46 protein-coding genes and 1 pseudogene (1 of these 47 running past the window's edge) are annotated in these 57,671 nt (G+C 54.1%); 40 read left to right on the plus strand and 7 right to left on the minus strand.

Annotated elements, in window-relative coordinates; all coding sequences use genetic code 11:
• Positions 1-370: 370 nt before the first annotated feature.
• Positions 371-790 carry a LytTR family transcriptional regulator DNA-binding domain-containing protein gene (locus PT964_RS19790; protein ID WP_274365084.1) on the plus strand — a complete coding sequence of 140 codons (420 nt, stop codon included), beginning with the start codon at positions 371-373 and terminating at the stop codon, positions 788-790.
• Between the two features lie 116 nt (positions 791-906).
• Here PT964_RS19790 and sspI read toward each other — a convergent pair whose 3' ends face one another.
• Positions 907-1,137, minus strand: a complete 231-nt coding sequence (sspI, locus tag PT964_RS19795; RefSeq protein ID WP_274365085.1) for a small acid-soluble spore protein SspI — start codon at positions 1,135-1,137, stop codon at positions 907-909.
• Positions 1,138-1,227: 90 nt separating this feature from the next.
• Between sspI and PT964_RS19800 the strand changes: the two genes are divergently transcribed.
• Complete coding sequence (locus PT964_RS19800; RefSeq protein ID WP_274365086.1) at positions 1,228-2,055, plus strand: TrmH family RNA methyltransferase; 828 nt, start codon at positions 1,228-1,230, stop codon at positions 2,053-2,055.
• Positions 2,056-2,085: 30 nt separating this feature from the next.
• Here PT964_RS19800 and PT964_RS19805 read toward each other — a convergent pair whose 3' ends face one another.
• Positions 2,086-2,883 (minus strand): helix-turn-helix transcriptional regulator, encoded by a 798-nt coding sequence (locus PT964_RS19805; RefSeq protein WP_274365087.1) that lies wholly within the window; start codon positions 2,881-2,883, stop codon positions 2,086-2,088.
• Positions 2,884-3,074: 191 nt separating this feature from the next.
• Between PT964_RS19805 and PT964_RS19810 the strand changes: the two genes are divergently transcribed.
• From PT964_RS19810 to PT964_RS19825, 4 genes are all read left to right on the plus strand, one after another.
• Positions 3,075-3,476 (plus strand): VOC family protein, encoded by a 402-nt coding sequence (locus PT964_RS19810; protein ID WP_274365088.1) that lies wholly within the window; start codon positions 3,075-3,077, stop codon positions 3,474-3,476.
• A gap of 21 nt (positions 3,477-3,497) precedes the next feature.
• Positions 3,498-4,766, plus strand: a complete 1,269-nt coding sequence (locus PT964_RS19815) for an MFS transporter (RefSeq protein ID WP_274365089.1) — start codon at positions 3,498-3,500, stop codon at positions 4,764-4,766.
• A gap of 153 nt (positions 4,767-4,919) precedes the next feature.
• On the plus strand, positions 4,920-5,102 hold the full coding sequence (locus PT964_RS19820; RefSeq protein WP_274365090.1) for a YgaP family membrane protein: 183 nt from the start codon (positions 4,920-4,922) through the stop codon (positions 5,100-5,102).
• A gap of 76 nt (positions 5,103-5,178) precedes the next feature.
• The gene (locus tag PT964_RS19825) at positions 5,179-5,625 is read left to right on the plus strand and encodes an SgcJ/EcaC family oxidoreductase (RefSeq protein WP_274365136.1); all 447 of its coding nucleotides are present in this window, start codon (positions 5,179-5,181) and stop codon (positions 5,623-5,625) included.
• Here PT964_RS19825 and PT964_RS19830 read toward each other — a convergent pair.
• The gene (locus PT964_RS19830) at positions 5,622-6,173 is read right to left on the minus strand and encodes an NADPH-dependent FMN reductase (protein ID WP_274365091.1); all 552 of its coding nucleotides are present in this window, start codon (positions 6,171-6,173) and stop codon (positions 5,622-5,624) included. The genes PT964_RS19825 and PT964_RS19830 overlap by 4 nt on opposite strands.
• A gap of 270 nt (positions 6,174-6,443) precedes the next feature.
• On the opposite strand from PT964_RS19830, the gene PT964_RS19835 reads away from it, so the two are divergent.
• The 3 genes and pseudogenes from PT964_RS19835 to PT964_RS26600 all read left to right on the plus strand — a co-directional run.
• Positions 6,444-6,824 carry an ArsR/SmtB family transcription factor gene (locus PT964_RS19835; protein ID WP_274365092.1) on the plus strand — a complete coding sequence of 127 codons (381 nt, stop codon included), beginning with the start codon at positions 6,444-6,446 and terminating at the stop codon, positions 6,822-6,824.
• Between the two features lie 73 nt (positions 6,825-6,897).
• Positions 6,898-7,410 carry a hypothetical protein gene (locus PT964_RS26595; protein WP_482194169.1) on the plus strand — a complete coding sequence of 171 codons (513 nt, stop codon included), beginning with the start codon at positions 6,898-6,900 and terminating at the stop codon, positions 7,408-7,410.
• A pseudogene (locus tag PT964_RS26600) lies at positions 7,302-7,883 on the plus strand (HAD-IC family P-type ATPase); the annotation flags it as partial. The gene PT964_RS26595 and the pseudogene PT964_RS26600, both read left to right, overlap by 109 nt.
• A gap of 69 nt (positions 7,884-7,952) precedes the next feature.
• Here the strand turns inward: PT964_RS26600 and PT964_RS19845 are convergent.
• Positions 7,953-9,863 (minus strand): beta-N-acetylhexosaminidase, encoded by a 1,911-nt coding sequence (locus PT964_RS19845; RefSeq protein WP_274365093.1) that lies wholly within the window; start codon positions 9,861-9,863, stop codon positions 7,953-7,955.
• Positions 9,864-9,987: 124 nt separating this feature from the next.
• On the opposite strand from PT964_RS19845, the gene PT964_RS19850 reads away from it, so the two are divergent.
• The 23 genes from PT964_RS19850 (at position 9,988) to PT964_RS19960 (ending at position 43,146) form a co-directional block, all read left to right on the plus strand.
• On the plus strand, positions 9,988-11,427 hold the full coding sequence (locus PT964_RS19850; protein ID WP_274365094.1) for an alpha-L-fucosidase: 1,440 nt from the start codon (positions 9,988-9,990) through the stop codon (positions 11,425-11,427).
• A gap of 98 nt (positions 11,428-11,525) precedes the next feature.
• Positions 11,526-12,638, plus strand: a complete 1,113-nt coding sequence (locus tag PT964_RS19855; protein WP_274365095.1) for a GntR family transcriptional regulator — start codon at positions 11,526-11,528, stop codon at positions 12,636-12,638.
• Between the two features lie 472 nt (positions 12,639-13,110).
• Positions 13,111-14,541 carry a type 2 periplasmic-binding domain-containing protein gene (locus PT964_RS19860; protein WP_274365096.1) on the plus strand — a complete coding sequence of 477 codons (1,431 nt, stop codon included), beginning with the start codon at positions 13,111-13,113 and terminating at the stop codon, positions 14,539-14,541.
• A 70-nt stretch (positions 14,542-14,611) separates the two neighbouring features.
• Positions 14,612-17,527: an extracellular solute-binding protein gene (locus PT964_RS19865; RefSeq protein WP_274365097.1), complete on the plus strand. Its 2,916-nt coding sequence runs from the start codon at positions 14,612-14,614 to the stop codon at positions 17,525-17,527.
• Positions 17,528-17,537: 10 nt separating this feature from the next.
• Positions 17,538-18,488, plus strand: coding sequence for a carbohydrate ABC transporter permease (locus PT964_RS19870; RefSeq protein ID WP_274365098.1), 951 nt, complete (start codon positions 17,538-17,540; stop codon positions 18,486-18,488).
• 4 nt (positions 18,489-18,492) lie between these two features.
• Positions 18,493-19,356, plus strand: coding sequence for a carbohydrate ABC transporter permease (locus tag PT964_RS19875; RefSeq protein WP_274365099.1), 864 nt, complete (start codon positions 18,493-18,495; stop codon positions 19,354-19,356).
• Between the two features lie 5 nt (positions 19,357-19,361).
• Positions 19,362-21,434: a YIP1 family protein gene (locus PT964_RS19880; protein ID WP_425262770.1), complete on the plus strand. Its 2,073-nt coding sequence runs from the start codon at positions 19,362-19,364 to the stop codon at positions 21,432-21,434.
• 13 nt (positions 21,435-21,447) lie between these two features.
• Positions 21,448-24,036, plus strand: coding sequence for a DUF5696 domain-containing protein (locus PT964_RS19885; protein ID WP_274365101.1), 2,589 nt, complete (start codon positions 21,448-21,450; stop codon positions 24,034-24,036).
• Positions 24,037-24,038: 2 nt separating this feature from the next.
• A complete protein-coding gene (locus tag PT964_RS19890; protein ID WP_274365102.1) occupies positions 24,039-24,944 on the plus strand; it encodes a carbohydrate ABC transporter permease in 906 nt (301 codons plus the stop codon).
• Positions 24,945-24,958: 14 nt separating this feature from the next.
• Positions 24,959-25,909, plus strand: coding sequence for a carbohydrate ABC transporter permease (locus PT964_RS19895; protein ID WP_274365103.1), 951 nt, complete (start codon positions 24,959-24,961; stop codon positions 25,907-25,909).
• Between the two features lie 13 nt (positions 25,910-25,922).
• A complete protein-coding gene (locus PT964_RS19900; protein ID WP_274365104.1) occupies positions 25,923-27,086 on the plus strand; it encodes a GntR family transcriptional regulator in 1,164 nt (387 codons plus the stop codon).
• A gap of 66 nt (positions 27,087-27,152) precedes the next feature.
• The gene (locus PT964_RS19905; RefSeq protein WP_274365105.1) at positions 27,153-28,025 is read left to right on the plus strand and encodes a sugar phosphate isomerase/epimerase family protein; all 873 of its coding nucleotides are present in this window, start codon (positions 27,153-27,155) and stop codon (positions 28,023-28,025) included.
• Positions 28,026-28,559: 534 nt separating this feature from the next.
• On the plus strand, positions 28,560-29,282 hold the full coding sequence (locus PT964_RS19910; RefSeq protein ID WP_274365106.1) for a copper homeostasis protein CutC: 723 nt from the start codon (positions 28,560-28,562) through the stop codon (positions 29,280-29,282).
• 25 nt (positions 29,283-29,307) lie between these two features.
• Positions 29,308-32,445: an alpha-mannosidase gene (locus PT964_RS19915; RefSeq protein WP_274365107.1), complete on the plus strand. Its 3,138-nt coding sequence runs from the start codon at positions 29,308-29,310 to the stop codon at positions 32,443-32,445.
• 45 nt (positions 32,446-32,490) lie between these two features.
• Positions 32,491-33,489, plus strand: a complete 999-nt coding sequence (locus tag PT964_RS19920; RefSeq protein ID WP_274365108.1) for an asparaginase — start codon at positions 32,491-32,493, stop codon at positions 33,487-33,489.
• 36 nt (positions 33,490-33,525) lie between these two features.
• A complete protein-coding gene (locus PT964_RS19925; RefSeq protein WP_274365109.1) occupies positions 33,526-36,255 on the plus strand; it encodes an alpha-mannosidase in 2,730 nt (909 codons plus the stop codon).
• A gap of 135 nt (positions 36,256-36,390) precedes the next feature.
• A complete protein-coding gene (locus PT964_RS19930; RefSeq protein WP_274365110.1) occupies positions 36,391-37,656 on the plus strand; it encodes an MFS transporter in 1,266 nt (421 codons plus the stop codon).
• A gap of 65 nt (positions 37,657-37,721) precedes the next feature.
• Complete coding sequence (locus PT964_RS19935; protein ID WP_274365111.1) at positions 37,722-37,898, plus strand: hypothetical protein; 177 nt, start codon at positions 37,722-37,724, stop codon at positions 37,896-37,898.
• A gap of 793 nt (positions 37,899-38,691) precedes the next feature.
• Positions 38,692-39,150, plus strand: coding sequence for a DinB family protein (locus PT964_RS19940; protein WP_274365112.1), 459 nt, complete (start codon positions 38,692-38,694; stop codon positions 39,148-39,150).
• 25 nt (positions 39,151-39,175) lie between these two features.
• On the plus strand, positions 39,176-39,397 hold the full coding sequence (locus PT964_RS19945) for a hypothetical protein (protein WP_274365113.1): 222 nt from the start codon (positions 39,176-39,178) through the stop codon (positions 39,395-39,397).
• A 172-nt stretch (positions 39,398-39,569) separates the two neighbouring features.
• Positions 39,570-40,928, plus strand: coding sequence for a spore germination protein (locus PT964_RS19950; protein WP_274365114.1), 1,359 nt, complete (start codon positions 39,570-39,572; stop codon positions 40,926-40,928).
• Positions 40,929-40,942: 14 nt separating this feature from the next.
• A complete protein-coding gene (locus PT964_RS19955) occupies positions 40,943-42,040 on the plus strand; it encodes an SLC5/6 family protein (RefSeq protein ID WP_274365115.1) in 1,098 nt (365 codons plus the stop codon).
• Complete coding sequence (locus tag PT964_RS19960) at positions 42,037-43,146, plus strand: Ger(x)C family spore germination protein (RefSeq protein ID WP_274365116.1); 1,110 nt, start codon at positions 42,037-42,039, stop codon at positions 43,144-43,146. Before PT964_RS19955 ends, PT964_RS19960 begins: the two co-directional genes overlap by 4 nt.
• Before the next feature lie 57 nt (positions 43,147-43,203).
• Here the strand turns inward: PT964_RS19960 and PT964_RS19965 are convergent, their stop codons facing one another.
• On the minus strand, positions 43,204-45,837 hold the full coding sequence (locus PT964_RS19965) for a transglutaminase domain-containing protein (protein ID WP_274365117.1): 2,634 nt from the start codon (positions 45,835-45,837) through the stop codon (positions 43,204-43,206).
• A 4-nt stretch (positions 45,838-45,841) separates the two neighbouring features.
• Positions 45,842-46,879 carry a carbohydrate-binding family 9-like protein gene (locus tag PT964_RS19970; RefSeq protein ID WP_274365118.1) on the minus strand — a complete coding sequence of 346 codons (1,038 nt, stop codon included), beginning with the start codon at positions 46,877-46,879 and terminating at the stop codon, positions 45,842-45,844.
• Positions 46,880-47,069: 190 nt separating this feature from the next.
• Here PT964_RS19970 and PT964_RS19975 point away from each other — a divergent pair, with 190 nt between their 5' ends.
• From PT964_RS19975 to PT964_RS20005, 7 genes are all read left to right on the plus strand, one after another.
• Positions 47,070-48,542 (plus strand): arylsulfatase, encoded by a 1,473-nt coding sequence (locus PT964_RS19975; protein ID WP_274365119.1) that lies wholly within the window; start codon positions 47,070-47,072, stop codon positions 48,540-48,542.
• 27 nt (positions 48,543-48,569) lie between these two features.
• Positions 48,570-49,394, plus strand: a complete 825-nt coding sequence (locus PT964_RS19980; RefSeq protein ID WP_274365120.1) for an MBL fold metallo-hydrolase — start codon at positions 48,570-48,572, stop codon at positions 49,392-49,394.
• A 386-nt stretch (positions 49,395-49,780) separates the two neighbouring features.
• Positions 49,781-50,815, plus strand: coding sequence for a glycoside hydrolase family 18 protein (locus tag PT964_RS19985; protein WP_274365121.1), 1,035 nt, complete (start codon positions 49,781-49,783; stop codon positions 50,813-50,815).
• Between the two features lie 150 nt (positions 50,816-50,965).
• Positions 50,966-52,627 (plus strand): DUF4091 domain-containing protein, encoded by a 1,662-nt coding sequence (locus PT964_RS19990; protein WP_274365122.1) that lies wholly within the window; start codon positions 50,966-50,968, stop codon positions 52,625-52,627.
• A gap of 107 nt (positions 52,628-52,734) precedes the next feature.
• Complete coding sequence (locus PT964_RS19995) at positions 52,735-53,346, plus strand: GDSL-type esterase/lipase family protein (protein WP_274365123.1); 612 nt, start codon at positions 52,735-52,737, stop codon at positions 53,344-53,346.
• Positions 53,347-53,352: 6 nt separating this feature from the next.
• On the plus strand, positions 53,353-53,655 hold the full coding sequence (locus PT964_RS20000; protein WP_274365124.1) for a hypothetical protein: 303 nt from the start codon (positions 53,353-53,355) through the stop codon (positions 53,653-53,655).
• Positions 53,652-54,455 carry a glycoside hydrolase family 16 protein gene (locus tag PT964_RS20005; protein ID WP_274365125.1) on the plus strand — a complete coding sequence of 268 codons (804 nt, stop codon included), beginning with the start codon at positions 53,652-53,654 and terminating at the stop codon, positions 54,453-54,455. Before PT964_RS20000 ends, PT964_RS20005 begins: the two co-directional genes overlap by 4 nt.
• A 1-nt stretch (position 54,456) precedes the next feature.
• Here PT964_RS20005 and PT964_RS20010 read toward each other — a convergent pair whose 3' ends face one another.
• Entirely contained in the window at positions 54,457-55,305 is an 849-nt protein-coding gene (locus PT964_RS20010; protein ID WP_274365126.1) for a helix-turn-helix domain-containing protein, read from the minus strand.
• A gap of 148 nt (positions 55,306-55,453) precedes the next feature.
• Here PT964_RS20010 and PT964_RS20015 point away from each other — a divergent pair, with 148 nt between their 5' ends.
• A protein-coding gene (locus PT964_RS20015; protein ID WP_274365127.1) for a glycoside hydrolase family 95 protein crosses the window boundary here: on the plus strand, positions 55,454-57,671 show its 5' portion. The gene runs 119 nt beyond the window's last position; 2,218 of the gene's 2,337 nt are visible here — the first part of the coding sequence; it begins with the start codon at positions 55,454-55,456; its stop codon lies beyond the right edge, outside the window.

Below are 57,671 nucleotides of genomic sequence, written 5' to 3' on the forward strand. Positions count from 1 at the left end.
TATGAAGGTACTAATTCGGAGTGTCCACTTTTTAGTCTAACTCATACAGTCGCTAAACCCTGATTTTTGGCATTTATCCTTGCTTTTTCGAGGCTATAACCGCAGTGGTGTCCGTTAAAACTGAAAACTCCATTTATAACGCCGTATAACTGCACTCCTGCCGTTAGCGCAAGCCGCCAGCCATCCGAGAGGGGATAGCGCTCGCTCTTATGGAATAACTGGAAAAAGTTTCAGTTTCGGGAATAGGACTATAGAACTATAATTTGTGGTGAAAAAATATAAAATCTGCTATTTTCATAGTATGGAACTATATGGTATACTGTTAACAATAAGCCTTTTCAAAAGTTTCATATGAAAAGAGTGAGCAATGATGATGATGACGGTTTTGCGGATTAATCCGGATGGGACGGAAGAACTAGCTTGTATCAGTTTGGCGGAAGTAGATTATATGGAAATTGAAGGGCGGAAAATAGTATACCACACGGACACACAGAAGTTTAGGCATATCACTACACTTTCGGAGCTCGAAGAGCATTTGTCCGAAGCGGGCTTTGATATGCTGGACAAGACGAATCTCGTCAATTTGAACAGGGTCGCTTCCTTCGACGAAAGTCAAGGAAAGGTGTATTTCACGGAACCGGCAACCTCGCGGGACAAATATGCCACAGTCGCTCTGATCAAGCAAAAGCTTATTCGCAAGGAATTGGTCCAGTCGGCATCCGCCCATATCCGGGAAGTGCTTAAGCGGATTAAGGGCAACGGAATGAAGCATAGAGAAGTGAACGTGTAATCCTTATTACATAATGCCGATGTTGCGCACCGATGAAGGTGCGTTTTTTCTTGTATAATGAAATGACGGCCCTCTTAGGCGCCAAGCGCTTGGGTAGGACCGTACCGTCATGTGAATTATGCTTTTGGATTCGTTTGCTTCGGGAGATGCTCCCTTAACGTGCTGGTCAGTTTGTTTCGCGTGTCTTCATCGCTATGCCGCCAAATCACCTCGAACAAAACGCCGATTCCCGGCAATGCCCGTTCGTCGTTTCCGATGGAGTCTTCGATCGTTTGATACAATTCGGTTTCGGTTTGATTTTCGATCTTTCTATAAATGGCTTGGCGTAAATCGAGTAGCATGGACATGTAGAAAACCTCCGCAATCTGTGCATTCTAAAGTAGTATGATCAATCGCAGCCGGTTTCATGCGGAATGCGGGAAGAAAGGGCAAATGGGATGGAAGAGCAAATTCGATCGATACATAACGACCAAGTAAAGCTTTGGTCCTCATTGCAGACTAGGAAAGGGCGGGAGAGGTCGGGTGCTTATCTCGTCGAAGGCGCGCATCTGGTGGCGGAGGCGCTCAGAAGCGGGGCGGCGGCTGAGGCCGTACTGTACGTTCCCGGAACTGCCGCAGTGAAAGAGCTTGAGCTTCTCGGATTCGTGCCCGAGCATAACACCACAGGACCGCGCTGGATATCCGTATCCGAGGCGGTCATGGATAAAATTACGGAAGCGCAGACGCCGCAGGGCGTTGCTGCGGTTATGAAGCTGCCTGCGCCCGACCTTGGTAAGCTGCTAACGTACCGGCTTGGAGTATTCGTAGCCGTCGACGCCGTTCAAGACCCCGGGAATTTGGGGACGATCGTCCGCTCGGCGGATGCGGTAGGCGCAACGGCCGTATTGCTCGGCAAAGGAACGGTCGATATGTATAATCCGAAGACCGTTCGTTCCACGATGGGGTCGCTTTTTCATATTCCGATCGTTTCCTGCGACTTGGCAGAAGCGTTCCCGCGGATGAAGGAGTGCGGGATCAAAATCGCGGCCACCTCGCTGGCGGCAAACAATACGTGTTTTGAAGCGGACTTCACCGGTCCGACATGCTTCCTGCTTGGAAACGAAGGGGCGGGCGTATCGGCTGAGCTGCTCGCTCTTGCCGACGAGACGATTATTATTCCGATCCCTGGCCGCGCGGAATCTCTAAACGTGGCGATGGCGGCTACCGTGTTGTTATACGAAACGGTACGGCAGCGGGGGTACCGCTCTTCGGCGAGTGTGACATAATCCGAGCCGGGAGCGGACCTATGCGGCTGTCTACATTTCCTGCCGATGATGTTGGCTGTTCCTGTGCAAGAAACGCTCCATGAGCAGGGGCAAGGAAATAAGAATGGGCGGATCGTCGGGACGCGGAAGATAAAGCTTGACCCGCCGAAGTACGGTTTCATACGGCCCGACGACGATCGGCTCTCTTGAGCGGGTGCGAAGCGTCGCCTGAGGAAGCATCATATCCGCCGCTTTCGTACCCCAAGAAACGGATGTGGCCATTAAATAATAGGTGCCGGGCTTGATTCCCGTCAATCGGAACGGCCCGAGCGAGGAAACAAGCGTTCCGCGAAGGGGAAGCCCTTCCGGAATCGGCTTTGCGAACAAACCGATCAAGACGATCCCCTCGAAAGGAACCTCCGCCTCCAACGTCCCTTCGATTGTCGCATCTTTGGAAAAAGAAGGGATCGAATCCCGCCAATCTGACAGCTCCCGCAGCGACTGGAAATGTCCGTCCGCTTCGTTCGCCTGACTGCGGAACTGGGACGGGGGGATGCCTACCTTCTCGGCAAAGCGGGTTGTGAAAGTCCCTAGACTTTGCTGCCCGACCTCAAGCGCGATATCCCGAACGCTTAAATTCGTATGAAGCAGCAGCTCCTTCGCCTTCTGAAGCCGGAGCGCGGAGACGTAATATAAAGGCGGCAGCCCCATTCGCTCTTTAAAGATCCGGGCAAAATGATACGGGCTGTATGATACGTGACCGGCTAACCGTGACAACGGCAGCGGGTCATACAAATTCCGGCTTATGTATTCGATCACTTCGTCGATTTCCGGGTATCGGGTCGTCACCGGTCACTAACCTCCAAGCGTATTTGTGCGGAACAAATGTTCGTTTGTAGTTTAACATAAATTGCCAAGGAATAAAACCCCTTTACGGTTAAATTGAAAATAGCAATCCGTAAGAAACGCGCCGTCTCCCGCAGTGATACATTATAGCTTGTGAAAAACTATCGATCGAAGACGGGAAAGGATGTTCGACTATGGGGAAAGTAAAGCCTTATATCATTTCGGAGGATGCTCGAAGTCAAGCCGAGTTCTATATGCAATCGCTCGGCGGGGAGATGATGTCCGTCATTACGCACGGCCAAGCCATGGGAGTAAATAATGAATTCAAAGACAAAGTCATGCATATGTGCATCTTTGTGGCCGGGGAAAATCCGATTTTCATGGCGGACGCCATCGAACCGATTCATCAAGGCACCGGCATTGCTTTGGCGGTAGAGTACCCAACGGTGGAGGAAGCCGGCAGCGCATTCGCGAAGCTTGCGGCGGGAGGAAAAATCAAGCATCCGTTCGAATGGCAGCCTTTTGGCCTATATTATGGAGAACTTACCGACAAATACGGTATAATGTGGATGGTTACTGCAGAGCAGAAATCATAAAGGGAGTCAAGTTATAGGAGGATGAGAAATCTGGAAAGTCAATTAACCAAAGACCAACCCCCGAGTCTTCTAAGCAGCCGGTTTTTGCAGACGATTCTGTTATCCAACGTGCTGCTGCAAATCGGCATTTGGGTGCGCAACTTCGCGATTTTGCTCTTTGTTGCGGAAAAGACAAATAATGACCCGTACGCGATTTCACTGATCAGCGTTGCGGAATTCGCGCCTATTTTCGTATTTTCGTTCATCGGGGGAACGTTTGCCGACCGCTGGCGGCCGAAGCGAACGATGATTTGGTGCGACTCGTTATCCGCCGTATCCGTATTTGTCGTGCTGCTGGCCGTTCATTTCGGATCCTGGGAATCCGTCTATCTCGTCGCGTTTATTTCGGCAATCCTTTCGCAGTTCTCACAGCCTTCCGGCATGCGGTTGTTTAAGCAGCACGTACCGGAAGAGCAGCTGCAACAAGGGATGGCGCTGTTCCAATCTTTGATGGCTATCTTCATGGTACTCGGTCCGATGCTGGGCACATTCGCCTACAGCCGGTTCGGTCTGGAAACGTCGATTTCGGTCATGGGGGTCGTGTTCCTGCTTTCCGCGCTTGTATTGTTCCGGTTGCCTGCCGATATGGTGGAATCGAAGTCAACGGAAGAAAAAGGGGATTTCCGCAAAGAATTTATCGAAGGCTTCCGTTATGTATGGCAAAGTCAAGTGCTGCGTATGCTTGGCCTGACATTCATTTTGGCAGGTCTTGCCGTGGGTATTGCCCAAGCGCTTAACCTGTTCGTCGTCACGGAGCGGCTTGGCAAGGAAAAAGAATTTTTGCAGTACCTTCTGATGGTGAACGGCGTCGCCATGCTGATCGGCGGCGGTATCGTAGCCGCATTCGCAAAGCGTGTTGCGCCGCAGCTTCTGCTCGCAATCGGAATGTTTGTGGGCGCCGTCTGTACCGTCATTGTCGGGTATTCCACAAGCGTTCCGTTAACGTTGGTCGTGCAGTTTGTGAACGGACTCGTATTCCCGTGCATCCATATCGGAATCAGTACCATGATTCTGAAATGGTCGCATTCATCCATTGTAGGCCGCGTGAATGGGGTGCTGAACCCGATGTTCGTCGGCATGATGGTCATTTCCATGTCTTTAGCCGGCGTAATAAAAGATACGTTTTCGCTGGTTTCGATCTACACGGGAGCGGGCTTCTTATTTCTTATCGGCGCATTGGTCATGATCTCGATATTAAACCAGAAAGCTCCGGAGCAAGCTCAGCCCGAACCGGTAGCTCAGCAAGCTTAACATTGCCGACTTGAAAGCCTCTCTTCTGAGGCTTGCATTAACGGATGGATATGGTTTTAGCCCCCGCGCATGGGAATGAGTAAGACCACAAATAGTATGGATGCGGAATCCTTTTTAGGTCTTACGACTTCTACATGGAAGGGAGGGGGAACATTGGAATGCAATGTCGGCAAAACCGAGCAAGCGCTTCGTATCGCCGTCGGAGCTAGTATTGTCATGGCAGGGCTTTATTATAAAAAATGGTGGGGGCTTCTTGGATTAGCTCCGATCGTAACCGGCGCAACCCGTTATTGCCCTGCAAATGCGGTACTTGGAATCGATAATTGCAGATCGTAAACGGACGACATAGTGAAGGGAAGCGATGGGATCGGATCCATCGCTTTTTTATAAGGAGGAATGAAGCTTGGATGCGATGAATGAGGTGCGAGCCATCTATAGCCGGCTGCTGGATGCTTGGAACAACCAAAGCGCACGCGGGATGGCCGAGCTGTTTGCGGAGGAAGGCGAGATGATCGGATACGACGGGAGCGAAGCGACCGGGCCGGATGAAATTTTTTCACATCTTGAGCCAATATTTCGCGATCATCCGACCGCACGATTTGTAAGCAAAGTAAGGGCCGTACGGTTGTTGGCGCCGGATGCGTTTATGCTTCGCGCTATTGCCGGAATGATTCCCCGCGGAAAGACCGATATTAATCCGGCGGTAAACACGCATCATACTTTAATTGTCGTACATAAGAACGAAAATTGGAAAATTGCGCTCTTTCAAAATACGCCCGCACAGTTTCATGGGAGACCCGAGCTGGTCGAACGGATGACGGAGCAATTAAGAGCGGAGATAGGAAAGCCCGGGAGTTAATTCCGGGCTTTCTTTGAAGCAAAATCGACGAACCGGTTCACGACTTGATCGACAACCGAAAGCGTCGATTCATCCGTCAATTTTCCTTTGCTGAATTTCGTTGCGGCAGCATTTACAAGTATTTCATTTCCGGCCGCAGGCAGCATGTCGGCTTGAAGCCCCGGGCTGGACAATATTTGACGCAAGTGGAGCTGCGCACGAACGGTACCCAACATCCCCACGGACACGCCCGCAATCATGACCGGTTTGCCGATTAAGACCCTGTCCTCGCGAGACAGCCAATCCAGCGCATTCTTCAGCACTCCCGGGACGGACCAGTTATATTCCGGCGTTATGATCAGCACTCCGTCGGCTTCGCGAATTTTCTCTTTCAATTCATGAACCGGTTCGGGAGGATTGTGCTCTTCATCCTGATTGTACATGGGCAAGGGCGCGAGATCGACAATCTCCAAATCGAATGTTCCGTTGAAGCGGTCCTTTATCGTTTCGGCCAGCTGCCGATTCAACGATTCCTTCCGCAGACTTCCGACAAGCGCGGCGATTTTCATCAACGATCAACCTTTCTCTAGCTGTAATGGGACATGCTAAGACATGCTAAATTGTAGCACACTTTACTTTTTGGAACCAAGTTATGATTAGTGGTCATATGGCTATTAAATATACTTTGCGTGAGCCGGCGTTAGCTCCAAAAGCTGGTGCTAACGCCACCGAAAGAGGTGCCGGACTGAATCGCAAAACAATCAAATGTCCATTTGACTAAGACGGTAAGTTCGAGATATCATTCAAATATAGATTTGATTATTAGAGGAGAATCAACCATGACGAAAGCGCCGGCCTGCGACATTTTTTGTTTTGACGAAGTGAAGGTAAATCGTCTCCAGCCGTTGATCGACGCGCCGAGCATCGCGAAAGCGGCCCGCCTGTTTAAGGCGATCGCAGACGAGACGCGAATGAAGATCGCGTATGCGCTGACCCAAGAGGATGAGCTTTGCGTGTGCGACGTAGCGAATATCGTCGGCTCGACGCTGGCTACGGCGTCTCATCATTTACGGCTGCTGAACGGCCTAGGGCTGGCCAAATACCGGAAAGAAGGGAAACTCGTATTTTACTCCTTGGAGGACGAGCATGTCAGACAATTGATTCTGTTGGCATTGACGCACGTAGAGGAGGAGAGAGACGGTGGAGACGACGCAAACTAGGGAAGAAGCCAAGCAGGTTTACCGCCTGCAAGGCCTTACGTGCACGAATTGCTCGGCCAAGTTCGAACGCAACGTGAAAGAAATCGAAGGCGTGAAGGACGCGCAAGTCAACTTCGGCGCGGCGAAGCTTACCGTCTACGGCGAAGCTACCGTACAGCAGCTTGAAAAGGCAGGAGCATTCGACGGCATTAAGGTATATCCCGAAAAAGAAAAGACCGCAACTCTAAAAAAAACGTTCTGGAACAAAAAATCAACCGTTCAATCCGCCGTTTCGCTGCTTCTATTGGCGGCAGGACTCGCTTGTGCGGCGCAATACGGCGAGCATAGCGCGCTGCCGACTATTTTATACGGAATGTCCATGGCGGCGGGCGGCTATTCGTTATTCCTGCAGGGAATCCGAAATCTCGTCCGGTTCCGATTTGACATGGATACGCTGATGACCGTCGCTATCATCGGCGCGGCATGCTGCTCGGCAACGGAACGGCCCAAGACATTGCCGCTCTCATCGCTGTGGCCGACCAGGTTCGGGAGCATAGCGCCGCCGTCGTTCGAAAGCTTCATGAGCTCGGCATTGCCAAAACCGTGATGCTGACGGGCGACAACCGTTCGACGGCGGAGGCGATCGGACGGCAGGTCGGAATCGGCGAGGTGAGGGCGGAATTACTGCCGCAGGATAAGCTGGAAGCCGTGAAACAGCTTCAGAAATCATACGGCAAAGTCGCCATGATCGGCGACGGCGTCAACGATGCGCCCGCTCTCGCCGCGGCAACCGTCGGCATCGCGATGGGCGGAGCCGGGACCGATACGGCGCTGGAAACCGCCGATATCGCGCTCATGGCGGACGATTTGAGCAAGTTGCCGTTTACGATCCGGCTTAGCCGGAAGACGCTGCAAATCATCAAGCAAAATATATCGTTCGCGCTCGCCATGAAGCTCGCCGCTTTGCTGCTTGTCATCCCCGGCTGGCTTACGCTGTGGATCGCCATTATCGCCGATATGGGCGCAACGATACTGGTCGTGCTGAACAGCCTGCGGCTGTTGAAGCTGAAGGATAAATAACGGAAACACCCCGAATGAGCGTCTGAAGTCGACTGAAGGCGTGCGCTCGTCCGGGGTGTTCAATTATGATTATTCCGAGAAGCAGGATGCCGTTACGATCCGATGGTATAACGGGCTGTTGATCGTGACCGGACTGTCCGGCGGCGTATCGCCGAACGGGAGCCGCTCGGCTTCCAGCTCCTCAAGCTTGTCGGCGCGTCCTTCGACGTAGTCGAATATGCGCTCGATTGCCGAGGAAATGCGGGCGGACAACCCCCCATACCGGATGTCCAGCACCTCCCAACCGAACGGCTTGTACGTCGCCATCCACAGCCGGCGATGAGCCGCTCGAAGCGCTTCCGTTAACCGCTGCAGCTCCGGCAAGCGAGACGACGCGATGGTGCGCAGACCGCTCTTGTCGCCCGCCTTATACAAACGCGCAATATCGAGCCCGACGGTCGATTTCACGGACAGCACCGCGCTCAGCGCCTCATACTGCTCGAATAACAGATACAGCGGTAAAAAGGGCGCAGCTTCTTTGACGGCGCTCCATCGTTGGCGCAGAGCGGCATAATGGTTCGGCAGCTTCTGCTCGGCCGCCCCCTCGACATGCTTGTCGAATAGTCCGAGAAGCGGATCCTGCCACAGCAAATACTTGGAAGGGTTCGCCATGAAATGATTTCCGGGCTCGACGCCGGGCACCTCGTCCATCCGTTTAAGGTCGATCATGTCGTCGAACAAATCGGTGCCGGTGCAGGTGAGAAAGCGGCGGCGAAGCGATTCGTCGCTGCAATCGTCCGCATACCCGTGCTCGGCAAACAGCTGCAAGCCGGGCAAGACGGCGAAATGGTTCGTTTCCTGCCCGTTATCTCCCCATACCGTTGCGATAACCTCTTTAACGCCGCTCTTTTTGCAGGCTAATAAAGCAGGATTCGTTATCATCCACGTCTTCCCGTTATTCGGACTCATGCTTCCCCAAGCATGGATGCCGCCCGCAAACAGCGGGGTCGAGCCGAGCTCCCTGTGCTTGTCGATACACCTTTCATACACGCTCTGATCTCTTTGGCCGTAATCCCAATATACAAATTGAACGTCTTTAGGAAGAAGAGCGAGCTTTTCGGAAGAAAAGTCGGCGTTTAAATCATAATGGAAGCCGAATTCGTTATCGGATAAAAAGTGAAAAATCATATCGCTCCAAATCATCGGCTGAAGCTGGTTTCGCCGGGTAATGCGCAATACTTGCTCCAAGTGCTCCATCATGACGGAAAACCGAGGTTTGTACCCATGCTTCGCCAAGTATCGTCCCAACCCGACGCCGAACGCCTCGTCCATCCCGATATGGATCCGTTTCGAGCGGAAAGGCGCGGAGGCGGCGGCAATCATGTCCTCGATTAGCCGGTACGTCTCCGGCTCGCCCGGCAGCAGCGTATCGCGGCCGTCCCGAACCGGCGCAAACTCGTCCCATTTAAGCACCTGGGCCATATGCGACAACGTCTGGATACACGGGACGATCTCGATGCCGAACAAGTCCGCATAGTCGTCGCATGCCATTAATTCCCGGGCGGTATATCGTCCCCTCATATAGCCGAAATACGGCCGGTTCTCGATTTCGTACGTATCCTCCGCGTACAGCATCAGCCCGTTTAGACCCATCAGCGCCATGATGCGAAGAAAATGCCTGACGGTATCCGTCGTCGGCACCGCATTTCTGGACACGTCCAGCATGGCGCCGTGGAACGTAAAGCGAGGCCGTTCGTTGATCGCAAACGGCCGTCCGCCGGAGGCATGCTCGACAAACAGTCCGAGCCCGCGGAAGAAATGAATTTTCTCTTCATATTGGATGCGCCCTATGCCGTTCTCCAGCGACACTTCAAGCGGCCCCGGCCTCCGGATCACCTCCAGCGGAATGCCTTGATCCCCCGTTTCAACCTTCAATATGCGGGTAAGCTCGCGAATTCCTTCGGTAAGCCCGTCCATTTGTCCATGAAAAGCTACGCGCAATGTGATGACAATCTACCTCCTATTGGAACGTGCTAGAGTTGTGTTACTATACGAATAGAATTAAGTATACCAATTTCAAGATGCAGGATGGGCACACATTTATAAAAAAAGGGGCGGAGACATTATGCCATTATCGGCGGAATCCATTAAGGCAGCTGCGCAGGTTACACCGTCTCAGCGGCAAATCGAGTGGCAGGAGCTGGAGTTTTACGCGTTCATTCATTTTACGGTCAATACGTTCACGGATATGGAATGGGGACTCGGCAGCGAAGACCCCCGGATCTTCAATCCGACCGAATTCGATGCGGACCAATGGGTCGACGCCGTGAAGTCGGCGGGGATGAAAGGTCTGATCTTGACCTGTAAGCACCATGACGGGTTTTGCTTATGGCCGAGCCGGTATACGGAGCATTCGGTGAAGAGCAGTCCTTGGAAGGAAGGGAAAGGAGATATCGTGCGAGAGGTGGCCGACGCGTGCCGCCGCGGGGGGATCAAATTCGGAATCTACGTATCTCCATGGGATCGCCACGAGCAAACGTACGGCGATTCGCCGGTTTATAACGAGTTTTTCAAAAATCAGTTAACGGAGCTGCTGACCGAATACGGCGATATTTTTTGCGTTTGGTTCGACGGAGCGTGCGGCGAAGGACCGAACGGCAAGCGGCAGGCGTACGATTGGGACGGCTATTACGAATTAATTCGCAAGCTGCAGCCGAACGCCGTCATTTCGGTATGCGGTCCGGACGTCCGCTGGTGCGGGAACGAAGCGGGTCATACGCGGAAGTCGGAGTGGAGCGTCGTTCCCGCCTCGCTTCGCGATAATGAGAAAATCAGCGAGCAATCGCAGAAGGCGGACGACGGGGAGTTTGCGAAGCGGATCAATTCCGGCGACAGCGACCTTGGGAGCAGAGAGCGAATTCTCGGCGCGCGGGAGCTTGTGTGGTATCCCGCGGAGGTAAACACCTCCATTCGCCCGGGCTGGTTTTACCATCCCTCCGAAGATGACAAGGTCAAGCCGCTTGAGCAGCTGCTCAACATTTATTACGGCTCGGTCGGAGGCAACGCTTCGTTCCTTCTCAATCTCCCGCCGGACCGCCGCGGTCTCATTCACGAGAACGATGTAGAGCGTCTAAAGCAGCTGGGCGATGTGCTCCGAAATACGTTCGGCACGAATTTGTCCGAGGATGCGACGGCTCGCGCGGCGGAAGAGGCGGCGGACGGACATGGCGCTAATGCAGTGCTGGATGGGAATCGCGAAACGTTTTGGCGGCCAAAAGATGAAACGGAACAAGCGTCGATTGAAGTCGAATTGACCGAGGCGCAGACGTTCAACCGCGTCGTACTCATGGAGCATATTCGCTCGGGGCAACGGATCGAAAGCTTTGTGCTGGAATGCAAGTCGGACGGCGAATGGAAAAAAATATACGAAGGAACGGTTGTCGGCTATAAGCGGATATGCTGTTTTGAAGATGTGACGGCGAAAGCTTTGCGGCTGACCGTCGCCGAATCGAGATGGTTTCCGACGCTCTCAGCCTTCGGCGTGTATCGGCAAACAGGAATATGATGCTACTTCGAAATACCTATAAAGCACATAAATAATTTGTTATACTTTTTTTACAGTTAACAATAATGATGCGATTATTAGGGGAAATGAGGAACTTTATGGCAAACGGCGGCAGACCGCTCTACAGCAAAATATTTGAAGAATTGAAAAATAAAATCGAATCCGGGGAATATGCCGAAGAGCAGCAGCTGCCGACGGAAATTGAACTCGCGGAAATGCATGGCGTAAGCAGAATTACTTCAAAGCGGGCGTTAATCGAGCTGGAAAGAGAAGGTTTGATTTACCGGAAACGAGGCAGCGGCAGCTTCGTCAAGAAGCTGGGCCAGCAAGCTGCGCCTCCCGCGCTCAGCGGTAAGATCATTTCGATGATTTTACCGTATGTCGCGGCTAACGGCTTGCTCGGTTACATTCAAGGAGCGACGGATTTTCTGGACAGCAAAGGGTATTACTTGACGATTCATTCCAGCAACTGGAGCAAGGATCGGGAGAAAGAATTTCTGAACAGTCTTCCCCGCAAGGGAGTAGCCGGCATATTGCTTTACCCTGTCAGCACGCTGAAAAACTTGGAAACGGTTTATGCGCTTCATATGAATCAGTTTCCGATCGTGACGATCGACCAGTATTACGATAACGTTCCGGTTGGAAGCGTTGTATCGGATAATTTCAAGGGCGGCTATCTCGCATGCTCGAAGCTCCTTGAGCTTGGACACAAGCGAATCGCTTTCGTCTCCAGCATCGGGATCGAGTACAGGAGCTCGGTTCGCGACCGGTTTTACGGATATTGCAAAGCGCTGAAGGATGCCGGCATTGAAGTTGACGCGGAAATCATCGTTCATGATTTCATTGATAAATATGAAATCAGGAACAAACAGGACTTTATCCAGCCGCTGATCATGGAGCTGCAAGCGAAAGGGGTTACCGCGATTCAATCGGAGCATGATCACCTGGCGGTCGATTTGCTGCGGGCGGCGCTCGAGCGTAACGTGAGAGTACCGGAGCAGCTTTCGATCGTAGGGTTCGATAATCATGAAATTTCCTCGAGCGTCGAGGTGCCGATTACGACGATCAGCCAAAATTTTTACAAGATCGGCAGGATGGCCGCCGAATCGATCGTGAATTTGATTGAACGGGGCTGGGGGGCGGCGCAGGCGAAGACCGAGATTGATGTGGAATGGATGGAACGGCAATCTATCTCCCAACCGGAAAATTAAAGAAATATGTAATTTTGATATATGTTAAGCGCTGACAATCGCGTTTATATTTGGTGGATAAGTTATACCATATGCGCGGTTGTTTTATATTCTTTTCAACTGTTTTTGCTGTCAAATCAATAAAATGTCGAAAAAAATAGAAAAATGACGTGAAGAAGATATATTCACTATTTACAAAGTCGAGAATGAGATATAAAATGAAAACGTAACCAAGCATGAAGATATACCAACCCATGAATTTTATGGTATATCAATTTGGGTGAACATGGATCGATTGTGGCGAGAGGAGGGGGCCGAGGCCTTTTCAAGCGGAAGGCTTTTTAAGCGACTCAGTTCTTATATCCTGAAGATATAACACCTGAGGTCGCCATTTGGAAAGCGGTTACCGTCCTAAGAGGATGTGAAGCCGTTTATCCTTGGCAAGGCGGCAATTTATTCATTTTCTTCTAAAATCAGGGGGAGGATTCAACGCATGCGTCATTTGAAACTGCGCAATTTCTTGATCGTAGCTTTGGCAATTATGCTTGTTTTGTCCGTTATCGGTTGCGGGAAATCCAACAGCGGGTCGGAAGATAACACTTCCAGCGATCAGCAAGAAACAACTACGCCAGAGGATAACACGGCTACAACGGATGAACCGGCTGAGACGGTTGATAATATTCCTGACCTTGGCGGCGACACGATCAAGATCGGCTCCTGGTGGGACGGCATGGATCCGCGTCAAATCGCAGAGGCAGATCGCGGCCCGTCTGACGAATTGGCGATTCAATTGATCAACGACACTGAGAAGAAATACAACGTAAAGATCGAATTCGTTAAGTTCGGCGATTACGGTAAATACGTTGAAAACCTGACGACTACCGCATTGTCCGGCGAACCGTTTGCAGACATTGTCGCGCTTGAGTTGTTCTGGTCTTTCCCGACGCTTGTGAATCAAGGCTTCCTGGCGCCGATTGACGACCAGGTCGACGTATCCGACAAGACAGAATATACGGATTGGTTGAGATCGGCCGGCACGTTCCAAGGTCATCAATACGGCTACTATGACGGCACTCCTTCTCCGTTCGGTTTGATTTACAACAAGACGCTCGTTCAAAAGCTCGGCTTGCCTGATCCGTACGAGCTGCAAAAGAGCGGCGAATGGACTTGGGAAAAATTCCGCCAGTTCATGAAAGATGCAACGAAAGACACGAATGGCGACGGCAAAACCGACGTATGGGGCTTGACAGGCGGTTGGGACGGCTTGGCGCGCATCACTGAAAACTTCCTCTATGCGAACCAAGGCGCCGTTACGAAAGAAGAGAACGGCCAGGTTAAATTTAATCTTGACAGCCCGAACTCGATCGAAGCGCTTTCGTTTGTAAGCGATATCTACAATGTTGACAAGACCGTTCAAACGCCGCCGGAAGGATCGGATCCGTTCAAGGAATTCACATCGCAGAACGGCGTTATGGTTGCCGGCTTCAACTGGAACATCGGCGATTTGGTTACGAACATGCCGGATCAAGAGCTCGGCTACGTATTTTTCCCGAAGGCTCCGCAAGCAAACGGTTACACGACGTTCACGCCGTACGGCAACATGTTCTTCGTCGTGAAGCAATCGAAGCATGCCGATATCGCTATGAAAATTTATGATGAAATCAGCTTGAAATCCAAGCTCAAAGAGATGGCGCTTGAAAATTGGAAGCAAGGCTACCCGACAATGGACATGGTCGACACGCGCTCTCAAATGTACGACACCGTTCAGTACTCCGGCGACTACTTGTCCGTACCGGACGGCGGCACATTGTTCTCTCAAGTCATCGACGATATTACGAAGGGTAAAATAGCACCTTCTACTGCAGTCGACAAAGTGAAAGGTCAATTCGAAGGCAAGATCGCAGAATTGAACGCATCCAAGTAATGTAAACAGAACAATGCCCCTGATCCCTAAAGATAAGGATTGGGGGTATTGTTTGAAAGGAGTAGGTCCTATGTGGCGTCCGTCGCCCAAATTGATTTCTATGCTAACGGCTGCAGCCCTTGCCTTTTCGGTTGCCGGTACGGACCTGATGGTCGGAACGAGCTTTGCCGAGGGGCAGACCGCCGGCGGCGCGACCGCCAAATTGGACAGCCCGCTCATCAAAGGCAGCTATGCCGAATACTTGTCTCAGTATCAAGACGAGCCAAAGGCAACCCGCGATATCGTGATCGAAGGGGAAGCCTTCAGCAAAGCCGAAGGCATGAACGTAACCGTCCTAGATAACTATGAAGGTTTGCAGGGCAAGGCGATCCGAACGGAAGAAAGCGGGTCCGTTGCGTGGAGCTTCGATGTCGAACAAGAAGGATTGTATGAGATCGGTCTGCACATCTACAACGTAACAGGAAAAGATGCCGATATCGAGCGCGAGCTCTCGATTGACGGCGCCTCCCCGTTCTCGGAAGCCAAATCCCTTGTGTTCCACAGAATTTGGAAGAACGCTTCGGATGAGGTAATGCGGGACGAACGGGGGAACGATCTGCCGCCCGATCAGGTGGAAGTCCGCATGTGGCAGGACGTTCTGTTGAAAGATGACAGCGGATATAATCTTGATCCGTATCTTTTTTATTTTTCTAAAGGAAAACATACGATTCAGCTGACATCCGTAAGGGAGCCCTTGGCAATCGATTCGATTACGTTAAAGAAGCCAAGCGCGCCGCCTACTTACGATGAGCTGGCGAACACATATAAGGAAAAAGGCTACGAACCTGCCAAAGACGTCATGGTGAAGGTTCAAGGCGAGGACGCGACGTTCAAATCGTCTCCGTCGCTTCAACCGTACAACGACCGCTCAAGCCCGGCGTTGGAACCGTTTCATGTGTCGAAAATCCGCAACAATGCAATGGGCGGATACGGCTGGCGCATTCCGGGCCAATGGATCGAATGGGAAGTCGACGTGCCCGAAGACGGCCTGTACCAGATTGCGTTCAAAAACAGGCAAAACTATTTGCGCGGCTTCTCCGCTTTGCGCACGCTGACGATCGACGGCGAGCTGCCTTTCGAGGAAGCGAAGCAGATCGGATTTGCATACGGAAGCCCTTGGCAAATGACAGTGCTGGGTAAAGATGCAGAAAATCCGTATAACTTCTATTTGACGAAAGGAACGCATCGAATTCGTCTGGAAGTGGCATTAGGCGACCTTGCGAACGTGCTGCGGTCGGTGCAATCCAGCATTCTGGATTTGAACGGCATGTACCGGAAAATTATCAGCTTTACCGGTTCGAGTCCGGATACGTTCCGGGACTATCATCTTGAAGATCGCATACCGGACATGTCGGAGGTATTCGCCGAGCAGAGCGCGCAGCTATATAAAGTCGCGGCTTATATTGACGGACCGGGCGGCAAGAGCAGCGACCGGACGGCGGTGCTGAATTCGTTCGCGTGGCAGCTGAAGGATATGGCGGAACGCCCCGATACGGTGCCGTCGCGCCTAAAGCAATTCAAAGACAATGTCGGTGCGCTCGGCGCATGGCTTCTGACGACGAACGAGCAGCCGCTGACGATCGACTATGTCATTGTCAGCTCGCCGAACGCGAAGCTTCCGAACCCGGAAGCAACCTGGTTTCAGGATGTGAAGAGCTCGATTCAAGCGTTCTTCGCATCGTTCTATGAGAAATACGACGATTACAGCTCGGATTCGAGCGATGATAACTCCATTTCCGTCTGGGTCACCTCCGGACGCGACCAGGCGCAAATTATTAAGCGTCTGATCGACGGATCGTTCACGGCCAAGACCGGCATTCACGTAGACATGAAACTGGTTTCCAGCGACGTGCTGCTTTCCGCCACGATTGCAGGGGCGGGGCCCGACGTCGCGCTGCCGGTGACGAACGATTTGCCGGTCAACTTTGCAAGCCGCAGCGCGCTGGAGGATTTGTCGAAATATCCCGGCTTCCAGGACGTAGCCAAGCGGTTTAACGCGGAATCGTTCGTGCCGTATCAGTACGACGGCGGAATTTATGCGCTGCCGAACGAGCAGACGTTCCCGGTGCTGTTTTACCGGAAGGACATTATCGAGGATGAGCTGCATTTGAAGGTTCCGGAAACGTGGGACGAACTTTATGGAATATTGCCGACGTTGATGAAGCATAATTTGCAGTTCGGCTTCGCGGGCTTGGCTTTGCCGGCAGGCGCATCCGCGATGCCGCCGAACCCTGCTTACAGCATGATGCTGATGCAGAACGGCGGAACGTTCTATACCGATGACCAGATGGCAAGCGCTTTGGACAACGAGACGGCCATTCAGACGTTCAAGCAATGGACCGATTTCTACGTTTATTATAAAACGCCGGTTGAGTTTGATTTCGCCAATCGTTTCCGCACGGGAGAAATGCCGATTGCGATCGCCGATTATACGGAATTCAACAAGCTGAGCGTATTTGCGCCGGAAATTAAAGGCTTATGGGATTTCGCGCTTGTTCCGGGCGTTGTGTCGGCCGACGGTTCTCTTCACCGCGAAGTGGCCGGCTCCGGCTCCGCGGCGGTAATGTTCGAGAAGACGAAAAACAAAGACGCCGCATGGCAGTTCCTTGATTGGTGGACGAGTAAGGAAACGCAAATAACGTTCGGGCGCCAAATTGAAACCCGCCTCGGGATTTCGGGCCGATATCCGACCGCCAACTTGGAAGCGCTGGCCCAGCTGCCGTGGCCGACTCGCACATACCGCACATTGCAGGAGCAGTTGGAATGGCTGAAAGGTATTCCGGAAGTCCCGGGCGGCTATTTCACCGGACGCCATCTGGACAACGCCTTCCGCAGAGTGATCAACCAAGGCGACGATCCGCGCGAATCGCTCGACTACTATATTAAGTATATCAACGACGAGATTACGATGAAACGCAAGGAATTCCATCTTCCTTATAAGAAATGAGGGTGTCACCATGAAACAACAGGTACAGGAAGCGGTGCGCCTTCCCGGAGCGGGGGTACGGAAAGTACCCTCCCGCACGTTCGGGGAAATGAAGAAAAATAAGCATGCTTATGTGCTGCTGGCACCATATTTTCTTATCTTCTTCGTTTTTACGGTCGGTCCCGTTCTCATGTCCTTCTTACTTAGTTTTACCCATTTTAATATGTTGGAACCTCCCACCTGGGCCGGGTTTGAAAATTATGCCCGCCTGGCGGTTAAGGACGATGTGTTCCTGATCGCGGTCAAGAATACGCTGCTGTTCGCTGCTATTACAGGACCGATCAGCTATATGGCCTGCTTCTTGTTTGCATGGCTCATCAACGAGCTGCCGCCTAAGCTGAGAGCGTTCCTGACGCTGGTGCTTTATGCTCCGTCGATTTCCGGCAACGCCTTTCTGATCTGGGCGCTGATGTTCTCGGGCGACGCTTACGGATATATCAACTCCTTCCTGATCAACTGGGGCTTTATGCTGGAGCCTGTTCAATGGCTGAAGGATTCCCACTATATCCTTGGCATTCTGATTGTCGTGCAGCTTTGGCTCAGTCTCGGCACATCGTTCCTGGCGTTTATCGCCGGGCTGCAGACCGTTAACAAGAGCTTGTACGAGGCGGGGGCCATCGACGGCATCCGAAACCGTTGGCAGGAGCTATGGTTTATAACGCTGCCGGCGATGCGCCCGCAGTTGATGTTCGGTGCGGTGATTCAAATTTCCGGCGCATTCGCGGTTGCGGATATTTCGATTAACCTCGTCGGTTTCCCGAGCGTCGATTACGCAGGGCATACGATCGTGACTCACTTGATCGACTACGGCACAATCCGCTATAACCTGGGGTATTCCTCGGCGATTGCGACGATTTTGTTTGCGCTCATGCTCGGCACCAACTTGATTACACAGAAGCTTTTGCGGAAGGTGGGTGACTAGAAGAATGAAGGCGATTTTTAGGAAAAGATTAAATCGCTCTTGGTCGGTCGATATTCTTCTTTTCCTCCTCCTAGCCAGCGTGGCCGCTTTTATGGCGCTGCCGCTCGTGTTTGCGATCAGCAACGCGTTTAAGCCGTTGGACGAAATTTTCGCGTTCCCGCCCAGATTTTTTGTCCGTAATCCAACGCTGTATAACTTTAAGGTGTTGCCGGACATTGTTGCGGATTCTTGGGTACCGTTTTCCAGATATGTATTCAATACGTTCTTTATCGCTATTGTCGGTACGGCGGGTCACGTCATCATTGCGTCGGCCGCCGCCTATCCGCTCGCCAAGCTGAAATTTCCGGGACGCAACATACTGTTTCACATCGTCGTGCTGTCCTTGATGTTTACGTCCTATGTCACGGCCGTTCCGAACTATATGACGATTTCGTGGCTTGGCATGTTGAACACGTATTGGGCGATCCTTCTGCCGGCATTCGGCTCTACGCTCGGACTTTATCTCATGAAGCAGTTCATGGAGCAACTTCCGGACGAATTGATCGAAGCCGGCAAGATCGACGGCGCCAGCGAATATCGTATTTTCTGGCAGCTGGTCATGCCGATCGTTAAGCCGGCTTGGCTGACGCTCATTATCTTTTCGATGCAGGGGTTATGGTCCAGCAGCTCGGTGAGCCATCGATTCATCTATAGCGAACAGCTGAAGACGATCGACTATGTCTTCGGCCAAATCGCTGCCGGCGGCATCGCGCGTACAGGACCGGTCGCGGCCGTAACCTTCCTGATGATGCTCGTGCCGATCACAGTGTTTATCGTTACGCAAAGTAACGTGATCCAGACGATGTCCACATCGGGCATGAAAGAATAGCGGGGGTGACGGTCTTGACCTTGAAAAAAATACTAGCAACGCTGTTCGCCGCCGCTCTCATGTTATCCATGGCGCCTTTCGCGTTAGCGGAGCAGGCTCCCGGTTACAATTATTCGTTCTGGGGCGAGCCGAATCCGGCACCCGCAGCATATGTGGTTGACAAGACGTTATATGGAGAGGACATAGGAGCAGGCAAGCTCTCTTCTCCGCAGGATTTATACGTGGCAGCCGACGGAAAAATGTATTTGGCGGATACGGGAAACAACCGAATCGTCGTAATGGACGATCAATTCCGTATGCAAGCCGTATTGCGGGAATTTGACAACAACGGGAAGCAAGACTCGTTTAATCAGCCGGAGGGCGTATTCGCAGCCCCGAACGGCGACATCTATGTTGCAGACACGCAAAACCGGAGAATCGTCGTGCTGACGGCGGAAGGCCGTCTGATCAGGCAATTCGGGCTGACCGAATCGCCTTTGATTCGGTCCGTATTCCAGTACACGCCGACGAAGGTGGTAGCGGATAAAGCCGGCCAGGTTTACGTCATTAGCCGCGGATCGTACGAAGGGATCATGGAATTCGATTCGGACGGCATCTTCCAAGGCTTTATAGGGACGAACCGGGTGAAATTCGATCCGATCGATCTGTTGTGGAAACGGATTTCTACAAAAGCGCAGCGCGAACAAATGGCGCAGTTTATTCCGACCGAATTCAACAACGTCGCAATCGAGCCCAACGGGTTTATGTATACGACCACTTCGGAAGAGATGGACAGCAATCCGATCAAGCGGCTTAATATTTCAGGCATTGATGTTTTGAGGAGCAAAGGTTATTTCGACCCGAGAGGGGACGTTAAATTTTCCATGAAAGGCAGCCGTCCGGGCAGCTCCATCTTCGTAGATGTAGCGCCGGATGAAGCGGGCATGTACAGCGCGCTCGATTCCAAACGCGGCCGCATCTTTACTTACGATAAGGACGGCAACCTGCTGTACGTTTTCGGCGGCTTGGGGAGCCAGCAAGGGCTATTCCGGACGCCTGTCGCGATCGGCATGCTCGGCGAACGCACGCTTATTCTCGATCGGGATTTAGCCCGTTTGACCGTGTTCCGTCCGACGGAATACGGTCTTCAGCTCCGAAGCGCCGTTCGGAATATCGAGGCGGGCAAAGCCGATCAATCTACGGCTGCTTGGAAGCAAGTGCTTAAGATGAACAGCAACTTTGAAGTCGCTTATATCGGCATCGGCAAATCGCTGCTGAAGCAGGGCGACAACAAAGAAGCGATGAAGTATTTCAAGCTGGGCAACAACCGCGAATATTACTCCGAAGCTTTCAAACGGTACCGCCAAGAGGTCGTATTCGATAACTTCGGTTACATTGCAGGGGGCGTGATCTTGATCGTCGTCCTGATCTATGGTGCGTTAAAGCTTGCGAAGCGCCGCACGGCGGGCGCCTTCTACCAGGAGGTAGGGGTGCTGAAAAATCCTTTCTATACGATGCTTCATCCGTATAAAGGGTTCTGGGAAATGAAGTTCGAGCAGAAAGGCCGGGTAAAAGTCGCCTTCTTGATCCTGCTGCTGCTCGCACTGTTCTCGATCATCAAGCGGCAATTCAGCGGTTTCGTTGTGAACTACAACAACTTGGCAGATTTTAACAGCTTGAATGAATTTAAGTTTGTTTTGCTGCCGTTTGTTCTATGGGTTATCGCGAACTGGTCGATTACCACCCTGATGGAAGGGGAAGGGAAATTCAAGGAAATCATCATGGCCACCGGCTATGCCTTGATGCCGATGGTAATCGTCGCGCTGCCTCAGACGTTATACAGCAACATCATTACGATTGACGAGGGCTCATTCTATCATTTGCTGGAGACGATCGCATATGTATGGTCCGTCTGGCTGCTATTCGTCGGGACGATGACCGTGCATCAATATACGCCCGGCAAAACCGTCGTCACGATGCTGCTGACGCTCGTAGTGATTGGCATTATCCTCTTCCTTGGCTTGCTGTTCTTCAGCATGATTCAGCAGATGGTCAGCTTTGTCATATCACTCTATCATGAAATCGGCTTCAGATTGTAAAGGGGGGGAGGATATGACGACGACAAAGAAATGGTTGATCGGAATTTTATGTGTGTTGATCGCAACCGCCGGCGTTTACTTCGGGTTTCGCGGCTTGGGCGGCGACAGCGCGGCACCCGTCGTTGCGGCGGCCGGCCCGGCTAAGGCTGTTGGTCCGCTTTCTCCTCCCGTACAGGGGAAAGCTTCTCCCAACTCCGCAGAGGAGCTGGCGGCGCTTGCGAACATGGAGAAAGCTGCGGAAAATAACGATTTAGCGCTCTACGTTAACCGGGAAACGGCCGAAATAGCGGTTCGGCAAAAGAAGGACGGCTATGTCTGGTTTTCCAATCCGGTCGGCAAGGAGAACGACGCAATCGCCTCTCCGCTTTTCAAGTCGGAGATGGCATCGCAGCTGACGGTGACCTACTACAATAGCAAGGGACAATTGTCCACCTTCAACAGCTATGATGAGAGCGTTAGGAAAAAACAGTTTACGATCAGCCAGACTCCGGACGGGATCAATATCGAGTACGTGATCGGCAAGGTCGCAGCTCCGACAGAAGGCATTCCTAAGGCGATATCCAAGCAGCGGATGGAGGAGAAAATCCTTAGCAGGCTAGACGACGAAGAGATGAAGAAGTCGCTGCTCTATAAGTACAGGTACGATGAGAAGAAGCAGTTGTACACGGCTCGGACGATGAATAACCATGTCGCGGAGGAAGTTGCTCTCATACTTGAGAAGGCGGGCTATACGAAGGAAGATGCCGCTTGGGACAACGAGGAGAACGGTCTCGGTGGCGCGGGAGATGCCGTTGAAGCAGTCCAGTTCACCGTTCCGCTTCATTACTCTCTTCAAGACGATCAGGTCGTCGTTTCCGTTCCGCTTGGAGAAGTGAAGTATCCGAAATCGTTCCCGATCGCTTCGATCGGCGTTCTGAAATATTTCGGTTCGGCGGGAGGGGATAAACAAGGCTACATGCTCGTTCCGGACGGCTCGGGGGCGCTCATTCGTCTGAACAACGGCAAGCTTGCCGCGGAACCACTTACGCTGCCGATCTATGGCCCCGACGGTACGTATGTTGTAAAAGAGAAGGTACAGGAAAACGAGGTTTCGAGATTGCCGGTCTTCGGGATGAAACAGAATGATCGTGCTTTCATCGGGATCATTGAGGACGGCGATGCGCTGGCGTCGATCACAGCAGACATAAGCGGGCGTTACGGATCGTACAACAGCATCGGCACCGATTATCAACTGATCACGATGGACTATTATACGTTGACTTCGGGAACTCGCAGCAGCTCCGTTCCGATGTTCCAGAAACAGCCGTATAGCGGCAATATTCAAATCCGTTACGCATTCGCGGATGGCGCTGCCGCCGATTACGTCGGCATGGCGACGCTGTATCGGAGCTACCTGGTCCAAAAATACGATTTAAAACCTTTATCTGAAGAGGAAAAGTCTCCGTTCGTGTTGGAGGTTGCAGGAGCGTTTCGTAAGCAAAAGTCGTTCCTCGGCGTTCCGTATCAGTCAACGGAAGCGTTGACGACGTTCGACGAGACGAAGCAGCTGCTTGATCTGCTCCGAAACAATGACGTAAGCCGGGTCGCGCTCCGCTATGTCGGCTGGTTTAACGGCGGCATCAGGCATGACTCGCCTGCAGACATCAATCCTTCCGGCGTGCTCGGCGGAACGAAGGGATTGAAGCAGCTGGCCGATTATGCGAAGAACAACGGGGTCGAGCTGTTTCCGGATACCGCGTTCCTTCAAGCCTACAAAAATACGAAAACCGCCGCGGAGTTTTTGAACCGCAACAAAGCGAAAGTGTATGAATACGATCCGATTATGCATACGCAGGACATGGAGAAGTTTTCGCATTATATCGTCTCGACAGCCAAGCTTTCCGGCATTGTCGACGGGTTCTTGAACGATTACAAGAAGCTTGGCATCGGCGGCTTGTCGCTGAGAGATCTCGGCGGCGAGGTGAACTCCGACTATACGCCATCCCATCCGGTCGACCGCCAGTCGGCACTGGAAACGATTGAAGGCGAGCTCTATTCCATCAACAACGCGACGAATTCCGTAATGGTCAGCACAGGCAACGCCTACTCGCTGCCGTACGCGAAGTGGGTCGTGCATGCGCCGACGCGCAGCTCGGGCATGAATCTGGTGGACGAAGATGTGCCGTTCTATCAAATTGCGCTGCACGGTTACTTCCAATTGGCGGGCGAACCGTTCAACATGGCGGGCGACCAAAATCCGCGTCTGTCGATGCTTAAGGCGCTCGAGACCGGCTCGAACGTATATTACCAATGGTTTTTCAATGAGCCGTCCGTCGTGAAGGACACCGATTTCAACGGGCTATACGCCTTGTACTATAAAGATTGGTTCGATGAAGCGGTGAGCATTTATCAGGAAGCGGACAAGGTGCTCGGCAGCGTCGGCAATCAGCCGATCGTCGGACACCGCAAGCTTGCGGACGGAGTCTATATGACGGTTTTTGCGGGCGGTCAAACGGTTACGGTGAATTACAATCAGAAGGCGGTCACGGTCGGCGGGGTTACCATCGACCCGCAAAGCTACAGTACGCAGGTTAACCGCGATTTAGCGAAAGGTGGGGAGTGAATATGATGAAGAAACGGCTGACTCTCGAACAGAAGAGAGCCTGGATGGGCGTCCTGTTCTCAACCCCGCTTATCATCGGTATGATCCTGTTATTTGTACTGCCGCTGATTCAATCGCTAAGATACAGCCTTAGCACCATTCAATTGAAGGAAGGCGGCTTTGAAGTCGTCTATAAAGGATTCGGGCACTATACGAGCCTGTTCACCACGAACCCGGATTATCCGAGGATGCTGACGGAATCCATCGTCAACATGGTTGTCAACGTGCCGATCATCGTCATCTTCAGCTTGTTCGTGGCGGTGCTGCTGAATCAGAACTTTAGAGGGCGGGCGTTTGCGAGGTCCGTATTTTTCCTCCCGGTTATTTTGACATCCAGTGCGATTGCAGGGATCAGCATCAGCTTCTTCGTCGGCGGCATGACGATGGGGGGGATGGGCGGAGACCCCGGCGCCGGGCAGGAAAGCATTATGAAAAGCTTTGAGCTGCGGAAGATGCTCTTGGATTCGGGCTTCCCGCCGAGCATTGTGTTTTATTTAACCGGAGCGGTCGATCGGATTTACGACATTATCAGCGCCTCCGGCGTCCAAATATTGATCTTCCTGGCCGGTTTGCAGTCGATTTCCCCTGCGCTGTATGAGGCATCGAAAATCGAGGGAGCGACCGGGTATGAAATTTTTTGGAAAGTAACGTTCCCGATGGTGTCCCCGCTCATTCTTACGAACGTCGTTTATTCCATTATCGATTCGTTCAGCTTAAGCCCGGTGAACGAGTTGATTCGCAGGGCGGCATTCTCGCAGTTCAACTTCGGTCTGAGCGCGGCGATGTCCTGGGTGTTCTTCCTTGTGGTCGCCATTATTTTGTCCGTCTCGGTCGGACTCATCTCTAGAAAAGTGTTCTATTACGATTAAGGGGGGAAAGCGGAATGAAACTGCCTGCAGCACAACTTAATCGGATCGTGGAGCAGCACCAGCCGATCGAGAAAGCAAAGCACTGGTTATGGATCATCGCGCGGACGGTCATGATCGCGGGTTTCTGTTTTATTATTTTGTTCCCGCTGTTTTTACGGCTTTCCGTCGCGTTCCGAGACAAGGCGGATATTTATGACCCGACGGTGCTTTGGATTCCTAGGCATTTCACATGGGATAACATCAGGCTCGCGATCGAAGGGATCGATTATCCGACCGCTCTGTTGAATACAGTGCTGATTTCGGGAGGAACGACGCTCGTTCAGTTGATTTCTTGCTCGCTCGCGGCATACGCGTTCGCGAAATTAAAGTTTCGAGGCAGCGGTCTGTTGTTTGCGCTCGTCGTGTTCACCATTGTCGTACCGCCGCAAACGATCATGATTCCGGTTTACATGACGTATCGCTATTTCGATTTGTTCGGTCTTGTTCCGTTGCTGACAGGTCATAAAAGCTTCAATCTGATCGATACGTTCTGGCCGTTCTTTATTTCTTCCGGCACCGCGATGGGCCTGAAGAACGGATTGTATATTTATATTTTCCGGCAATTTTTCCGCGGCATTCCGAAGGAGCTGGAGGAAGCGGCTCTCGTGGACGGCAGCGGCATGCTCCGCACGTTCGCTCGCATTGTGGTGCCTAACGCGGCTCCGGCGTTCATCACGGTGGCGCTGTTCTCTTTCGTATGGCAATGGAACGACAGCTATTATGTTTCGCTGTTCCTGAGCCGCGTGAAAGTATTGTCTACCGAGCTAATGGGTATGGGCATGAACTTGAAGGAGCCGGATCCGATCTATCAGCTTATGCTGATGAATACAGGCGTATTCCTGATGATGATCCCGCTCATTATTCTCTATCTATTCGTACAACGGCACTTTGTTGAAAGTGTGGAAAGAACCGGAATTACGGGTTAATGAGGGACGGGATGTGAATTCATTGTTGAATGGCGAGAAGCCATTGTACAGTCAAATTTTCGAAATATTGCGCAGCCGGATTGTTCGCGGCGAATATACCGCCGATCAGCAGCTGCCGACTGAAGTAGAGCTTGCCGAACAATTCAACGTCAGCCGGATCACGTCGAAGCGGGCATTAATCGAGCTTGAGCGCGTCGGGTTGATCTACCGCCGAAGGGGCAGCGGAAGCTTCGTCAAGAACCGGGAGGAAAGCCGAAAGTTTGCCGCGGGAGAGCAACCGGGAATCCCTACGGGCCAGATTGTTTCGATGATCATCCCGTATGTGGCCTCAAACAATATGCTGGGATATATTCCGGGGCTTTCCGCTTATTTGGAACAAAAGGGGTACTATCTCAGCATTCACAACAGCGATTGGAGCAGCGAGCAGGAACGCGACCTGCTGCGGTCATTGCCCAAGCGGGGAACGTCGGGAATTATTCTTTATCCGGTCAGCACGGAGCGCAATTTGGATCTTGTTCATTCCCTTCATTCGAACGGCTATCCGATTGTGACCATCGATCAGTATTACAGCTCTCTGACTATGGGGAGCGTTGTTTCGGACAATTATAACGGGTGCTATATGGCAACCGGCAAGCTGGTCGAACTGGGACATAAGCGTATCGCTTTCTTGTCCACCATCGACATTCAGTACCGTTCTACCGTACGGGACCGGTTTTTCGGCTATTGCAAAGCGCTCTCCGACAAAGGCATAACGCTGGATCCCGATCTTATATTCAGCCAAATGCCTCCGGAGGCCGAAACGAGTCCTATGAGCCGAAAAGCTTTCTACAAAACGGTGCTTACCCAAATGCTCGACCTGCAAGTAACGGCAATACAGGCGGAACACGATATGGTTGCCTTCGATGTCATTAAGGCGGCAATCGAGCTCGGAATAAGCATTCCCGGTCAGCTTTCGATCGTAGGCTTTGACAACAACCAAGAGTTTGCGCTTCACGCGGACGTTCCGATCACGACGGTCGAACAAGATTACGTGGAAATCGGCAAAAGGGCCGCCATGCTGATCGTCTCTCAATTGGAATCCGGAACCCGTCAACATGAACGCGTAGACGTCCCTGTTTCGTGGATTCTCAGGGAATCGGCCGGTCCCGGCCCGGAAGCGAACAATTTGAACGACTAGTACCTTAATGAAGCTTTCTTGCGGTACAATGTCTTTAAAATGAATAAATGACGGGAGAGGTTGCGTGTGAAAATCGGTTTGAGCTCTTACAGCTTGCTTGCAGCGTTAAAAGACGGTTCCATGCATGTGCTGGATATTCCTCAGTGGATTAAAGAAAACGGCGGAGAGCATCTGGAGCTCGTTCCCTACGGTTACACGCTCGTAGACAATCCGGAGCTTGCCGACGCGCTCCGGGCAAAGGCGGATGAAGCGGGGATCGAGCTGTCCAACTACAGCTTGCCGGCGAACTTCGTACAGGAGACGGAGGAGGCGTTCGAGGCGGAGGTGGAGCGGCTCAAGACGCATGTCGATTTGCTTCACCGAATGGGTATCCCGAGCATGCGCCACGATGTGACGGCGTTTACGCTTCCGCCGGAAAAGCAGACGCTGGAATATTTCGAGAATTCGTTCGGGCAAATCGTGGAAGGAAGCCGCCGCATTGCCGATTATGCCGCCGGGTTCGGGATAACGACTACGATTGAAAACCACGGCTTCTCGGTGCAGTCCAGCGAGCGCGTGCAGCGGGTGCTTCGGGCGGTGAACCGAAGCAACTTCAAGACGACGCTTGACGTAGGCAATTTCCTGTGCGTGGATGAGCAGCCGATTATCGGCGTAATGAACAACCTGCCGTACGCGAACGTGATTCACTTCAAAGATTTTTACATTCGGCCGTATTACAGCAATCCGGGCGGCGGGGATTGGTTCCGCACGACGCACGGCAACTATTTGCGCGGCGCGATCGTCGGGCAAGGCGACATTGAAATCGTCGAGATCGTCAAGCTGATAAAGAAGTCCGGCTATGACGGATATATTACCGTTGAGTTCGAAGGGATGGAAGACTGCAAAGTCGGCTCCAAAATCGGTATGGACAATCTTCGCCGAATTTGGAACGAAGTATAGTTATAAGGCAGACGGCGACTGTAGCCGGGCTATGTCGGGAGGGGGACCGTGAGGTTCCCCTTTCTGGTATATTAGTAAGCATAAATTTTTCGGATACGGGCACCCCTTTTTAAACTTCGACTTCGTGATCGTATCAAACTTTGAGCTTAGTGGAAGCTCTAGACTCAAAAATTGATACTATTCCACTAGCTGTTACCCTAAAGTACGGCGTCTGTTGCTCATACGCTCAAAAAATGATCTTAAACCCACAGAACTCACTTGAAGAAAGCCAATAAGCTAAATTTTTGAAACTAACCAATCTGATATGCTCTATTTATGAGCAAAAGATTGTAGCCAATAAACAGGCACGCTAAAGAGGAACGGGTTTGGAATATGCCGGGGAAACGGTGCAAGCCGTAAGGTTCGTAAACGGGCCTAGCGGCTTTTAGGAAAGAAATAAAATATATCAACTGTTTACACGATACCTAGTAAAACATATAATTAATACGTATTTAGTTTATTAGATATAACAACTTTTTGCTGTGAGTGTGCGATATGACGGATATGAAATATATGTTAGAAATTATTGCGACGAGCGCGGCCGATGCGAGAGCCGCAGAAGCGGGCGGCGCGGATCGGATCGAGCTGGTAAGCGCCATCTCGGAAGGCGGTCTGACGCCGAGCTTCGGCATGATCGAGCAGGTCGTCGGGTCCGTGAGCATACCGGTGAACGTCATGGTTCGCCCGCACAGCCGTTCGTTCTGCTACGATGCGGACGAGATCCGGCTGATGCGCCGGGACATTCGCGTCATCCGGGAGCTTGGCGCCGCCGGCATCGTCGTCGGCGGCTTGACCCGTGGCGGAGCGGTCGATACGGCGGCTCTCGCCGAGTGGCTGGAGGAAGCGGAGGGCGTCGGCGTGACGTTCCATCGGGCGTTCGATGAAGCGTCGAATTTGCGTGACGCTTACAACACGCTTGCCCGTTATCCGGGCGTGCATCGCATTCTTACGTCCGGCGGCAAGCCGAAAGCGCCGGATGCGGTTCGCGAGCTCGGCGAGCTGGCCTCGTTGCGCCGCAAGTCCGCCGGTCCCGCCGTAATGGCCGGTTCGGGTCTTGAAACGAGTTCGCTTTACGGCTTTGTGAAAGCAAGCGGAGTAACGGAGGTTCACCTCGGTTCAGGGGTACGCAACCAAGGAAGCTATCTTGAACCGATATCGGAAGCGCTTGTCGCCGAGGCGAAGCGGGCGTTCGAAATGGCTGTGCGAGAGCAACAGTGATCAGCATACAGGGAGGCAGCAGCTTATGTTTTTGACCGAATCGAAATTGGAAGCCAGACTCCGAGAGCTGTCGGGTTATAGATATCGAGACGCCCGTACGATTTCCGAGTGGAGAAGCAAAGTAGACGAAGCCGGTGAAATCGGAGCGTATCCGACGAAGGACGGCGAATGGAAAGCGATGAAGGTCGGGGACCGCTGGAAGGGACGCGACCTATATTTGTGGCTTGACGCCGATGTGGATGTTCCGGCGGAATGGGCCGGCAAGCGGGTGCTCGGGCGGTTTGATTTCGGCGATACGGGCGGCGGAAACAATTCCGGCTTCGAATCGCTGTTGTTCCTGGAAGGCAAGCCGTATCAAGGAGTCGACTCCAATCATAAGGAAGTATTTCTTCCCGCGGAGACTGCAGGCCGAACGGTATCGTTCACGTTCCGGCTATGGTCGGGCCTTGAGGGCGGCGGCGTCCCGAGAGATCAGGAGCACGCGATCCGTATGTCGGAGATTTGCTGGCTTGACGAGACGGCGGACGATTTCTTTTACACCGCTTGGGCCGTATTCGATACGGTTAAAAATTTGGACGCGAATCAGAGCGAACGCGCGCTGCTGCTGAAGGCGCTCGACGGCTCGTTCCGCCTCATCGACTGGTCTCGTCCGGGCTCCGGCGCGTTTTACGATTCGGTTTATGCTGCCAGACAATTCCTGGAGGATGAGCTGAACCGGCTTGAGAAGCATCACAATGTAACGGTGTACGCGATCGGCCATACGCATATCGACGTCGCCTGGCTTTGGAGATTGAAGCATACGAGGGAAAAAGGAGCCCGTTCCTTCTCGACGGTGCTGCGTCTAATGGAGCTTTTCCCCGAATATATTTTCTTGCAGACACAGCCTCAGCTGTATGAATATATAAAGCGCGATTACCCGGAAATATACGAGAACATCCGCAAACGGGTGGCGGAAGGGCGCTGGGAAGCGGCGGGAGGTATGTGGCTTGAGGCCGACTGCAACCTGACCTCCGGCGAATCGCTAGTGCGGCAAATTTTGTACGGCACGAAGTTTTTGCGCGACGAGTTCGGCGTGGAATGCGATTATTTGTGGCTTCCGGACGTATTCGGCTACAGCTGGGCGCTCCCGCAAATTTTGAAAAAATCCGGCATCGATACGTTTATGACGACGAAAATCAGCTGGAACCAGTATAACCGCATGCCGCACGATACGTTCAAGTGGCGCGGCATAGACGGCACCGAGGTGCTCACGCACTTCATCACGACCCCGGAGCCTTGGTCGCAGCCGGGCTCCTGGTTCTACACGTATAACGGCAGAATTATGGCCAAGACGGTTAAAGGAATATGGGACGCGTACCGGGATAAAGAAGTAAACCAAGAGCTGCTGCTTTCGTACGGTTACGGCGACGGCGGCGGCGGGGTCAACCGCGAGATGCTGGAAATGCGCAGACGGCTTGACCGCATTCCGGGCTTGCCGCATGTAAAGACGCTGACGGCGGGCGAATATTTCCGCAAGCTGCAGGATACGGTGGCTTCCACGGACAGCTACGTGCATACGTGGGACGGCGAGCTGTACTTGGAGTATCACCGCGGGACTTACACAAGCCAAGCCTACAACAAGCGAATGAACCGCAAGCTCGAGCTGCTGTACCGCGAAACGGAGTGGCTGTCCGCGGTAAGCGAGCAGTTGAGCGGAGGCAAGTCCGTTTATCCGGCGAAGGAATTGAACGAAGGATGGAAAATCATTCTCCGCAACCAGTTCCACGACATTATTCCGGGGTCTTCGATTCAAGAGGTATACGAGGACAGCCGGGCGGAATACGCCGAGGCGGAGAAGCTTGCGGTTGACGCGTGGAGCCAAGCGGCGAACGGACTTTCCGCCGAGCCGAACGCGAAGCAAGTGACGGTGTTCAACTCAGCGCCTTGGACGAGAGAAGACGTACTGGTCGTCCCTGCGGACGGTAGCGGGAAAGGCGCTTGGCTCGACGCCCGCGGCAACGAGCTGGAGGCGCAGCATAACGGCTCCGAATGGGTCGTTAAGACCGGCGCGCTCCCGTCGATGGGCTGGAGCACGCTTACGTTCGAAGCCGGCGCCGCCGTCTCGAAGCCGGCAGCCGCTCCGTTCGAATCGCGGCCGAACGGCATCCGTACGCCGCATTACAGCATCGAATGGAACGAGCACGGTCAGCTCTCATCGATCTTCGATCTCGCCGAAGAGCGGGAAGTATTGGCGGAGGGAGCCCGCGGCAACGTGCTGCAAGTGTTTGAAGACAAGCCGCTTGCTCACGAGGCTTGGGACATCGATTTATTCTATCAGGAAAAGTCGAGAGAAATTACGGAGCTGCAATCGGTGCGCTTGGTCGAGTCGGGCCCGGTGCGCGCGGTTGTTCGCTTCGAGTGGAAATACATGGATTCCGTCGTGAAACAGGACATGATCGTATATGCCGGAAGCCGCCGGATCGACTTTAAGACGGAGGCGGATTGGCAGGAGCCTAAGCAGCTGCTTAAAGCGGCGTTCCCGGTCGCGGTCCGCTCCACGGAAGCGACCTACGACGTGCAGTTCGGCAACGTCAAGCGGCCGACACACTGGAATACGAGCTGGGACTATGCGAGATTCGAGACGGTCGGTCAGCAATGGGCGGATCTTTCCGAGCAAGGATACGGCGTCAGCCTGCTAAACGATTGCAAATACGGCTACGACATTAAAGATCATACGATCCGCTTGTCGCTCATCAAGTCGGCGACGCATCCGGATCCGAACGCGGACCGCGGCTATCATCTGTTTACGTACGCGCTGCTGCCGCACTCCGGCAGCTGGATCGACGGCGAGACCGCGCAGGAGGCATGGCATCTGAACCAGCCGCTTACGTGGATCCGCGGCGCGGCGGCACAGCCGGAGCTATCCACTTTCAGCATCGCCGGCGACCATATTATGGTCGATGCGGTGAAGCAATCGGAGGACGGCGAGGCGATCGTGCTGCGGGTGCATGAATACGCCGGCGCGAGAAAGAAAGTCGAAATTCGCAGCGGGCTTTCCGTCGAAAGCTGGCAGGAATGCGACCTGATGGAACGGCCGGAAGGCGAGCCGGTTCGCGGCGAACCGATTCGTTTCTTTATCAAGCCGTACGAAATTAAGACATTCCGGATTTCGATTCGAACATAATTCGTTCCCGGCAATGAGCGGGAAACGTTCTCGGAGGGATGAACCATGGCGGAGGTTTTGGTTGAAGAGCATCGCGGCGGCGCGCTGGAAAACGTGCATCACGGACATATTTGCGGGGTCGATGAAACAGGCCGTGTCATTTACAGCGCAGGAGACCCGGAATGGGTTTCCTATATGCGCTCGGCCGCCAAGCCGTTTCAGGCGATTCCGTCCTTCGTGCACGGCATCGGCGCCAAGTTCGGGCTTACCGATGAGGAGTTGACGATGCTTACCGCTTCGCATCGCGCCGAGCCGCACCATATGAAGGCGCTCGAGTCGATGCTCGGCAAAATCGGAATCGACGAAAGCGCGCTCGTTTGCGCCTCGACGTATCCGTTAAGCCCGAAGTTTCGGGATTTGCTGGTCGTTGAAGGCAAGCCTCAGCGGCGCTTATACCATAATTGCTCCGGCAAGCATCTGGGCGTGTTGGCGCTCTGCAAAGCGATGGGTTACGGCACCGACGGATACGCGGACAAGGATCATCCGGCGCAGAAGGAAATTTTGGAGGCCGTTTCGGCGTTCTCCGGGCTGTCCGCCGACGAGATTACGCTCGGCATCGACGGCTGCGGCTTTCCGGTTTTTGCGCTGCCGCTGCGGAATATTGCAAACATGTTCCTAAAGCTTGCCTGCCCGGATTTGCTGGAGCAGCCGGAGCTGCGCAAAGCCGCCTCCGAGGTTTCCCGGCTTATGAACGAGAATCACGATTACGTGTCCGCACCGTGGTTCATTTGCTCGAATTTGCTCAAGGACCCGAACATCTCGGCCAAGGGCGGAGCCAAGGGCATCTACGGGTTTGCGCTGCGGAAGGAGCGCATCGCGTTCGCGCTGAAGGTGCTGGACGGCTCCGAGGACGAGTGGCCGTTAATCATTGCGTCCATTCTGGAACAGATCAATTACGACAACAAAGAGACGATCGAACGTATGTATCGGCTCTCGCAAAGGGAGATAAGAAACGACGCAAGCATCGTAGTGGGAAGCAGCAAAGCGGTATTTCATCTACAATAGAAGCCGCCTACTTGAAACGAGGGATGACAGAACATTATGGGGCACAAAAAGACAGCGCACATCATTTCCCACACGCATTGGGATAGAGAGTGGTATTTACCGTACGAAAAGCATCACGTCCGTTTAGTTGAGCTGATGGACGACTTGATCGAGCTGATGGAGAACGATCCGGAATACCGGTATTTCCATCTCGACGGTCAAACGATTATTTTGGAAGATTATTTGCAGGTTCGCCCGGAAAAGCGTCTGCAGCTCGAGAAGCTCATCCGCGAAGGGCGCATTCAAATCGGCCCATGGTATATATTGCAGGACGAGTTCCTGACGAGCAGCGAGGCGAACATCCGCAACCTGCTGATCGGACATAAGGACGCCGCGGGCTGGGGCTCGATCTCCAAGCTGGGCTATTTCCCCGATTCGTTCGGGAATATGGGGCAGGCGCCGCAAATTTTGAAGCAGGCCGATATCGATACGGCGGTGTTCGGCAGAGGCGTAACGCCGACCGGCTTCAACAATACGGTCGATCATAACGCCAATTACGAATCCCCGTATTCGGAGATGGTATGGCAGTCTCCGGACGGCTCGCAGGTGCTCGGCATATTGTTTGCGAACTGGTACAGCAACGGCAATGAAGTGGCTGCAGGCGAGGAAGCGGCTAAGAAGTATTGGGACAGCCGCATTACGGCAGCCGAAAAATTCGCCTCGACGAAGCATCTGCTGTTCATGAACGGCTGCGATCACCAGCCGGTTCAGAAGAATTTGTCGCAGGCGCTGGCCGACGCAAGAAAGCAGTTCCCGGACGTAAACTTCGTCCATTCCAACTTCGATGATTATATCGCTGCCGTACGCGAAAGCTTGCCGGAGGAGCTGCAAGTCGTGAAAGGCGAGCTCCGCAGCCAGCGGACGGACGGCTGGGGAACGCTCGTCAACACCGCTTCCTCCCGCGTATATATCAAGCAGGCCAATGAGCGCGGCCAAACGCTGCTTGAGAAAGTAGCGGAGCCGCTGGCGGCCGTGGCGCAATTGCAAGGCAAGGAAGCGCCGAAGCACTTGTTTACGTATGCGTGGAAAACGTTGATGCAAAACCATCCGCACGACAGCATTTGCGGCTGCAGCGTGGATGAGGTGCATCGGGAAATGATGACCCGATTTGAGAAAAGCCGCCATGTTGCGGAATCGATCGTCGATCAGAGCACGGAATATTTGGAAAAGCTGATCGACACGAGCGCGTTCAAGCACTATGGCGAATCGGCGCGGCCGCTCATCGTATGGAACACGACCGGCTGGTCGCGCAGCGGAACGGTGCGCGTGAAGCTCGATGTCAAACGCGTATACTTCCGCGAGGGCTACAATTTCGAGCAAATGCGCAGCATGGTGAAGGAGCTGCCGCTCGGCGAGCGCACGCTTGTCGACGCACAAGGCAACGCCGTGCCGTGCACGGTGAAGGATCTGGGCATTCAATTCGGCTATGATTTGCCGAACGACAAATTCCGCCAGCCGTATTTCGCAAGAACGGTGGAGCTGGAATTCGAAGCCGTGAACGTGCCTTCCGTCGGCTATCAAACGTACGCTTGGGTCGAGGGTGCGCAGTCCGCCGCCGCTTCGGGCAGCTTGGTCGTATCGGAACGAACGATGGAGAACGAGCTGCTGCGCGTCCGCATCGCGGATAACGGTACGCTCGAAGTGACGGATAAGCGCAGCGGCCGTACGTTTGCCGGCCTTGGGGTATATGAAAATACCGGCGATATCGGCAACGAATATATGTATATGCAGCCTCCTGGCGAAGCTCCGATTACGACGGAAGCGCTCCAAGCGGATATCCGCTTGGTGGAGGATACGCCGTACCGCGCGACGTTCGAAACCGTTCTTATGCTGAACGTGCCGAAGCGGGCCGACGAACTGCTGAAGCAAGAGCGCGATGAGATTGTTTGGTTTAACGCCCGCAAGGCGCAGCGCGTCGCCGAGACGGTTACGCTCGCCATTAAGACGCTCGTTACGCTGGAGAAGCATGCGGAAGGCGTCAAGATCAGCACTACGTTCGACAATCAAGCCGAGGATCACAGGCTTCGCGTGCTGTTCCCGACGGGAATCGACGGCGCCGTGCATTACGCCGATTCCATCTTCGAAGTGGCGAAGCGGGACAACGAGCCTGCACCGGAGTGGAAAAATCCGAGCTATTGCCATCATCAGCAAGCGTTCGTCAACTTGAACGACGGCAAGGCGGGACTTACGATCGCCAACAAGGGCTTGAACGAGTACGAGGTGCTGCGCGACGGGCGCGGGACGATCGCCGTGACGCTGCTCCGCGCGGTCGGAGAGCTCGGCGACTGGGGCGTATTCCCGACGCCGGAGGCGCAATGCAAAGGCGTTCATACGATGGAATACATGATCATTCCGCACGGCGAAGACCGCTACGCATCGTTCGCCGCCGCCTATCAGTTCCAAGTGCCTTGGGCGGCCGTGCAAGCGGACGTTCATGAAGGCAGCCTGCCGGCTTCGCACTCGTGGCTGCAGTGGAAAGCGGACACGCTTGCATTGTCTACGCTGAAAGCGGCCGAATCGAGCGGCGATATCGTCGTCCGTTGGTTCAATATGGCGCCGGAGGCGGCGGAAGTAAGCGTGAAGCCGGGCTTCCCGGTTGAGGCGCTGCTTCACAGCGACGTGCTGGAGCGCAGAAAGAGCCCGATCCCTGCGACGGAAGGAAGCGCAACGTTCTCCGTTAAGGGCAGCGAAATCGTAACGATCTGTGCCGTTCCGAAAAGCGAATAACGTACTGTGCAGAAGCATCCCTTCCCCGTTATTGTATAACGGCGGCAGGGATGCTTTTTATGTTTGCAGGATTAACGAAGGGGACGCGCGAATACAATGAGGTGATTCACAACTACTCAAAGAGGTGAGAAGCCTGTGGGCCTCCCGCATATCATCCAGTGGAAACGACCGACCCCGGGAGGAGTACGCATACCGCCGGAGAAACGGCTGTCGAAGGAAGCGGCGACGACGATCGCCATTCACAGCTGCTATCAGCTGGGCGCTTCCATGTCGGGCGTCTTTCTGAATTTATACTTATGGCGGCTGACGGAAAGCTTGTTTATAAACGGGTTATACACGTTGCTTACCTACGTGATCGGCCCTTTCGCCTTCGCATTTGCCGGGAAGTTCGCGAAGACGCGGGACCGGTTGTTCACGTATCGGCTCGGGATCGGTTCGACGGCGCTGTTTTATTTTTTCGTGATCGTTGCGGGAGAGCGGGTCGTCGATTACTTTTACTTGTTCGCGCTGCTTTCGGGCATATCCGCCGGATTTTACTGGTTAGGCTATTTGACGCTGATGTATGACGTATCTACTGACGACAACCGCATTCGGTATCTAGGCTTGAATTCGATCGCCTTTAACCTGGCGGGCTTGATCGGGCCGGCTTTCGCGGGCTTTCTGATCAGCAGAAGCGGCGGTTTGCAGGGTTATATGATCGTGTTTACGCTGGCCTTCTTCATGTTTTTGCTTACAACGGTCGGCAGCTTCCGTCTGAAGTCGGTCGGAACGCATCATAAATCGTACTATTTGCGGATGCTGCCGTTGCTTTATCGGAAAAACAAGCCGTTTCGCCACGGGTTGTACGGCTGGCTGTTTATCGGCATGTATCAAGGGCTGATGCTGTTTTTGCCGAATATTTTGCTTTACGCCGTGTTGGAGAAGGAGGATTTGGTCGGCTATGCGGGCGGACTTCTGCTCGCTTTGACCGTGACGACGAGCTATTTGTTGTCCCGGTTCGGACGGGGAGAGCTGGCGAAGCGTTACATTATGGTTGCAGCCGTCAGCTTTACTTCCGGCGCTCTTATTTTGCTCGTATTCGGGGTTCATGTGTGGTCGGTGCTGCTGTTCGCGGTATCGTTTTTCGGCTTTACGCCGTTATTGGTCAATTCGTTCTCCGCCTATCATTACCGGTTGGTGGGCCAGCTGCCCTTGAAAGGAAATTTGCGGATCGAGACGATCGTGGCGCGCGAATCGTTCATTAATGCGGGCCGGGTGCTGGGGCTGCTGTTTTTGATCATGCTGTCGGCGGACATATACAGCAGGTGGCTTGGCGCGGTGATCGTTGCCGCTTCGCTGATGCAGTTTCATTTTGCCTGGGTGATTAAGCCGGAAGGGAAGCCCGAGGAGTCTGCAGGTTAACGGCGCTTATGCATAAATACAGGGGCGTTGCCGCATACTTTCCGAAAAAAAGGATGTGGCAGCGGTTGGATAACAAAAACGGCAAACAGGACGTTCGTCCGTCGATTACGAATTACGACTGGGTGTGGGGAAGCGATCAGGATCAGTACGTGAAGGATGAGGCGTCGGCGACGATCGTGCCCGCGCAGGAGACAACGTCGGGGGCGGAAGGAAACGAAGGCGCGGAAGATGCGGCGGAGTGATTGATATAGGGTTGCCGGGCTTGCTTCGGCGGCCTTTTTTTGTTTTGGCCTTGCGGCGGTGGGGATTGGAAAAATGCTGGAGTTTGAACGTACGTCTGGATCGGTAAAGCAGCTGAAGTGCCGGTAGTGTGCCGGGGGGCGGTGAAAGTGTGGATGTGGTGGGCGAGCGTTAAGAAGCTGGATTGGAATGAGGCGGGTGAACGGTAGTGTTGCTGGTTGGGGGGCGGTAAGGTAGCTGAAAGTGTAGCGGGGGATTTGATTTGGTGATCGAAAAAGTAGGCGAAGTGTCGGTGGTGTGTGTCGGGGAGCGAGAAAATGTGATATGTGCGGGGGGAGCGTTAAAGTAGCTGGAATGAGATGGAGCGGGCGAACGTGTAAAGTAGCTGGAGTGAGATGGGTGGGCGAACGGTAAAGTAGCTGGAGTGGTATATGGTATGTAAGGGGCAAACGGTGAAGCAGCTGAGGTGTGACGCAGTTTGTGCGTACGGAAAAGCAGCCTGGTGTCCCACAGAAAATTGTAACAACACTATGAGTTGCTATTGTGCCTTTATTTGCTCTCGCTAGAAAAATAGCATCACGAGGAGTTGCTAACGACGACAAAACCGGCTCCAAATCACTGATTTGGCCCCAATAGCAACTCCAGGTGTTGCTAATTTCCGGACGAGCCTCCAAAAGCGCCTAATAGCAACTCGAGAAGTTGCTATTTTCTGCGGCGCCGTTTTGCCTTGATTTTTAGGCCCGGTTGAATCACAATGATCATGATCAAAATTGTTTCCAAAACGGGGAGGACGCTATGAGAGAAGCGTATTTGTTCGAAAGATTCGAGAAATCGTGGGCTCAGCTGCTGCAAAAAGTAGAACATTGTCCCGAGGATAAGCGGGGAGTCGTTCCGGCCGGGTGCAATAACAATATTCATTGGCATCTCGGGCACATCTTATCGGTTACGGATTCCATCCTGTTCGGTTATACGGGGCAAACGGGCAAAGTGCCGAACGAATTCAAGGGCTATTTCGGCAACGGGACGAAGCCGGCCGATTGGACGGGAGACGTTCCTTCATGGGAGACGGTGACCGCTCTGCTGAAGGAACAGCCGGGCCATATTCGAACCGCCTTCCAAGGCAAAATGAACGAGCCGATAACGAAAGAAAATTTCTTGAAGGCCGAAACGGTAGAAGAGCTGCTGGTGGGCGTGCTGCAGCATGAAGCGGGTCATGCCGGCAATATCGGCACAATGCTGAAGCTGTTGGCATAAGATCGACCTGTCGGAGAATCGGCCAATGGCGCCGAAGCGAAAGTCGCCTGAAATAAGAACTACAACCGCTCCCCCTCTGCGAGAGGGGGAGTTTTTTTCTCCAGAAGCAAATTTTGAACCACAGCTTCAAAATAACGGACACCATAGCCGCTATATCGCCAATTTGCCTGCTGTCAATTCGGTAACGGACACCACAGACGCTAAAACCCGATTTTTGACGCTGATCCCTGATTTATCGAGGCAATAACTGCAGTGGTGTCCGTTACAACTGCGAACTCCGTTCATAACGCCGAATAACTGCACCCGTGTCCCTTAAAGCGAACCGTCAGGCGGTTATCTTATGTATAAAGCATGGGGCTTCTACCAAAATTAACCCTATAACAAACTTGGCGCGTTTGCTGCCCAGGGAGGGGAAAAGCATGGCGGAACAGCTTTCGCAGCGCTTGAAGCGTTGGTTGGAGGAGCACCTGTCCGCTTCGGCGGATTTTATATCGCAGGAGCTGAAGCACGGCGAAGCCATCGTCCATCTGGTTTATTTTAAAAGCATCTGCGATGAGGAAAGAATTCGAAAATTAATCGTCCAGCCGTTTTACGAAAATATTGTAAGTCCGGAGCATTTCGCCGCATATGTGGACTCGATCGCGAAACAGAAGAGCGTCAAGAGCGAGCAGGATTTGCTCCAGAGCATCATGCAGGGGACGCTGATCGTTCTTGTCCATAACAGTCTGTTTTTGATCGACGTCAAAAAGAACGTTAACAATTCCGTAGGCGATACGAGCGTAGAAAACTCGATTCTCGGCACAAAGAAAGCGTTCGGGGAAAATTTGGAGGTAAACGTAAACATCATTCGCACCCGATACCCGCTTTCTTCCCTTACCGTTGAAACGACAACGGTCGGCACTTTGGTGAAAACGCCGGTGGCTCTTATTTTCGATCGGGAGCTTGTTGAGGAACGCGTGTTGGAAGAAGTGAAGGAATCGCTGAAGACCGTGAAAACCGGGCTGATCCAATCGGGCTCGCAGCTGCAGCGGGATATCGCGCCGAGAAAAAGAACTTTGTTTCCGACGCAAATGATTACGGAAAGACCGGACCGTTCGGTATTCAATTTGTCGCAGGGAAAAGTGCTGCTGCTGCTCGACGGATCGCCGTTTGCCGTGATTATGCCCGCCGTATTCTACGATTTTATGTCGGCGGTGGACGACATGTACGAGCATTTTTGGGTAAGCCGGTTTCTTCTGATCATTCGATATGCCGCATTGCTCATTAGCTTAACGCTCTCGGCGCTTTATGTGGCCGTAACGTCCTACAATCCGGATTTTCTGCGCGTGCAGCTGGCATTGTCGATTGCGGGGAGCCGAGCGCCGGTCCCTTATCCGTCCTACATCGAAGTATTATTTATGCTGCTGATCGTAGAGCTGCTGGTGGAAGCGAGCATTCGGCTGCCGCGGGCGATCGGGTCCACAGCGACGACCGTAGGCGGTTTGATATTGGGGCAAGCGGCCTCCCAGGCCGGACTTGTCAGCAACATTATGATCATCGTGGTGGCGACGGTGGCGATTTCCAGCTTCGTCGTACCGATCAACGAGATGTCAGCCAGTATGCGGGTGGCCAAATATTTCATTTTGGCAGTGACGACCGTTTTCGGCTTTGTTGGGCTTCTTGTTTCCTTCATTTTATTAGTTGCTTATCTGGTGCACTTGGATAGCTTCGGACAGCCGTATTTGAAGCTGTTTCGGGAAAATCCGAACAACGAGCGGCAAGTCAGAAGAATGGAATAAAGGGGTCCGGGCGATTGAAACGATATTTTTTCTACATGGTTATTGTCAATATGCTGGTCAATATCATTACCTTCGTGCCCAGTATATTAACGGCTCATCGATTCGGCGGATCGGTGATGTCCTTCCTGTTTGCCGTGCCGATCGGAACCGTGATGATTTATATGCTTCTATGGGCGCTGTCGCGGTTTCCGGGGCGGGGAATGCCCGAGATGTTGGATGAAGCCGGCTTACCGAAATGGATTTCCGTGCCGATCAACCTTTATTACGCGCTGCTGTGGTTCGCGGCTGGAGGAATCTCCATCTTGGTTGCCGCTGAAATCAGCGTAAAATACATAAGCCCTGAAACGCCGTTTATTAGCGGTATTTTCTTGTTTTTAGTGACCGCATGCGCGATTTCCAGATTAAGCTCGGAAAAGCTGCTGTATTTTCTGGAAATCATTGTCATTATCGTACTGCCGTTGATCGTGTTCGTTATTTTCAAATCGTATACGACCCGAAATTTAAATTTCGACGCCATAATGGTGCTGGGCACCCATATTTACGAGCTGCCGACTTGGCGAGTATTGGCCGGATCGACGTTCGTGTTTTCGGGCTTTACGCACATGGTCATCTTTAACCGGGTGTTTCACCGGCCCGTTACCAGGAAGTGGATTTGGCTGCTGCCGATTATGGGCTTATTCGTAATGATCACGGCACTGGTAGTACCCGTCGGAATGCAAGGCGCGGACGGAGTGGCGGATTACTCGTTCCCGTGGATCACCACGGCGGATTCGATGCAAATTGAACTGGGCTTTATCGAGCGCGTGCTGTACGTCATTTTTTTGCTCTACTCGGGGGCAGCCTGCGCGAGCTTCATTATGTATGTGCATGTCGCTATGGAGCTGATCAAAAGCGTTTTCCCTTCGCTGCAAAAAAAGAAGAAGCTGGCGTTTTGGTCCGAGTGGGGTATTTTGGCTTTATTTGCGGGGATGACGATCAGCGTCTCGTTAAACTTCACCGAGTCTTTGTTGTTTGATATAAGCTTTCACTGGATCGACATCCGATTCGGAAGCGAAATTGCGCTCGTTGCGATTGCGGCTTTCGCCGCGTTCAGGAGGCGGTTGCGGTCATGAGAAAAAAAATGTTTATTTTGTTTGCCGCGGTGCTGGCAATCGTTACGTTGCTTAGCGGGTGCGGGTTTAAGGATATCGACAAGCGGTTCATTGTGGTCGGGATCGGAATCGATAAACCCGAGGACGGGAACAAAAAATACAAAATCACGTTGAAGCTGGCTATACCGAGCCCCCAGGAACGATTCGGCTCCAATAAATATACGCTCGTTGTCGAAGAAAACGATTCGATTGCGGAGGCGGTCCGCATTGCTAAGGCTAAGGTCGATAAGGAGCTGGATTTCGGCCACGCGAAAGCGATTCTTTTCGGCAAGGAGCTGGTGGAGACAGAGGATATGGGGCAGGTGATCGATTGGTTTATTCGCCGGAGGGATATTCAGAAGGTCGCTTGGGTGGCGGCGGGCGATCCGGACAGCTTTTCGATCTTAAACGTCAACCCGCCGACCGAACGGCTTCCTTCCAATATGATCTTCCTGTCCTTCGGCCAGACCGGAACGGAAACGGCTTATATCGTATCGGAGTATTTGTTCGATTTCCGCAGAAGGCTGAAGGAGCGCGGCTTGGATCCGATTTTGCCGATCATCAAGCTGCGGGAGGAAGAGCAGTTTACCATCGACAGGGTCATGCTTCTGGACAAAAAGCGCGCCAAGCTTACGCTATCGCCCCGTGAGACAAAAATATTCAACTCGTTCCATGTCAACAGCGGCAAATACGACATTAAAATTCCCGGCGGCGAAAACAAATTTTTCGTCATATCGGCCGACGACGTGACCGGGAAGTACACGTTTGAAAAAAGAGGGGGGCAAAACTACATCAAAGTGAATATGCGAATCAACGGCGTTATTGAAGAAACGAACATGAATATCAATGAAAACGACTTAGGCAGGCTGGAGAAGATGACGGAGAAAACCGTCAATCAACGGGTCGAGGCTTTTTTGGTCAAGCTGCAGAAGGAGGGCGTCGATCCGATCGGCTTCGGACTTCGGTACCGCGCGCGGCATTTCGGCCCGGAGGAACGAGTGTGGAAGGAATGGCAAGGAATTTATCCCGGCATTAAGTTTGATGTACACACCCATGTGAAATTAACGAGCACAGGGGTTCTTAAATAGCCGCCGACGTCAAACAGGCTCCTTCGTCTAGGCGAAGGAGCCTGTTTCTAAGCCGTGCTATGGTGCGATCGCTTTGAAGGTGCCGGCGACTTCCTTGGCGATGCCCAGCTTATACCCCGTCCATCGGTACCGGATGCGCCGCTGCGGGTCGACCGCGAGTACGACCGGGAACTCCCTTGCGGCTTCGCCGAGCGCCTCGCCGCCGACGGCGGCAAGCGCTTCGAAGGTTGAGCTTTCCTTGCCGAGCCAGACGTTGTTCGGAAGCTCGGAGTCGGAGGCAAGCGCGGCGGCGCCGTTCCACTTGGGCTCGCCGACGAGCAATACGATGCTCACGCCGAGCGATTCCCACTCGGCCTTCATCTCGCGCAGTTCGCGAAGCAGATGCTTCGACGGCTCGCGGTCCGGCTCGATCCAAGCAAAGAGGGTGCCTTGCCGGCCGGCAAGCGAGGAGAGCGGCTGTTTGGCGCCTGCGAACGACTCGGCGTCATGGTCGAGGCTTGCCGCGCCGAACACCGGAACTTCCGCTTTGCGCTTTCTGAACGTAAGCGGTACGGAAATTTGCTCGCCGGGAAGCACACGGAAGTATCGGAACGTCACGAGCGCCGTGCCGTCTTCGAGCCTTGTCCCGGTTGTCAGCCGGTAATGGCCGGCAGGCATGACGAACGGCTCGCCGAACACGTCGGTTTTCCCGAAGCCGAAGTCAAGCGTCTTGTAGGAGCCTTCTTCGAACCGGGCTACCGTGAAGCTGCCGAAATATTTCGCCTGCTCCTCGGACTCTTCGTCCTTCAGCCAGACGACGCTGCCCGTTTCGATGTTGGCGGGAGCCTCATCCGGCGTCGCTTTCGTTCCGCCGAAGCGGACGTCGTGCCACGAGCCTCGGCTCCAATATTGCGGGCGCTTGTCGCTCGGCTCGAGCCGAGCCGGAATGCCTGCGCTGCGCGCGGCCGCGACGAATAAAATATTGCGCGACTGCCGGTCGCCTTTCTTCAGGCGGAACGTTCCCGCCGGCGTTGCCGCCCCTTTGTAATGGGTGAGGTCCTCGACGATCTCTACGTGCCGATCGATATACTCGACAAGGCGCAGCGGGTTTTCCGCGAACGCACGGATGCGATCCTCGCCGAATTCGCCGCGGAAAAAAGCCCGATATTCGGTAATCATTTCGTAATCGGCGCGCGGCCGCAAAATGCAGGAGGCGAACAGCTCGTCGCTAACGGTGCCGTCCAGACGCTTCTTCGCTTCCATCGCATAAACCAGATGCTCCTGCAGCGTGTCCCGGAACGTATCGTTCAAATCTTTATCGTTCAGCACCTCAAGCAGGCGCAAGCTCCACTCGCCGTATACCGGGGATTGCTCCCGGAGGAAGGAGGCGATCTCGCGGCTGTTGCCGCGCGCCTTTTTCAGCACGCTCCAAACTCTTGCCGGATCGAGGTTGCACTCGAATGCTACGGCGTTCGCATCCTCTTCGGTGAGGAACGTCGCCTCATAGTCCGATCGGATTTTCGCGCCTTGCTTGACCCGAATATCGTTCGCGGCCTTCTCCTGCTCCGTGATCGATTCGCTCTCCGCGTCGGGCAAATCCGGCGGCGGCGCCATATCGAACTCGACGACGCCTTCCGATGCGATTTCCTTCGTCAAGCGGACCGTGACCTCGTCCGTTTGTCCCACGGTGCACTTGGCAAAGCCCCAGCCATCGCTGCCGCAGGCGGAGATGTACACATCGCCCAGGCCCAACGTGACGGAAACTTCGCCGTCTTCATTCGTGCTCATCGGAACGATCGTCGACAGCTCGGCGAAATTGTACACCTGGAAATCGACCTTCGCCTGCGCGGGCCGGCCCGCGGCGTCGATGACGCGAACGGTGAGCGTTCTCGGTTCGGTGTAAAGCTTCATCAGATTGAGCTCGGAGTACCATGGGCGCGCAAGCGTCACTTCCTCAGGGCCCGGGTAGTTGGCAGCCACACGGGTATGGACGAGCATCGCTCTGCGGGCCGGCCTGCGGAACCACCCTTGGTTCAATCTCGGCTCCGGCTCGCAGGCGCCGAGGAAATGCCACGTTCCGTCCGCCCAAGCCTCCACCCAAGCATGGTTCGAGTCGCAGTGCGCCCAGCGGGGCGTATATACTTGTCTGGCCGGAATGCCGATGCTGCGCAGCGCGGCGACCGCAAGCGTCGAATGCTCCCCGCAGCGGCCGAGTGCCGTGCGCATTAAGGTAAGCGGGGAAACCGTGCGCGGATCGCAACCGATATAGTTCGCCTTCTCGTGGCACCAATGATTCGTTTCGAGAACGGCGTCTTGCATGGACATATGTTTGACTCTCGGGTAAATTTCGTCGAACAGAAGTCCGCGGAAGTCCTCGATATTTTCGTTATTAACGCGGTACGGCAGAACGAAATGGAAAAATACCGAATCGGGTATTTGGGAACCCCAAGGAACCGTGCTGCGGATGCGCAGGGCGTGCCTTACGTGCGACAAAAACAAGGAGCCGTCGTAATCGGCCATGTCGTTCAGCGGCATGTACGCGTACAAATATTTCAGCGCCAGTCTCTCGTCGTCGGTCAGCGCCTCGTCAAAAATGCCGAACAGCTCCCGCTCTCTCGCCGCGCCGATCCGGCGTTTGAACTCGAACTTTTCCTCAATCAGGCGCATCGTTTGCTCGTCCAGCGCCAGCCGCTTCGTATCATTCGTAATCATCTTGTCATTCCCTCCATACTTTTCCGTCTTCCCGAATATAGATCGTCGACGTTCCATCCTTGGCCGGAGCCGATGCCAGGAACGTCCGCGAAGTAATTTCCAGCTTCGTTCCTTGAGGCAGCTCATTCTCTTTCAGCAATGCGCCGGGATCTCCGTGGAAGCGTCCGTGCTCCGCCGCATACTGCCGCTGTCGGTAGTACAGCTTGCGAAGCCCCCATTTGATCGCTTCGTCCTCGGGAATCGGCGGCGCATCTTGGGCCGGAGCGTTCCCGTCCGCGAAAAAGACGTAGCCCCAAAGCTCGGGATAATGCATATTGATAATGCCTTGCGGCGACCAGACCCAGTTGTCCTCAGGATACGGTTTGCCTGTGCGGGGATCGAGCTTCTTCACGTACTTCCCGTCTTTGATCTCCACTTGCCATTGAACGCGGGAAAAATTGATCCGCCAAAATTCGCCGGGCTTCGGGGGGCGGCCTCCGGGCGCGCACTCTTTAAGCGCTTCCCACGGCATAGCGACTTCTACGCTCCATGCGCGGTTGTCGGCGGAAGGATCGTTCAGCTTGCCGTCGATATGCACCGCCGTGCGAATGCCGCGGATATCCCACCCGTTGATCGGAGGGCCGTTATCGCGGTACGGCTTGACGAGCAGAAGGTCCCAAACGGTATTTAAGGCGTTCATTTCGAACTCGTAGTAGTTATGGGTGTCTCCGTCCGGGTCGATAAAAATTTCAAAGTCGTTGTCGTGAAATATGACCGAATCTCTCTCGGTCAGCGTCGCCCATATTTCATCGTCTTCCAGCAAAGCGCCGAAATACAGAAACTCGTCGTCCCAAAGCATCTTTACACGCGTCCGCTTCGCGGGAGCGGGCTTCAAGTCGCCTTCGATATCTACGAATGGTTCGGTCCAGCCGGCCTGTTCCCAGAACGGCTTATCCAGCCGTCCGTCAAGCTCGCCAAGCGGCTGCGCCGATTTTTTGCAAACGTATCGGTTCGGGTTATACGCTTTCATATTCGGTTCCGGAACTGCGCTTCTGATCGTCATCACGTCCTCGTTTGGTATAATCTATTGAAGTTTTTCTTTAGACAAACGTCTACTATGGTATATCATAATGGATAAATAATGATTTTAAAATATACTTCTTAAACGAAAGTTTCTCCGAAAGGAGAACGGCATGAAGTGGAAGAAATGTAAGTAGAATTACTATCCACTTAAAAAAAAGGAGCGAGAGAGCATGAGCGAGCGGCCTAACCTTCTATTGATTTCTGTAGACCAAATGCGCGGCGATTGCCTAAGTGTCCTCGATCATCCGATCGTGCAGACGCCGAACCTCGATCAGCTGTCGCGCAGCGGCGTGCTGTTTCGCCGGGCGTACACTTCGGCCCCAAGCTGCATTCCGGCCCGAGCCGCGATCTTCACGGGAATGAGCCCGGCTCGTCACGGACGCGTCGGATATCAGGACAAGGTGCCGTGGAACTACGAGCATACGCTGCCCGGCGAGCTGACCAAAGCCGGGTATCAGACGCAATGCGTCGGCAAGATGCACGTGTATCCGGCAAGAAACCGCTGCGGCTTCGACAACGTCGTCCTGCACGACGGGTATTTGCATTACAACCGGAACCGGTCGCGAACGTCCGCCGCGGAGCATTACGACAGCGTCGACGACTATGTGCCGTGGCTGCGGGAGCGTGCGGGGAGCGCGGCGGATTTGCTGGACCTCGGGCTCGACTGCAACGCGTCGACGATGGCGCGCCCGTGGCATCTTCCGGAAGCGCTTCATCCGACGAATTGGACCGTTGCGCAATCGGCGGAGTTTTTGCGCCGCAGAGACCCTACGTCGCCGTTCTTCCTGTGGATGTCGTTCGTGCGCCCTCATCCGCCGTTCGATCCGCCGCAAGCGTATCTCGATTTGTACGACGAGGCGGACATTCCGGACCCGATCGTCGGAGAGTGGGCCGAAACGCTTGATCCGAACCGCAGCGGACTGGATCCGATTACGGCGTCAGGCATCGTGCCTTCGAAGAGGCTGAAGAAGGCGATGGCCGCTTACTACGCTTTGATTACACACGTAGACCATCAGATCGGCCGGTTCCTGCAGCTGCTGGACGAATACGGCTTGACCGGCAATACGATCATACTGTTCGTTTCCGATCACGGCGAGCTACTCGGGGATCATAACCTGTTTCGGAAATCGCTCCCGTACGAAGGCAGCGCGAACGTTCCGTTCATTGTTGCGGACCCCGGCAACCGGCTCGGACTGAAGCGGGGCTCTGTGGTCGACCGCGTCGTCGAGCTGCGGGACATTATGCCGACGCTGCTGGACGCCGCGGGAGTGCCGATTCCGGACACCGTCGAAGGCGCGAGCCTGCTGCCGATTTCGCGCGGAGAGGCGGCTGCCTGGCGGGAATATATTCACGGCGAGCATCTTGCGGGACATCAATCGAACCACTACTTGACGGACGGAAAAGACAAATATATATGGTTTTCTCAGACGGGCGCGGAGCAGCTGTTCGATTTGGCGGCCGACCCGAACGAGCTTGTCGATTTGGCGCAGTCGCCCGAGCACGCCCGGCGGCTCGACGCTTGGCGAAGCCGGCTCATTGCCGAGCTGAACGGGCGGGAAGAAGGCTACAGCGACGGACGGCGGCTCTTTGCGGGAAGAAAGGCAAAGCCGGTGCTCGATCATGTGCTTGCCATGCGCGGCTGAAACGTATGTAACGGGAGGAATGATGAGATGAAGGTGCATTTTTTAGGAACGGCTGCTTTCGAAGGAATACCGTCATTATTTTGCCGATGCGAATTGTGCCGCAAGGCCAAGCAGCTGGGAGGTCCGAATATTCGCACGAGGACGTCGGTGCAAATCGACGATAAGCTGAAAATCGACTTCCCGCCCGACACGTACCTGCACATGCTGCGCGACGGGCTCGATTTGGAGAACGTAAAGGATTTGATCTTGACTCACTCGCATTCCGATCACTTGTACCCCGAAGACTTGGTCGCCCGTCTGCCCGGGTACGCCCAATCCGCCGAGCATACGATCCATATGTACGGGCACGACCTGCCGCTGACGAGCAGCGCTCGCATGCTGCAGCTGGAAGGCGGCGCGGCGGGCAAATTCGCGTTCCACCGCGTTCAGCCGTTCGAGCGGACGGTGCTGCAGGGCACCTCCGCCGCGATCGTGCCGCTGCCCGCCAGCCACGCCCCGCTGGAGACTTGCTTGCTGTACTATATTGAGAAAGAAGGCAAGACGATTTTGTACGGGCACGACAGCGGCTGGTTTCCGGAATCGACGATCGAATGGTTGAAGGGCAGGCGGCTCGACTTGGCGATCCTGGAATGTACGGTCGGCAAAAGCCCGCACCGGACCTCGCACATGAATATCGATGCCGTGCTTGAAACGAAAGCTTGGTTTGAGGAAGCGGGCGTAATGAACCCGGGCGGCAAAATCGCCGTCACCCATTTTTCGCACAACGCCGGGCTGCTGCATGAGGATTTGCAGGCGATATTCCATCCTCACGGGATTATCGTCGCTTACGACGGGATGATTTTGGAGCTGTAACTTCAAAATAACGGACATCACGGACGCTAAATCGCCCATTTGCCCGTCGCCAAACAGCTAACGGACGTCACGGCCGCTAACCCCCGATTTTTGGCGCTTATCCGTGCATTTTCGAGGCAATAACTGCAGTGGTGTCCGTTAAAACCGTCAACACGATCCAAAACGCCGAATAACTGCGTCTATGTCCGTTACGTTAGAGCGATCCGCCGGCCATCCGAATTGGATAAGTCCGATGATGCTCGTAATAAAAGGACGACGAAGGCGTTTTCTTATTTGGTATATTCTATCATGGAATAATGATGGAAAAATCAAGACAGTTGGTATATCATAATGAGGGGAAATGCACTCATATAATATATTTAACAGGAATGAGAGGAAGCGAAACGATGACTGCACGGGAATATATTGTCGCGGGGTATGCCGGAGACGGCTCGCTGCCGGGCATCACCGCGGAGGATGCAAAGAAGCTGACGCACTTGAATGTCGCTTTCGGGCACGTTCGCAACGACGAAATCCGATTTGACCATTTGAAGCATCTGAACGAGCTGCACCGGCTGAAGGAGATCAATCCGAGCTTGATTATTTTGCTGTCGATCGGCGGCTGGAGCGCCGGAGGCTTCTCCGAGGCGGCGTCGACCGAAGCAGGAAGAAGCGCTATGGCCCGCACCGCGCTGGATGTTTTGAAAGCGCATCCGTTCGACGGCATCGACCTCGATTGGGAGTATCCTTGCTACGGAGAAGCCGGGATCGGGTCGTCGCCCGACGATAAGGAAAATTTCACGCTTTTGTTAAAGGACATGAGAGAGGCGCTGGACCGTCAAGGGGAGCGGGACGGACGCCATTATTTGCTTACGATCGCGGCGGGGGCAGACCAATATTATATCGACGGAACGGAAATGAGCGAGGTTCAAAAATATTTGGATTTCGTCCAGCTGATGACCTACGATATGCGTGGCGGCTTCCAAACGCTTACGGGCCATCACACGAACCTGTACACGCCGACGGGAGACTTGTTCCGGATCAGCGTGGACGCATCGGTGCGCATGTTCCACAAGGCAGGCGTTCCGCTTGAAAAAATCGTCATCGGCGCCGCGTTCTACTCCCGGATGTGGAAGAACGTTCCGGACCGAAACAACGGCTTCCTGCAAATGACGACGAGCTCCGGCGGTTACGGCCCCGATTACTCCGGACTCGCTTCCGACTATATCGGTAAAAACGGATTTATCCGTTACTGGGACGATGAAGCGAAGGCGCCGTTCTTGTTTGACGGCAGCACGTTCATTACGTATGACGACGAGGAGTCGCTGGCTCACAAATGCGAATACGTTAAGAAGGAAGCGCTTGCCGGCGTGATGTTTTGGGAATATAAGTGCGACAAAACCGGCAATTTGCTGGATGCGATCTACAAGGGGCTTCGGTAAATCCCCGGCGGGCGTCAGCGGCCGGATCAAAGGCACCGTCGTTGTACGGCGCCTGCAAGGCGATTTGGGGCTGCGGGGGCTCGAGAAAATCGATAATATCATTCTATCTGCATAAGCAAGCAGCATAAAACCGCTGAGGAGGTATGAAGGATGCCGCTGGAATTTCGTTTTGAGACAAGATGCTTAAGTTCTTTATCGAAGGTGTTCGCGGATGCGGAGCTGAGGGACGCGCCGTTCTCCGAAGCGTCCGCGCTGGCGAACGAGGTGTTTTCGTTCCAGGTTGCGTATCGGTCGGAACGCCGCTTGGAGGCGGTTCGCGCAAGAGTGGAGGGCGATTTTGGCGGCAGGGTGACAGTGCGCGCCGTCGGTCTCGCTCCGTCCAACTTGCCGATTCAGCATCATGATCATGACGGGTACATTCTCCGCTCGAAGGCGGGGCTGTTTCCCGACCCGCTGTATGAGCTCGGCGGCGAACCGTTTCGCGTCTACCCCGAGCAATGGCGATCGCTCTGGGTGACCGTAAGGCTGCAAGAGGATATTGCGCCGGGGCCGCATGACATCGGCATCGTGCTCGAGACGACGGACGGAACGGAGCTCGGCCGCGAAACGTTCCGGCTCCACGTCATTCCGGCGTCCTTGCCGAAGCAGCGGCTCGTTCACACCCAGTGGTTCCATGTAGATTGCCTGTCTCACTACTACAATGTCGAGGTATGGAGCGAAGAGCATTGGCAGCTGATCGAGGCTTTCGTACGAACCGCGGTGAACCACGGCATCAACATGATCCTGACGCCGCTCTTTACGCCTCCGCTCGACACGCAGGTAGGCGGCGAACGGTTAACCGTACAATTGATCGATGTCGAAAAGTCGGGCGATACGTACCGGTTCGGTTTTGAACGGCTGAAGCGGTGGGTGGAGCTGTGCGATCGCTGCGGCGTGGAATATTTTGAAATGTCGCATCTGTTTACCCAGTGGGGCGCCAAGCACGCTCCGAAAATTATCGCCGCGGTGAACGGAGAATCGAAGCGTATTTTCGGCTGGGAAACGGATGCGGGCGGTGCCGAATACAGCGGCTTTCTTCATCAGTTTCTACCGCAGCTGGCCGATTGGATCCGCGAGAGCGGACTCGCGAAGCGGGTGTACTTCCATATTTCGGACGAGCCGAGTTTGGATCAGCTCGAATCGTACGAGACGGCGAGCCGAATCGTCGGCGCCCATCTGTCCGATTTTCCGGTGATCGACGCCTTGTCGAATTACGAATTTTATGAGAAGGGACTCGTTAAGGTTCCGATTCCGGCGAACGATCATATCGAACCGTTCTTGGCCGGCGGCGTGAGTCCGCTGTGGACGTATTATTGCTGCGCGCAAACCCAGAAGGTGTCGAACCGGTTTTTCTCCTTCCCGTCGGCGCGCAACCGGATTCTCGGCCTGCAGCTGTACAAATTCGACATCGCCGGATTTTTGCATTGGGGCTATAACTTCTACAACTCCCAATATTCGATTCGACCGCTCAATCCGTTCGCCGAGACGGATGCGGGCGGAGCGTTCGCCTCCGGCGACGCGTTCCTTGTCTATCCGGGGGCGGACGGTCCGATCGATTCGATTCGCAGCGAGGTGCTCTACGAAGCGCTTCAGGATTTGCGGGCGCTGCAGCTGCTGGAGGAGCTCGCCGGCAAAGAACGGGCGATCGCCGTGCTTGAGCAAGGGCTTGAGCGGCCGATCACGTTCTCGGAGTATCCGAGAGAGCAGGAGCGGCTCCTTGCGATACGGGAGCGGGTGAACCGCGCCATAGCGGAATGCGTATCGCAAAGCTGACGGAAACGGACGATGCTTAAGTGACGAAAAACCCCAATGACGGAGTATCCGCTTATTGGGTTTTTTGTGCTGCTCGTGGGAGTAGGACTAACGAAGGGGCCTGGAAAATGAATGACAATTTGGATTTTTTATCTTTTCCGATGTACATGAGCCGTATGAGCTTGTTCGAAGCGTTGCCCGCCTCTGAGGGAGCAACTGTTTTTGTAGGTGACAGCTTAACGCAGCGCAACCAGTGGCATGAATTTTTTCCCGGCCTAGCGGTGCTGAACCGAGGGATTGATAGCGACCGTTCACTCGGTGTGCTGCGCCGGCTCGATCAAATCATTGCGTTGAAGCCTGCGAGCCTATTTTTAATGATCGGTATTAATGATGTTTACGATCGGAGAGATCCGAACCACATTCTAACAAACTACGAGACGATCATACGCCGAATAAAGACGGAATTGCCCGGAGCAAAGCTATTCATTCAAAGCTTGCTTCCCGTGAATCATAGCGTGTACGGCCACCCGGTGAACAATGATGATGTGAAAAGGATGAACGATAAGCTTGCCGAGCTTGCGGAGATCAATCAGGTCGTGTTTATCGATCTGTTTTCGAAGGTTCTGAAGGGCGGCGAGATGGATGAAAAGTATACCGTGGACGGGTGCCACTTGTCCGGTCAAGGGTATATGGCATGGGTGGAAATCATCAAGCCGTTTCTCATCCGGGAAGGGGACTAACGTCCAATGGAGACTGTAATATTACGCGTAACCGAATTCGGAGCGAAGCCGAACTCAGGCGAACAGCCGGAGGTGAGCGCCGTATCGGCGAAAAGCATAAGGGGGCTGGATTTGATCGGGAACCGGATCGAATGCGCGGCCGACATGAAACAATCCCAACCGGTGTTAAGCTTACGTGCTTGCAGCGAGGTGAGGGTTCGCGGGAACGTTTTAGAAGGGGAAGGGCTCGTTCGTGAAGTGTTACTGAAGGAGATGTCCCCGGAAGATGTAGACATGATGCCGAGCGAAGGGTTGCGTATACGAACATGAAAAAAGGTACGGTTATGTCCACAGGTCTAGTTCTAACGCTGTTGCTGGCGATCGGTGTTTGGGTTGCGGCATGCGGCAGGGACGATGGGGATATAAAGGAGGAAACGATGGGCGTGAAAAAGGAAGGCTGGAGGCTGACGTTTGAGGATCAGTTTGACGGGGAGACGCTGGATGCGGCCAAGTGGGCTCACGCGCCGGAATGGGTGCGCAAAGACGGACAATGGTCGAACGAGGAAGCGTTTTTGGACGGAAAAGGGCAGTTGATTATTCAAATCAGCGAAAGAGACGGCAAGTACTATTCCGGCGCGGTTCGAACGAGGGGGCTGTTTGAGCAGGCATACGGCTATTACGAAATTCGCGCGAAAATTCCGAAAGAGGAAGGCTTCTGGACCGCGTTCTGGCTTATGTCCGATACGGTAGGCAACGTTGGGGACGGGGGCAGAGACGGGACGGAGATCGATATATTCGAGTCGCCTTTCGCCAAGAAGGGGGATTATATTCAGCACGCCTTGCATTGGGACGGATACGAGCAAGATCATAAGAGCGCCGGCAAGGAGGCTTATGTGCCGGGCATTTACGAAGGCTACCATACGTTCGCGCTGGAGTGGAATGCGGATGAATATATATTTTACATTGACGATCAAGAAACTTGGCGAACGAACGCAGGCGGTGTCTCCCAAGTGCCGGCTTATATGAAAATAACCGCAGAGGTCGGCGACTGGGCCGGAAATATTAAGAACGCGGCGCTTCCCGCACGATTAGAGGTAGATTATGTTCGCGTTTACGAGAGGGAGACGTAATCTACTTAAATCGCGCTTGGTGCTCCGAAGGCACGATTCCGAAGCTTCTGCGGAACAGCCGGGCGAAGTAGACCGGCTCCATGCCGATATGGGCGGCTGCCTGACGGACCGTCATACTCGGGTTTTCCGCCAGCATCTGGGCGGCGGTTTGCAGCCGGAGGCGCTGCAAATATTGAAGCGGCGTCGTCCCGTGCTTCTGTTGGAACAGGCGGGAAAGCTGTTTGGACGAATAACCGAAATGCGAGGAAAGCTCGGCCATCGTTACATCGCGCTGCAAGAAGTCGTGCAAAAACAGTACGACGCTTTCCACGAGCGAATCGGGATAGCGGACCGGCCGGGCGGTCGCCTGCATGCTGCCGGCGCCGCGGGGGACGGTTTGCTTGTTCAGCTCCAGACAGAACGAAAGGAACAGCTCGGCGGAGCGCCAACCTTCCGAATCCGGGCCGGCTTGCGCCCATATTTGCTCCAGAAGCTCATATAGCCTACCCGTATGCTTTACCGCTTGATGAAAAGGCTCCCCGCCGAATCCGAAGCTTTCCAGCAATCCGGGACGATGCTCGTCGAAGCTGACGTAACCGATAAACCAAGGCTCCTCGCCTTGCGGCAAATATTCGTGCGGCACGCCGGCCGGAATATAAAAAAACGAATCAGGCTCGATGATGTCCCATTGGTCCTGCCCGCGGCGCTTGAATACGCCCGTGCCGGAGAACGTTATAAACAGCTGATCTGCGGAAAAACCGTTCAGCCGCGTAGTCGGCGGCTGAAGCTCGGTCCCGACGGTGTACACCGTTACGGGGATATGTTGTTCCGCCGTGCGGCGGCGGTTGGCTCTGAGCGGCAGCAGCTTCACGAGGAATCCACCTCTGCGGAAAATGTCCGTTTTGTACGGTATTTTGTCTGTTTTGGTTTCTATAAAGCAGTAGTATATCACATCTATAATGGATGTACAGATTGTGCGTCAGTCATGGGGAACAATCCTGTCCGAGGGGAGTGAAAGCATGAGGCTGTGGTATGACCGTCCTTCGACGGTTTCGGAGGCGGGCGGTCTTGAAAGCTGGAACCGGGCGCTGCCGATCGGTAACGGCCGCCTGGGCGCGATGGTGTACGGGGATTGGCCGGACGAGCGGCTGCAGGTTAACGAGCAATCGATTTGGGCCGGGCCTCCGCTGCCCGGAAATAGGAAAGGGGCGGGCGAAGCCGTTCGCCGGGCCAGGGAGCTGCTGTTTGCGGGCAACGTTGCGGAAGCGGAGCGGGTCGTCCGAGAGAAGGTGCTTCACCCGCACACCGGACCGCGCAGCTATCAGCCGTTCGGAGATATAACGCTTCACGCATTGGACGCCTCACCGGGATTTCGTGCCGAACAGTACGAGCGGGAGCTGTGCCTGGATACGGCGATTGCTTCCGTGTCGTACGTTCAAGACGGGGTTCGGTACCGCCGGGAAGCGTTCTCCAGCGCGGTCGATCAGGTGCTCGTCATTAGATTGGAGGCGGAGGGCGAGGGAAAGCTTCATACACGCGTCGACTTGTCGCGCGAAGCGGACGCTTCGGCTTCGGTTAAAGGTACGAACCGCATCGTTCTCGCCGGACAAGCATCGCACGAGGGCGCGCATCCCGGCGTCAAGTTCGCGGGCGTCCTGCATGTCGGCGTTGAGGGAGGTTCGGTCGCGCCCGAGGAAGGGGGCATCGCCGTTCGCGGTGCAGACGCGGTGACGTTGCTGCTGGCCGTCCGCACCGATTACCGGTTCTCCGATCCGTTTCGGCCGCTGGAGGGCGACTTGGCCGCACAGTGCGAGGCCGATCTGGAACAGGCGCTGCGCAAAACATACGAACAGCTAAAGCAAGACCATATCGCGGAATACGGCAGCATGTTCCGGCGGGTCGAGCTGCGTCTGGTGAGCGGCACGGAGGAGGCGGCACGTCAGCTGCAGGATTCCCGGCCGACGGATCAACGATTGGAAGCGGTCCGCCGGGGCGAGGAAGATGCCGGCCTCATCCCGTTGTTATTTCAGTTCGGAAGGTATTTGCTCATCTCCTCGAGCAGGCCGGGGTGCATGCCCGCCAACTTGCAGGGCATCTGGAACCCGCACATGAAGGCGCCTTGGGACAGCGATTATCATATCAATATTAATCTTCAAATGAATTATTGGCCTTCGCAGGTTGGGAATCTTGCGGAATGCCACCTGCCGTATTTCGATCTGGTCGAAGGCCTTGTGCCCGCCGGAAGGGAAACGGCGCGGGAAGTATACGGCTGCCGAGGCTTTGTGGCGCATTATACGACCGACGCTTGGCTGTTTACGGCCCCGCTCGGAGGCATCGTATACGGCATGTGGCCGATGGGGGCGGGCTGGTGCGTCAGAGATTTCATGGAATATTACCGGTTTACGGGGGACCGCGAATTTTTGCGCAGCCGGGCCTTCCCGATCTTGAAGGAAGCGGCGGCGTTCTACCTGGATTGGCTGGTCGAGCATCCGGAAACCGGACAGTTGGTGTCGGGTCCTTCCGTATCTCCTGAAAACTCGTACGTGACGCCCGACGGAGGCACGGCGAGCTTGTGCATGGCGCCGGCCATGGACCAGCAAATCATTTGGGACGTGTTCACGAACGTCTTGGAAGCGGCGGAGGAGCTGGGCGAACGGGATGAGTTTTCGGCCCGGGTGGAGGAAGTCCGAAGCCGCCTCGCCTTGCCGGGGATCGGCCGCGACGGCCGCCTCATGGAATGGTGCGAGGAGCTCGTGGAGGCGGAGCCGGGTCACCGACATATTTCTCATTTATACGGCTTGCATCCGGGAGCGCAGTATACGTACGCTTCCGCTCCGGACATGATGGAGGCGGCGCGCCGATCGCTTGAATACCGGCTGGGGCACGGCGGCGGACATACCGGCTGGAGCCGCGCCTGGATCGTCAACTTCTGGTCCCGGCTCAAGGATGCGGAGCAGGCTCGCCGCAATTTGGAGCTGCTGCTCGCGCAGTCGATTCTTCCGAATTTGTTCGACAACCATCCGCCGTTCCAAATCGACGGCAACTTCGGGGCGACGGCGGGCATAGCGGAGATGCTTCTGCAGAGCCATGCCGGGAAGCTGGAGCTGCTGCCGGCACTTCCGAAGGCGTGGAGCGAAGGCGAAGTGAAAGGTCTCCGGGCGCGCGGCGGCTTCGAGGTCGACATACAGTGGCGGCACGGGAAGCTGCTGCGCTGCACGGTCACTTCATCCAACGGAA

Origin of the sequence: Paenibacillus thermotolerans (genome assembly GCF_028745515.1) — a bacterium.
GTDB lineage: Bacteria > Bacillota > Bacilli > Paenibacillales > YIM-B00363 > Paenibacillus_AE > Paenibacillus_AE thermotolerans.

Coding starts and splice junctions, on each gene's coding strand:
- PT964_RS19965 (WP_274365117.1), bottom strand. CDS start 45,837: ATGATTACGAATGATACGAAGCGGCTGGCGCTGGACGAGCAAACGATG.
- PT964_RS19865 (WP_274365097.1), top strand. CDS start 14,612: ATGTGGCGTCCGTCGCCCAAATTGATTTCTATGCTAACGGCTGCAGCC.
- PT964_RS19915 (WP_274365107.1), top strand. CDS start 29,308: ATGTTTTTGACCGAATCGAAATTGGAAGCCAGACTCCGAGAGCTGTCG.
- PT964_RS19860 (WP_274365096.1), top strand. CDS start 13,111: ATGCGTCATTTGAAACTGCGCAATTTCTTGATCGTAGCTTTGGCAATT.
- PT964_RS19895 (WP_274365103.1), top strand. CDS start 24,959: ATGAAACTGCCTGCAGCACAACTTAATCGGATCGTGGAGCAGCACCAG.
- PT964_RS19970 (WP_274365118.1), bottom strand. CDS start 46,879: ATGACGATCAGAAGCGCAGTTCCGGAACCGAATATGAAAGCGTATAAC.
- PT964_RS20000 (WP_274365124.1), top strand. CDS start 53,353: ATGGAGACTGTAATATTACGCGTAACCGAATTCGGAGCGAAGCCGAAC.
- PT964_RS19875 (WP_274365099.1), top strand. CDS start 18,493: ATGAAGGCGATTTTTAGGAAAAGATTAAATCGCTCTTGGTCGGTCGAT.
- PT964_RS19990 (WP_274365122.1), top strand. CDS start 50,966: ATGCCGCTGGAATTTCGTTTTGAGACAAGATGCTTAAGTTCTTTATCG.
- PT964_RS20005 (WP_274365125.1), top strand. CDS start 53,652: ATGAAAAAAGGTACGGTTATGTCCACAGGTCTAGTTCTAACGCTGTTG.
- PT964_RS19945 (WP_274365113.1), top strand. CDS start 39,176: ATGGCGCCGAAGCGAAAGTCGCCTGAAATAAGAACTACAACCGCTCCC.
- PT964_RS19830 (WP_274365091.1), bottom strand. CDS start 6,173: ATGAAAATCGCCGCGCTTGTCGGAAGTCTGCGGAAGGAATCGTTGAAT.
- PT964_RS19985 (WP_274365121.1), top strand. CDS start 49,781: ATGACTGCACGGGAATATATTGTCGCGGGGTATGCCGGAGACGGCTCG.
- PT964_RS19885 (WP_274365101.1), top strand. CDS start 21,448: ATGACGACGACAAAGAAATGGTTGATCGGAATTTTATGTGTGTTGATC.
- PT964_RS19890 (WP_274365102.1), top strand. CDS start 24,039: ATGATGAAGAAACGGCTGACTCTCGAACAGAAGAGAGCCTGGATGGGC.
- PT964_RS19960 (WP_274365116.1), top strand. CDS start 42,037: ATGAGAAAAAAAATGTTTATTTTGTTTGCCGCGGTGCTGGCAATCGTT.
- PT964_RS19925 (WP_274365109.1), top strand. CDS start 33,526: ATGGGGCACAAAAAGACAGCGCACATCATTTCCCACACGCATTGGGAT.
- PT964_RS19995 (WP_274365123.1), top strand. CDS start 52,735: ATGAATGACAATTTGGATTTTTTATCTTTTCCGATGTACATGAGCCGT.
- PT964_RS19825 (WP_274365136.1), top strand. CDS start 5,179: ATGAATGAGGTGCGAGCCATCTATAGCCGGCTGCTGGATGCTTGGAAC.
- sspI (WP_274365085.1), bottom strand. CDS start 1,137: ATGTCCATGCTACTCGATTTACGCCAAGCCATTTATAGAAAGATCGAA.
- PT964_RS19870 (WP_274365098.1), top strand. CDS start 17,538: ATGAAACAACAGGTACAGGAAGCGGTGCGCCTTCCCGGAGCGGGGGTA.
- PT964_RS19910 (WP_274365106.1), top strand. CDS start 28,560: ATGACGGATATGAAATATATGTTAGAAATTATTGCGACGAGCGCGGCC.
- PT964_RS19855 (WP_274365095.1), top strand. CDS start 11,526: ATGGCAAACGGCGGCAGACCGCTCTACAGCAAAATATTTGAAGAATTG.
- PT964_RS19790 (WP_274365084.1), top strand. CDS start 371: ATGATGATGACGGTTTTGCGGATTAATCCGGATGGGACGGAAGAACTA.
- PT964_RS19950 (WP_274365114.1), top strand. CDS start 39,570: ATGGCGGAACAGCTTTCGCAGCGCTTGAAGCGTTGGTTGGAGGAGCAC.
- PT964_RS19920 (WP_274365108.1), top strand. CDS start 32,491: ATGGCGGAGGTTTTGGTTGAAGAGCATCGCGGCGGCGCGCTGGAAAAC.
- PT964_RS19810 (WP_274365088.1), top strand. CDS start 3,075: ATGGGGAAAGTAAAGCCTTATATCATTTCGGAGGATGCTCGAAGTCAA.
- PT964_RS19940 (WP_274365112.1), top strand. CDS start 38,692: ATGAGAGAAGCGTATTTGTTCGAAAGATTCGAGAAATCGTGGGCTCAG.
- PT964_RS19850 (WP_274365094.1), top strand. CDS start 9,988: ATGCCATTATCGGCGGAATCCATTAAGGCAGCTGCGCAGGTTACACCG.
- PT964_RS19975 (WP_274365119.1), top strand. CDS start 47,070: ATGAGCGAGCGGCCTAACCTTCTATTGATTTCTGTAGACCAAATGCGC.
- PT964_RS19800 (WP_274365086.1), top strand. CDS start 1,228: ATGGAAGAGCAAATTCGATCGATACATAACGACCAAGTAAAGCTTTGG.
- PT964_RS19835 (WP_274365092.1), top strand. CDS start 6,444: ATGACGAAAGCGCCGGCCTGCGACATTTTTTGTTTTGACGAAGTGAAG.
- PT964_RS19980 (WP_274365120.1), top strand. CDS start 48,570: ATGAAGGTGCATTTTTTAGGAACGGCTGCTTTCGAAGGAATACCGTCA.
- PT964_RS19815 (WP_274365089.1), top strand. CDS start 3,498: ATGAGAAATCTGGAAAGTCAATTAACCAAAGACCAACCCCCGAGTCTT.